45 protein-coding genes (1 of these 45 running past the window's edge) are annotated in these 57,671 nt (G+C 40.6%); 18 read left to right on the forward strand and 27 right to left on the reverse strand.

Annotated features, from left to right (window positions below):
- Nucleotides 1–150: 150 nt before the first annotated feature.
- The gene (locus BCU84_RS12960) at nucleotides 151–1,326 is read right to left on the reverse strand and encodes a GNAT family N-acetyltransferase (protein ID WP_102528502.1); all 1,176 of its coding nucleotides are present in this window, start codon (nucleotides 1,324–1,326) and stop codon (nucleotides 151–153) included.
- An 89-nt stretch (nucleotides 1,327–1,415) separates the two neighbouring features.
- On the opposite strand from BCU84_RS12960, the gene ggt reads away from it, so the two are divergent.
- The 6 genes from ggt to BCU84_RS12990 all read left to right on the forward strand — a co-directional run bounded on the left by ggt (nucleotide 1,416) and on the right by BCU84_RS12990 (nucleotide 12,026).
- Nucleotides 1,416–3,170 carry a gamma-glutamyltransferase gene (gene ggt, locus BCU84_RS12965; protein WP_241906432.1) on the forward strand — a complete coding sequence of 585 codons (1,755 nt, stop codon included), beginning with the start codon at nucleotides 1,416–1,418 and terminating at the stop codon, nucleotides 3,168–3,170.
- A 735-nt stretch (nucleotides 3,171–3,905) separates the two neighbouring features.
- Nucleotides 3,906–5,522 carry a methyl-accepting chemotaxis protein gene (locus BCU84_RS12970; RefSeq protein WP_102528503.1) on the forward strand — a complete coding sequence of 539 codons (1,617 nt, stop codon included), beginning with the start codon at nucleotides 3,906–3,908 and terminating at the stop codon, nucleotides 5,520–5,522.
- 69 nt (nucleotides 5,523–5,591) lie between these two features.
- Nucleotides 5,592–6,767 carry a hypothetical protein gene (locus BCU84_RS12975; RefSeq protein WP_102528504.1) on the forward strand — a complete coding sequence of 392 codons (1,176 nt, stop codon included), beginning with the start codon at nucleotides 5,592–5,594 and terminating at the stop codon, nucleotides 6,765–6,767.
- 11 nt (nucleotides 6,768–6,778) lie between these two features.
- Nucleotides 6,779–7,174, forward strand: a complete 396-nt coding sequence (locus BCU84_RS12980) for a phosphate ABC transporter substrate-binding protein (protein WP_102528505.1) — start codon at nucleotides 6,779–6,781, stop codon at nucleotides 7,172–7,174.
- Nucleotides 7,175–7,436: 262 nt separating this feature from the next.
- Entirely contained in the window at nucleotides 7,437–9,620 is a 2,184-nt protein-coding gene (locus BCU84_RS12985) for a M3 family metallopeptidase (protein WP_102528506.1), read from the forward strand.
- A gap of 345 nt (nucleotides 9,621–9,965) precedes the next feature.
- Nucleotides 9,966–12,026, forward strand: coding sequence for a bifunctional 2',3'-cyclic-nucleotide 2'-phosphodiesterase/3'-nucleotidase (locus BCU84_RS12990; RefSeq protein ID WP_102528507.1), 2,061 nt, complete (start codon nucleotides 9,966–9,968; stop codon nucleotides 12,024–12,026).
- A 124-nt stretch (nucleotides 12,027–12,150) separates the two neighbouring features.
- Here BCU84_RS12990 and BCU84_RS12995 read toward each other — a convergent pair whose 3' ends face one another.
- Both BCU84_RS12995 and cobB read right to left on the reverse strand, forming a co-directional pair.
- Nucleotides 12,151–12,612, reverse strand: coding sequence for an ATP-binding protein (locus tag BCU84_RS12995; protein ID WP_102528508.1), 462 nt, complete (start codon nucleotides 12,610–12,612; stop codon nucleotides 12,151–12,153).
- Nucleotides 12,613–12,687: 75 nt separating this feature from the next.
- Nucleotides 12,688–13,446: a Sir2 family NAD+-dependent deacetylase gene (gene cobB, locus BCU84_RS13000; protein ID WP_102528509.1), complete on the reverse strand. Its 759-nt coding sequence runs from the start codon at nucleotides 13,444–13,446 to the stop codon at nucleotides 12,688–12,690.
- Between the two features lie 330 nt (nucleotides 13,447–13,776).
- On the opposite strand from cobB, the gene fur reads away from it, so the two are divergent.
- Nucleotides 13,777–14,208, forward strand: coding sequence for a ferric iron uptake transcriptional regulator (fur, locus tag BCU84_RS13005; protein ID WP_102528510.1), 432 nt, complete (start codon nucleotides 13,777–13,779; stop codon nucleotides 14,206–14,208).
- A gap of 78 nt (nucleotides 14,209–14,286) precedes the next feature.
- Here the strand turns inward: fur and BCU84_RS13010 are convergent, their stop codons facing one another.
- From BCU84_RS13010 to sdhC, 9 genes are all read right to left on the reverse strand, one after another.
- Nucleotides 14,287–14,787, reverse strand: a complete 501-nt coding sequence (locus BCU84_RS13010; protein ID WP_102528559.1) for a GNAT family N-acetyltransferase — start codon at nucleotides 14,785–14,787, stop codon at nucleotides 14,287–14,289.
- Between the two features lie 258 nt (nucleotides 14,788–15,045).
- Nucleotides 15,046–15,918 (reverse strand): succinate--CoA ligase subunit alpha, encoded by an 873-nt coding sequence (gene sucD, locus BCU84_RS13015; protein ID WP_102528511.1) that lies wholly within the window; start codon nucleotides 15,916–15,918, stop codon nucleotides 15,046–15,048.
- Nucleotides 15,918–17,084 carry an ADP-forming succinate--CoA ligase subunit beta gene (gene sucC / locus BCU84_RS13020; protein WP_102528512.1) on the reverse strand — a complete coding sequence of 389 codons (1,167 nt, stop codon included), beginning with the start codon at nucleotides 17,082–17,084 and terminating at the stop codon, nucleotides 15,918–15,920. The genes sucD and sucC overlap by 1 nt, the downstream gene beginning before the upstream one ends.
- 78 nt (nucleotides 17,085–17,162) lie before the next feature.
- On the reverse strand, nucleotides 17,163–18,350 hold the full coding sequence (gene odhB, locus BCU84_RS13025) for a 2-oxoglutarate dehydrogenase complex dihydrolipoyllysine-residue succinyltransferase (RefSeq protein WP_102528513.1): 1,188 nt from the start codon (nucleotides 18,348–18,350) through the stop codon (nucleotides 17,163–17,165).
- 27 nt (nucleotides 18,351–18,377) lie between these two features.
- A complete protein-coding gene (gene sucA / locus BCU84_RS13030) occupies nucleotides 18,378–21,200 on the reverse strand; it encodes a 2-oxoglutarate dehydrogenase E1 component (RefSeq protein ID WP_102528514.1) in 2,823 nt (940 codons plus the stop codon).
- A gap of 208 nt (nucleotides 21,201–21,408) precedes the next feature.
- Nucleotides 21,409–22,116 (reverse strand): succinate dehydrogenase iron-sulfur subunit, encoded by a 708-nt coding sequence (locus tag BCU84_RS13035; RefSeq protein ID WP_102528515.1) that lies wholly within the window; start codon nucleotides 22,114–22,116, stop codon nucleotides 21,409–21,411.
- An 11-nt stretch (nucleotides 22,117–22,127) separates the two neighbouring features.
- Entirely contained in the window at nucleotides 22,128–23,894 is a 1,767-nt protein-coding gene (sdhA, locus tag BCU84_RS13040) for a succinate dehydrogenase flavoprotein subunit (RefSeq protein ID WP_102528516.1), read from the reverse strand.
- Nucleotides 23,895–24,242: a succinate dehydrogenase, hydrophobic membrane anchor protein gene (gene sdhD, locus BCU84_RS13045; RefSeq protein ID WP_102528517.1), complete on the reverse strand. Its 348-nt coding sequence runs from the start codon at nucleotides 24,240–24,242 to the stop codon at nucleotides 23,895–23,897.
- Nucleotides 24,236–24,631: a succinate dehydrogenase, cytochrome b556 subunit gene (sdhC, locus tag BCU84_RS13050; protein ID WP_102528518.1), complete on the reverse strand. Its 396-nt coding sequence runs from the start codon at nucleotides 24,629–24,631 to the stop codon at nucleotides 24,236–24,238. Before sdhC ends, sdhD begins: the two co-directional genes overlap by 7 nt.
- Before the next feature lie 416 nt (nucleotides 24,632–25,047).
- On the opposite strand from sdhC, the gene BCU84_RS13055 reads away from it, so the two are divergent.
- Nucleotides 25,048–26,334, forward strand: coding sequence for a citrate synthase (locus BCU84_RS13055; protein WP_102528519.1), 1,287 nt, complete (start codon nucleotides 25,048–25,050; stop codon nucleotides 26,332–26,334).
- A gap of 1,756 nt (nucleotides 26,335–28,090) precedes the next feature.
- Here the strand turns inward: BCU84_RS13055 and BCU84_RS13060 are convergent.
- Nucleotides 28,091–28,534, reverse strand: a complete 444-nt coding sequence (locus BCU84_RS13060; RefSeq protein WP_102528520.1) for a GNAT family N-acetyltransferase — start codon at nucleotides 28,532–28,534, stop codon at nucleotides 28,091–28,093.
- A 469-nt stretch (nucleotides 28,535–29,003) separates the two neighbouring features.
- On the opposite strand from BCU84_RS13060, the gene BCU84_RS13065 reads away from it, so the two are divergent.
- From BCU84_RS13065 to BCU84_RS13080, 4 genes are all read left to right on the forward strand, one after another.
- A complete protein-coding gene (locus tag BCU84_RS13065) occupies nucleotides 29,004–30,086 on the forward strand; it encodes an efflux RND transporter periplasmic adaptor subunit (protein ID WP_241906435.1) in 1,083 nt (360 codons plus the stop codon).
- A 10-nt stretch (nucleotides 30,087–30,096) separates the two neighbouring features.
- Nucleotides 30,097–33,372, forward strand: coding sequence for an efflux RND transporter permease subunit (locus BCU84_RS13070; protein ID WP_102528522.1), 3,276 nt, complete (start codon nucleotides 30,097–30,099; stop codon nucleotides 33,370–33,372).
- Nucleotides 33,369–36,479, forward strand: a complete 3,111-nt coding sequence (locus tag BCU84_RS13075; RefSeq protein WP_102528523.1) for an efflux RND transporter permease subunit — start codon at nucleotides 33,369–33,371, stop codon at nucleotides 36,477–36,479. The genes BCU84_RS13070 and BCU84_RS13075 overlap by 4 nt, the downstream gene beginning before the upstream one ends.
- Nucleotides 36,480–36,547: 68 nt before the next feature.
- On the forward strand, nucleotides 36,548–37,411 hold the full coding sequence (locus BCU84_RS13080; RefSeq protein WP_102528524.1) for an MBL fold metallo-hydrolase: 864 nt from the start codon (nucleotides 36,548–36,550) through the stop codon (nucleotides 37,409–37,411).
- A gap of 75 nt (nucleotides 37,412–37,486) precedes the next feature.
- Here BCU84_RS13080 and BCU84_RS13085 read toward each other — a convergent pair whose 3' ends face one another.
- From BCU84_RS13085 to BCU84_RS13105, 5 genes are all read right to left on the reverse strand, one after another.
- Complete coding sequence (locus BCU84_RS13085; protein ID WP_102528525.1) at nucleotides 37,487–38,209, reverse strand: phosphotransferase; 723 nt, start codon at nucleotides 38,207–38,209, stop codon at nucleotides 37,487–37,489.
- 321 nt (nucleotides 38,210–38,530) lie between these two features.
- A complete protein-coding gene (locus BCU84_RS13090) occupies nucleotides 38,531–38,704 on the reverse strand; it encodes a Trm112 family protein (protein ID WP_102528526.1) in 174 nt (57 codons plus the stop codon).
- Nucleotides 38,691–39,701, reverse strand: coding sequence for a tetraacyldisaccharide 4'-kinase (gene lpxK, locus BCU84_RS13095; protein WP_102528527.1), 1,011 nt, complete (start codon nucleotides 39,699–39,701; stop codon nucleotides 38,691–38,693). Before lpxK ends, BCU84_RS13090 begins: the two co-directional genes overlap by 14 nt.
- The gene (gene msbA, locus BCU84_RS13100) at nucleotides 39,702–41,507 is read right to left on the reverse strand and encodes a lipid A export permease/ATP-binding protein MsbA (protein WP_102528528.1); all 1,806 of its coding nucleotides are present in this window, start codon (nucleotides 41,505–41,507) and stop codon (nucleotides 39,702–39,704) included.
- A gap of 40 nt (nucleotides 41,508–41,547) precedes the next feature.
- On the reverse strand, nucleotides 41,548–44,190 hold the full coding sequence (locus tag BCU84_RS13105) for a DNA internalization-related competence protein ComEC/Rec2 (RefSeq protein WP_198589579.1): 2,643 nt from the start codon (nucleotides 44,188–44,190) through the stop codon (nucleotides 41,548–41,550).
- 64 nt (nucleotides 44,191–44,254) lie between these two features.
- On the opposite strand from BCU84_RS13105, the gene BCU84_RS13110 reads away from it, so the two are divergent.
- Nucleotides 44,255–44,758, forward strand: coding sequence for a DUF2062 domain-containing protein (locus tag BCU84_RS13110; protein WP_102528530.1), 504 nt, complete (start codon nucleotides 44,255–44,257; stop codon nucleotides 44,756–44,758).
- Between the two features lie 82 nt (nucleotides 44,759–44,840).
- Here the strand turns inward: BCU84_RS13110 and BCU84_RS13115 are convergent, their stop codons facing one another.
- The 3 genes from BCU84_RS13115 to BCU84_RS13125 form a co-directional block, all read right to left on the reverse strand.
- Complete coding sequence (locus BCU84_RS13115; RefSeq protein WP_102528531.1) at nucleotides 44,841–45,080, reverse strand: DUF3624 domain-containing protein; 240 nt, start codon at nucleotides 45,078–45,080, stop codon at nucleotides 44,841–44,843.
- Nucleotides 45,081–45,632 carry a GNAT family protein gene (locus tag BCU84_RS13120; RefSeq protein ID WP_102528532.1) on the reverse strand — a complete coding sequence of 184 codons (552 nt, stop codon included), beginning with the start codon at nucleotides 45,630–45,632 and terminating at the stop codon, nucleotides 45,081–45,083.
- Between the two features lie 180 nt (nucleotides 45,633–45,812).
- On the reverse strand, nucleotides 45,813–46,724 hold the full coding sequence (locus BCU84_RS13125) for a LysR family transcriptional regulator (RefSeq protein WP_102528533.1): 912 nt from the start codon (nucleotides 46,722–46,724) through the stop codon (nucleotides 45,813–45,815).
- A gap of 127 nt (nucleotides 46,725–46,851) precedes the next feature.
- On the opposite strand from BCU84_RS13125, the gene BCU84_RS13130 reads away from it, so the two are divergent.
- Nucleotides 46,852–47,850: an NADP-dependent oxidoreductase gene (locus BCU84_RS13130; RefSeq protein WP_102528534.1), complete on the forward strand. Its 999-nt coding sequence runs from the start codon at nucleotides 46,852–46,854 to the stop codon at nucleotides 47,848–47,850.
- A gap of 152 nt (nucleotides 47,851–48,002) precedes the next feature.
- Here BCU84_RS13130 and BCU84_RS13135 read toward each other — a convergent pair whose 3' ends face one another.
- Nucleotides 48,003–48,962 (reverse strand): LysR family transcriptional regulator, encoded by a 960-nt coding sequence (locus BCU84_RS13135; protein WP_102528535.1) that lies wholly within the window; start codon nucleotides 48,960–48,962, stop codon nucleotides 48,003–48,005.
- 141 nt (nucleotides 48,963–49,103) lie between these two features.
- Between BCU84_RS13135 and BCU84_RS13140 the strand changes: the two genes are divergently transcribed.
- Complete coding sequence (locus BCU84_RS13140) at nucleotides 49,104–49,913, forward strand: helix-turn-helix transcriptional regulator (RefSeq protein ID WP_102528536.1); 810 nt, start codon at nucleotides 49,104–49,106, stop codon at nucleotides 49,911–49,913.
- A 111-nt stretch (nucleotides 49,914–50,024) separates the two neighbouring features.
- Here BCU84_RS13140 and BCU84_RS13145 read toward each other — a convergent pair whose 3' ends face one another.
- On the reverse strand, nucleotides 50,025–50,570 hold the full coding sequence (locus BCU84_RS13145; protein ID WP_102528537.1) for a DUF924 family protein: 546 nt from the start codon (nucleotides 50,568–50,570) through the stop codon (nucleotides 50,025–50,027).
- 97 nt (nucleotides 50,571–50,667) lie between these two features.
- Here BCU84_RS13145 and BCU84_RS13150 point away from each other — a divergent pair, with 97 nt between their 5' ends.
- Nucleotides 50,668–51,099 carry a hypothetical protein gene (locus BCU84_RS13150; protein WP_102528538.1) on the forward strand — a complete coding sequence of 144 codons (432 nt, stop codon included), beginning with the start codon at nucleotides 50,668–50,670 and terminating at the stop codon, nucleotides 51,097–51,099.
- A gap of 330 nt (nucleotides 51,100–51,429) precedes the next feature.
- On the opposite strand, the gene BCU84_RS13155 is transcribed toward BCU84_RS13150, so the two are convergent.
- The 4 genes from BCU84_RS13155 to BCU84_RS13170 all read right to left on the reverse strand — a co-directional run bounded on the left by BCU84_RS13155 (nucleotide 51,430) and on the right by BCU84_RS13170 (nucleotide 55,174).
- On the reverse strand, nucleotides 51,430–51,765 hold the full coding sequence (locus BCU84_RS13155; protein WP_102528539.1) for a hypothetical protein: 336 nt from the start codon (nucleotides 51,763–51,765) through the stop codon (nucleotides 51,430–51,432).
- Between the two features lie 183 nt (nucleotides 51,766–51,948).
- Nucleotides 51,949–53,196 carry a lipoprotein-releasing ABC transporter permease subunit LolE gene (gene lolE, locus BCU84_RS13160; protein ID WP_102528540.1) on the reverse strand — a complete coding sequence of 416 codons (1,248 nt, stop codon included), beginning with the start codon at nucleotides 53,194–53,196 and terminating at the stop codon, nucleotides 51,949–51,951.
- Nucleotides 53,196–53,942, reverse strand: a complete 747-nt coding sequence (gene lolD / locus BCU84_RS13165; protein ID WP_102528541.1) for a lipoprotein-releasing ABC transporter ATP-binding protein LolD — start codon at nucleotides 53,940–53,942, stop codon at nucleotides 53,196–53,198. Before lolD ends, lolE begins: the two co-directional genes overlap by 1 nt.
- Nucleotides 53,942–55,174: a lipoprotein-releasing ABC transporter permease subunit gene (locus BCU84_RS13170; protein WP_102528542.1), complete on the reverse strand. Its 1,233-nt coding sequence runs from the start codon at nucleotides 55,172–55,174 to the stop codon at nucleotides 53,942–53,944. The genes lolD and BCU84_RS13170 overlap by 1 nt, the downstream gene beginning before the upstream one ends.
- Nucleotides 55,175–55,338: 164 nt before the next feature.
- Between BCU84_RS13170 and BCU84_RS13175 the strand changes: the two genes are divergently transcribed.
- Together BCU84_RS13175 and mfd are read left to right on the forward strand one after the other, a co-directional pair.
- Complete coding sequence (locus BCU84_RS13175) at nucleotides 55,339–55,932, forward strand: hypothetical protein (RefSeq protein ID WP_102528543.1); 594 nt, start codon at nucleotides 55,339–55,341, stop codon at nucleotides 55,930–55,932.
- A 166-nt stretch (nucleotides 55,933–56,098) separates the two neighbouring features.
- Nucleotides 56,099–57,671: the start of a transcription-repair coupling factor gene (mfd, locus tag BCU84_RS13180; protein WP_102528544.1), read on the forward strand. The gene runs 1,919 nt beyond the window's last position; the window shows 1,573 of its 3,492 coding nt (coding positions 1–1,573); the start codon lies at nucleotides 56,099–56,101; its stop codon lies beyond the right edge, outside the window.

Below are 57,671 nucleotides of genomic sequence, written 5' to 3' on the forward strand. Positions count from 1 at the left end.
GTTAGGAATCTTGAAAGTTAAAAGTTTTGAAATTAGTGGTGATGCCAAGTCATTAACTTTAATGGCGAAGATAAGGGTTTTATTCATTCATCGCTTTATTAATTTAGTGTCTAGGGGCAGAATTAATTTAGTGCCTAGGGATAAGACACTTTATTGTAAATTGTCCTTTTCTTTGTAGGGCAGCTTGCAAGCTAAATCCTGCATATATTGCTTTATATGCAGCTGTTCTTGCTGGCAGTAATGATAAATCGCTTTTCTGAACTCGTCGTGTGCTACTTCGTGGTTTGAATAGGTTTCAACAGGCTCAAAACCCCGTGCTACTTTGTGTTCACCTTGCGCGCCGGCATCGAAGACGGTTAATCCATGATGAATAGCATACTCAATGCCTTGGTAATAACAGGTTTCAAAATGCAAGCCATCGACTTCCTCTAAACAGCCCCAATATCTACCATAAAGGTGGGTATTGGACACAAAATATAATGCTGATGCTATAAGGTTATTTTGATCGTTGGTCACTAATAGCAACCTAACTTGCCTGCCCATTGAACTGGCGATTTGACTAAAAAAGTCAGCATTTAAATAGCCTGTATGACCTGAGCGTTTTAGGTAGGTTTGCTGGTAGCAATGCACAAAACCTTGCCATTGTTCTTTGCTTGCCTTGTCGCCATCAATAAAGTCATAGTTAAAATTCGACACAGCTCTACGTTCTTTTTTAATGGCTTTTCTTTTTCTAGAGACTAACTGCGCTAGAAAGTCGTCAAAGTGCGGGTACTGTTTGTTTTGCCAATGAAACTGCGTACCTAATCTCGAAATTGTTGAATGGCTTAAATGCTTGAAATCATTTTGAGGTAAAAATAAACAATGCCAGGATGAGAACTGCTCACTTTTTATTGTTTGATTTAAAAAATGAGTAATTCTATTCAGTACGACTTCACGACTCACCTCTGATATCGACGAAATCATACCTATACGTTGACCCGAAACTGGCGTAAAAGGAATTGCAGCTACGAGCTTAGGATAGTAATCAAGCCCGTTGCGCTCATAAGCTTCAGCCCATGCCCAATCAAACACATACTCCCCCCATGAATGGGATTTTTCATAACAAGGTAAAATAGCAATAACATCACTATTAGAGGTAATCACAAGATGTTGTGGGCGCCAACCAGAGTCACTGCACACACTCAAACTTTGTTCTAATGCCAATAAATACTCGAATTGAGTAAACGGATTATCGTCAGTAAACACACGACTCCATTTTGATTTACCGATACTTGCAACTGAATCATAAAAATTAAGTTGGATATCTTCACTCAAAAACTCTGACATATTTCCTCAAAAAGCGGCATTAGATATTGTGTATTAGATCATACTTATGGCACATTGCAACCTATCAATGAATTTACAAAGGACTGAAAGTGGGTATTTTTTCTCAGTTTAAACCTATCGCTATTTCCACCTGCATTGCAATTGCACTCAGTTTAACTGCTGCATCTACAACCAGCGTAAGTGCTGCTAACGAGCAATCTATTTTCAGTCGCGCTGCCACAGCTCAACCCATTTGGGCTAAAAATGGCATGGTTGCCAGTCAAGAATCACTTGCAACCCGCATTGGTGTCGATATTCTCAAACAAGGTGGTAATGCTGTTGATGCTGCCGTTGCTGTAGGTTTTGCACTGTCGGTCACCCTTCCTCGTGCCGGTAATATCGGTGGTGGTGGTTTCATGATGGTACATTTAGCTGAAACCAATAAAACCATTGCTATCGATTATCGTGAAACGGCGCCAGCAAAGGCACATAAAGATATTTTTCTAGACGAAAAAGGCAATGCAAACCCTAAATTAAGCCGTGAGCATGGTCTCGCAGTGGGGGTACCTGGTACGGTAATGGGCTTAGAACTCGCGCTAACCAAATATGGCACTATGAGTCTTAAAGATGTCATTAAACCCGCCATCGGGTTAGCTAATGACGGTATTGTCATTAATTCAGATTTGGCAGATTCATTAGATGGCTTAAAGCGCCGCATCTCTCAATGGCCAAGTTCCGCTAAAATATTTTACAAAAAAAATGGTGACAGCTTTTCGGTTAACGACAAGCTGGTGCAAACTGACTTAGGGCATTCTTTATCACTGATTGCAAAGCACGGCAGTAAAGGGTTTTATCAGGGCGAAACCGCTGAGAAAATTGTGAGCGCGATTAATCTAGCGGGCGGGATTATGAGCCTAGATGACCTAAAAAATTATACCGTCGTTGAACGAGAGCCCGTTCGCGGCAGCTATCGAGGTTATGAAGTCGTTTCTATGCCACCTCCTTCATCAGGCGGTATTCACATCATTGAAATGCTCAATGTGCTAGAAAACTACCCAATTCAAAAGCTTGGTCATAACACTGCACAAACTTTGCATTTAATGACAGAAACGATGAAACATGCCTATGCAGACAGAAGTGAATATTTGGGGGATCCAGATTTTAACCCTGTGCCAATTGCTGCATTAACAAGTCAAAAATACGCAGACACCATTGCAAAACAAATCGCTTTTAATAAAGCCACTCCGAGTGCTGAAATAAAAGCTGGCGATATTGCGCCTTATGAAAGCGATCAAACCACCCATTATTCTGTTGTCGATAAATGGGGAAATGCCGTTTCAAATACTTACACCCTAAACTTCAGCTATGGCTCAGGCCTCGTGGCTGCTGGCACAGGTATCTTACTTAACAACGAAATGGATGACTTTTCAGCAAAGCCTGGCTCGCCTAACGGTTATGGGCTGATTGGCGGTGAAGCAAATTCAGTTCAAGGGAATAAACGACCTTTAAGCTCTATGAGTCCTACCATTGTGATGAAGGATGGAAAACCATTTCTTATCACTGGCAGCCCTGGTGGTTCTAGAATTATCACCACCACGCTGCAAGTCATCATGAATGTCATCGATCACCAATTGAATGTGGCAGAAGCGACTGCAGCGCCGAGAATTCATCATCAATGGCTACCAGATTATATAGGCGTTGAAACCAGCCTTAATGATGACACCATTACCTTACTTGAATCTAAAGGACACAAAGTGAAAAGATCTAGTGCCATGGGAAGCACTCAGTCAATATTAATTAATGAACATGGTATTTATGGCGCTTCAGATCCAAGGCGCGCTGGTTCAGAGACTCTTGGGCATTAAAGTGTTATTAATCTGAAGGGGTTAAACACACTTTCTGATTAGATATGTTGCGGTAGATAAATTGAGTAATGGTTAATCGTTAAATTGATTAATCGTTAAATTTATCTACCCTTCAATTTTACCATCATCACACTATTTCAAACACTCTTGTTTCCCTCAATTGCTTTGACAATGTTAAACACTATCTTTTAACACAATCACTCAAACTTCCTTCTTTGAATAAATAAACTCCACCTGCTGCAATAAATAGAAATCATTTTCATTTACAAATGTAAGTTTTTACCATTTAACTACATACAATAAATATTAAATCGGATGTTCCATCTAAAGTTTACAAACTAATTGCCGATACTGTTCCTAAAGGAACAAGCGTTATAAATCAATATCAATTAAAATATAAACCAGCAACATAAAATAACATTGCTATTTAAATTAATCTTTATGAACAATTAAACACAGGCATTAAATTGACACTGACAATTATTTGACGAACAAAGACTATATTCAAAATAATCAAATACACGTTTAAAAAATGAGATTTATTTCAAAAAAATCTTTTTAACAAAGAACAGCATAAGCCATTGAAAACAATATTATTCACCAACAACATAAGTTAAAATAAAGTAAAACACCAAGAAAGCTATATTTTCAGCATAAAAATCATATTATTATATGTGGAGTCCAGAACAAACTCTTAACTTTTACACAAACTTTAGCCTGTAGGATCAAATTTTAATGCAGTTAAACAGCTTAAAAATAAAGCATCGGATCGCTTTATTAACAGTCGTTGCAATTTTTTCGTTTGTTATATCTTTAGTTATTAACAATCAAAGTGTGCAACAAAATGCTGAAAGACTAAATGGACTTCAATCTCAACTATATCCAGTGTTAAATTTGGCCACAATCAATAAAGGCTTACTTTTACAACTTGATCAAAATATCCAGTCAGCGGTGACAACGGGTGAAGAAGATAATTTAGTTACCGCTGAAAATATGGTTACTCAAATAAATAACAACTTAAACTCTGTTAAATCTTTACTAGCATCTGAAGCCAATGATGCAAATAAAATGCAGCGTGATTTGAATGTTTATTATGACAATGCAAAATTATTGGTTGCTGAATTTTTAAAAGATGATGTCGACTTTAACAACATAAAGCGCCAAGCCGCTGATAACGCAAAACGTTATGAGCAACTCATTGAATTGTTTGATGAAAAACAAGTGCAATACTCACAAGAATTCGAATCGAGTATCCAAACAACTCTTGAAAGCTCAGATAGTGCAGCTAACTTTATGCTCACTATTGGCATTGCAGCTGCGGCATTTCTCATTGTGGTCGGCTTTCTGGTTAACCGTTCAATCATTGTCACCATCCAAAATGTCACTGACTCTTTACAAAACATTTCTGAAGGCGAAGGCGATTTACGATCTCGTATCGATTATCAAGGTAAAGACGAAATTGCCACCTTAGTACATTGGTTTAATCAATTCGTATCAAAACTGCAGGTTTCGATTGCTGATACAAAAAATACCACTGAGAGCTTAAGTTCAGTATCACATACCCTTCTCGAGAGCTGTAAAAACAGTGAAGTCACTGTTCAACAGCAAAATGAGTCCGTTGAACAGATTTCGCACGCCATGCGTGAAATGTTTGTCAGTGTGGCACACATTGCTGAATATGCCGCAAATGCTGCATCAGAAGCTGATAATGCTAACAATGAAGCACAGCAAGGCCAAGAAACCGTTGCTCAAGCCATTACGACCATCAAAAAGCTAGCAGAAGAAGTGCAAACAACGGCCGTAGTTGTCAATCAACTTGAAGCCTTTACCAGCAACGTAAATGACATACTCGATACCATTCGTGGTATTGCAGATCAAACCAATTTACTCGCATTGAACGCAGCTATTGAGGCGGCTCGTGCAGGTGAACAAGGACGAGGCTTTGCAGTTGTGGCCGACGAAGTTAGAACGCTTGCTTCTCGTACACAAGCTTCAACGCAAGAAATTCAGCAAGTATTGCAAGAGCTTCGCTCTACGTCGACCCAAGCGGTTGATGCAATGCAACGTGGAATAGAAACCGCTGAAGAAGGTGTTAAAACCACTTCATTAGCAGGGGATGCATTAATCAATATCACCAGTAAGGTCAGCGCAATTACGGTCGTTAATGATCAGATTGCCGCTGCAACTGAAGAGCAACACAACACTTCAGAGCTTATTCAGCAGTACATTGCAGATATTGAAACCAATGCCGCTAAAGTAAAAATGACCACGGATGAAATGGGCGGGATCAGTTATGACATTGAAGGTGTTAGTAAACAACTTGACGGCATAACGGGTCAATTTAAAGTCTAAAAAATAAAATATTAAGTCGATACAACGAATATCAACTTAAACAATGATGAGATGAACAGGAGTTACACCATGAAATTCAACTTGAAAGCGCTACCTTTAGCTATTTCAGTCGCTATGCTGCCTGCATACGTCGCTGCTGAAGAAACCAATGATGAAAAAATTGCCAAGCTTGAACAGCAAGTTCAATCGCTTCAAAAAAGTCAAACAGAAAATTTAGCTGAACGCTTTAGCTTTAACGGCTTTATCAGTGCTGCGTATGTTAGTTCTGACAACAGTGCTGGATACAATGGTGCGACGACTAGCGCAGACTTCACTGAAGATTCAAAAATGGGTTTGCAAGGTACATTTAATATTTCAAACCAAACAACTGCAGTTATGCAACTTATGATGCGTGGCAGCAATGACTGGGAAGTGGAAGCTGAATGGGCTTATCTTGCACACAGTTTTGATAACGGCGTAAAAATCCGTGGTGGTAAATTACGTGTTCCACTATTTATGTACTCAGATTACTTAGATGTGGGTTACGCACAACCATTTGCACGTCCACCTTCAGAAGTTTACTCACAAGTGCCGTTTTCATCATACACTGGTGGTGATATAGCATATGATTACGAATTAGAAGACTCAACGTTAACAATACAAGCGTTTGGTGGTGAATCTGACGTCAATGATGAAGATGAAGGCCTTGATTTAGAACTATCTAATGTTATGGGGATAAATGCTTCTTGGACTGACTTAACTTGGACATTCCGAGCTGTTTATGGACAAACCGAATTAGATGGTTCTGTTGGAGCTGGGACAGTTGTTGTAGACAAAGAAACAGCGGCGTTTACTGGTTTAGGTGGTAGTTATGATGATGGTAACTGGATTGCTGTTGCAGAATGGACGACTGTCGAAATTGATGGTGTTTTAGCTGATTCAGAATCTGCATATCTAACTCTTGGTTACAGAATTAATGAGTTTACCCCTTACGCTACAGTTGCTTACTTAAAAACGACTGACGAGGATGAAAGAAGCAGTATACCGCCTTTAGCTTACGCATTTGATGAAGAACGTATGGCATATAGCTTAGGTCTACGTTGGGATGCTATTGAAAATGTAGCAGTGAAATTTGATGTTACTTACGCTACTGATTTCGGTGATACTCATGGCGGCTTATCAAACAACAACTTCAACCCGCTTACGGGCAAGTTTATGTACGATGACAGTATGGTATACACAGTTAAATTCGACGCAGTATTTTAAGGAGCGATAAAATGAAAAAAGTATTATCTATTTTAGCGCTTAGCGTTTGTTCAATGATGTCTGCGCAAGCTGCGGTTGTTGTTATTGGTGCACCAGGTGCTGCAGATATTTCAGCATCTGATGCTAAAAAACTTTTCTTAGGTAAAGGTTCAAAATCAGCTGTTGTTTACGAACTTAATGAAGGCAACGCAACTCGCTCTGAATTTCATAGCAGCGTTACCGGTAAGTCAGACTCTCAACTTAAAGCGTTTTGGTCAAAACAGGTATTTACAGGTAAAGGTAATCCACCAGCTACAGTTTCAAACGCTGCGGCGATGAAATCAGCTGTTGCTTCGAATCCAAATGCAATTGGTTATATCGATGAAGCTGATGTAGATGCAAGTGTTAAAGTGATTTTAAAGCCTTAATGTTAAGGCTATAGCTTTATATGCTATTTCAGTTCTCCCCCTTCCATTGAAATAGCTTAAAGGGATCTGATGACAAATCAGGTCCCTTTATTTTTTGTTACAAACTAAAACAAGTTTTTGACTTTAAATCAGTAAAATAATCACAAATCCCCCTCTAAAAATGATATATAAAAAGCTCAAAATGAAAATATAGAAGCTTAAAGCCAAAAAATCGCTCAAAAGCTCATTTTTAAACCATTCTTATGCAAACAGGGAATAAAATATGAAGGGATTAACCCTCAAGCCGCTTGTTTCAGCCATGGCACTGACGTTAATGTTAAGTGCATGTGCGAACGATAAAGCTCAAACGACCACAACAACTCAAGCACCTAACGTTATTGCAAACAATATTATTGAGCAAAATGCCAATAACCCTTTCTTTAAGCCTTATGGCACGTTTATGGAAATCCCTGATTTCGATAAAATTAACGATGAACACTATTTACCAGGATTCAAGGCGGGTATTGCAGCCCAACAAGCTGAAATAGCCGCTATTGTTGCCAACCCAGAAGCTCCAACTTTTGAAAACACTATCGAAGCGATGGAATTTTCAGGAGCGTTGCTAACTAAAGTTGCCAGTGTGTTCTACAACCTAACAGGTGCGCACACTAATCCTGCGATCCAAGAAATTTCAAAACAAGTGTCACCAATGTTGTCATCTGCAAGAGATGACATTTCACTTAATGACGACTTGTTCAAGCGTGTAAAGGCAGTTTATCTACAAAAAGATGCATTAAACCTCAACACTGCTAAAGCTAAATTATTAGAAGATACCTACAAGCGCTTTACCCGCGGCGGTGCAAACTTATCAGCAGAAGATAAAGACACCTTACGTGCGCTTAATGAACAAATTGGAAAACTAAACCTTGAGTTTGGCGATAATTTATTAGCTGAAACTAATGCCTTTGAATTAGTTATCGACAATGAAGCTGGTTTAGCAGGCTTGCCACAAGATGTGATTGATACTGCAGCGGCCACAGCGACAAAACGTGGCCATGATGGCAAGTGGGTATTTACCACACAGCGCCCTTCTATTACGCCATTTTTAACTTACGCTGAAAACCGTGATTTACGTGAAGCTATTTTTAAGGGTTACATTGAAAGAGCTAATAATGATAACGCTAATGATAACAAAAAAGGCCTAGCTAAAATTGCAGCGCTTCGCGCTGAAAAAGCAGCATTAATGGGTTACAAAACCCATGCTCACTTTGTGCTTGAAGAGCGCACAGCAAAAACACCTGAAAACGTGTATGGTCTGCTTGATAAAGTATGGCCAGCAGCACTGGCGCAAGCCAATGCTGAAGTGAAAGACATGCAAGCATTAATTGATAGCCAAGGTGGTGACTTTAAGCTTGAAGCATGGGATTGGTGGTATTACTCTGACCAAATTCGTGTCGCTAAATACAGCTTTAATGAACAACAAACACGACCTTACTTTTCATTAGAAGCGACCTTAGATGGCGTATTCTATACTGCTAACCGTTTATTCGGTATCACAGTAAAAGAACGTACTGATCTACCTAAATATCACCCAGATGTCAGAACATGGGAAGTCTACGACAAAGATGGTTCTTTCTTAGCAGTATTTATGGGTGATTATTACGTTCGTGACAGTAAACGTGGCGGCGCATGGATGAATTCATACCGTAAGCAATACAATATGAATGGCATTGATTCTAAGCCTATTATTGTTAACGTTTTAAACTACCCACAACCAACTGGTGATGAGCCTTCATTACTTACATTCGACGAAGCTAGTACCCTATTCCATGAATTTGGTCATGCCCTTCACGGCATTTTGTCTGACGTAGAATATGCATCGCAAGCGGGCACGGCTGTACCACGCGATTATGTTGAGTTCCCATCACAAGTGATGGAAAACTGGATGACGCAGCCTGAAGTATTAGCTCAGTTCGCTAAGCACTACAAAACTGGCGAAGTGATTCCACAAGAGTTGGTAGAAAAAATTCAAGCAGCAAGTAAATTTAACCAAGGCTTTGCCACGGTTGAGTACATGGCGGCAACCAAATTAGATTTAGACTGGCATACACTCAATGAAAACACAGTGCATGATGCCGCTAAATTTGAAGCTGAGTCACTTGCTAACATGGGCTTAATTAAAGAAATCGCCCCTCGTTATCGCAGTACTTATTTCTCGCATATTTTTGCGGGTGGTTATTCTGCGGGTTATTACAGCTACTTGTGGTCTGATATCTTAGGTGCTGATGCATTTGAAGCATTCAAAGAAAATGGCATATTTGACCCAGCCACTGCGCAAGCATTTAGAGACAATATTTTATCTCAAGGTGGTAGCGCCGACCCTATGGATCTGTACCGTCAATTCCGTGGTAAAGATGCGGGTATCGAGCCACTGCTAAGAAGCCGTGGTCTTTTAGAAGACAAGTAAACACGAGCTGAATTTAAAGGCGCTTCGGCGCCTTTTTTATTTAAGCCGCAAAAGTCGTTTTATAGTCCAAAAAATACAAAACACCTTTCCGAACAGTCACTAATTTAGCCCCTCCTGAAGCTAGAATAACCAAACGGGAGCTAATTCCAGAATAAAAAACCAATTATTAACATTAAAAGCAAATGAATTACTTTTTTTTAATTAATTGTTCTTTTGTCGCAACACTGTAATTCACTTTGTATATAATTCATGACGTTTAATGCAGTGAAGGTAGTTCTGCTTTATTCACAACAATAATGGAGCACAAAAAAACAAGCTCCGGGGTCAGGAAAAAGAGAGAGTCATATGTTAAATAAAAAGGTTTTAGCAGTCGTTATAGCGGGTGCTCTTGGGATCAGTGGTTGTAGCTCATCAGATGATAACAGTGTCAAAACTGTAGAAGTTGATTTACGTATTATGGAAACCAGTGATATTCACGCGAATATCATGGATTACAATTACTATAGTGGCCAAACTGATAAAACCATTGGTTTAGCTCGTACCGCAGCATTAATTCACGAAGCCCGTGAAGAAGTTACCAATAGCGTATTAGTAGATAATGGTGATTTACTTCAAGGCAGCCCTATGGGTGATTATATTGCTCATGAGTTCAAATCAACCAACCAGCTAACTGATACTCACCCAGCTTACAAAGCAATGAATACGCTTAATTATGAAGTCGGTAACATAGGTAATCATGAGTTTAACTATGGATTGGACTTTTTAGATCAGGCTACTGCTGAATCAAATTTTCCTTATATTAGTGCCAATGTCTATTGTGAAGTTGACGATTGCTTCAGAGAAGTTAAAGCCGGTGAACCATTATTTGAGCCTTACATCATTAAAGAGCAACTAGTCGTTGATAATAATGGCGATGAACACACCATAAAAATCGGTTATATCGGTTTTGTTCCTCCACAAATTAAAATTTGGGACAAACAAAACCTTGATGGCAAAGTCGTTGCACGAGGCATTGTTGAATCAGCTGAACGTTATGTGCCTCAAATGAAAGCTGAAGGCGCTGATGTTATTGTAGCGATCCCTCATTCAGGTATCGGTTCATCTGAAAATCCAAGTGATATGAGTGCAGAAAATGCAACTTGGGCTTTAACAACGGTTGATGGCATCGACGCTATCATGTTCGGCCACAGTCACTCGGTATTTCCAAGTTCTCAATTCGCCGATGTCGCCAATGTCGACATTGACAAAGGTACAATTAATGGTGTAGCAGCCGTTATGCCAGGCCGTTGGGGTGACAACTTAGGCGTTGTGGACTTGACCTTAGCACAAGAAGACGGTGCATGGGCAGTTACGAATAGCTTGTCTAAAGCACGCCCTATCTTTATAAAAGCAACTGATACTACTGAAGAGTTCTCGGTTGAGCCTGACGCAAATATCCATGCGATGGTTGAGCTTGAACATACAGCCACGCTTGAATATGTTAATGCACCTATTGGTAAGTCTTCTACAGATATGTATAGCTTTTTATCTCTAGTACAAGACGATCCAACAGTTCAAATCGTATCTAATGCGCAGATTGACGCAGTAGCAGAAGCTGCTTCAAAAATAGATGCACTTAAAAACATTCCAGTACTTTCAGCTTCTGCTCCATTTAAGGCTGGTGGTCGTCACAGCACAACTTCAGATGCTGATAGCTATGTGCAAGTTCCTGCTGGCGATTTGACCTATAAAAATGCAGCGGATCTATATTTGTACCCAAATACAATGGTTGCAGTGAAAGTGACTGGGGCAGAAGTAAAAGATTGGCTTGAATGTAGTGCTAATCAATTCAACCAAATTAATCCCAACTCTACCGAAGCTCAAAGCTTAATTAACTGGGATACTCATAGAACGTATAACTACGATGTTATTGACGGAGTGAGCTATAAAATTGATGTGACCCAACCAACTAAGTTTGATGGTGACTGTGTTGTAGTGAATGCTGATGCTAACCGTATTGTAGACTTAAGTTATACCGATGCTGACGGGGTTGTTTTCACAGATGATGAATTAGCAAGCAAAGAGTTTATCATTGCATCGAACAACTACCGTGCATTTGGTGGTAAATTCGCAGGTACAGGTGCTGAATTTGTAGTTATGGAATTACCGGATACAAACCGTGAGGCTTTAGCTCAATATATTTCGGAAGAGTCTGAAGCTAATGGTGAAGTCGACCCAAGTGCCGACAACAATTGGGACTTTGTCACCATTGATACGCCTACTAAACTTGATATTCGTTTTGAGACCCAAGACAGTGAAACGGCTGACAAATTTGTTGAAGATTATCAAGTTCGACCAATGACAAAACGAACAGACTTAACCGATGAGTTTGGCTTTGCAATTTACAATATTGACTTACAGCAGTAATTCAATATTCACATCAGGTCTAATAATACGCAATTCATTGAGTTGTTGATGAAAAACAGTAAATAGACAGTAAAAAGGCGCCTTAGGCGCCTTTTTTAATTAACATTCTAGTCAGTTAGAACAGTTAATCATCCAACTCAAACAATCTAGCCATGGTTTTTATATGATTTAGTGGCACTTTGTGACTATTCCTTTGGGCACATAATTGTTGATGTTGAGCATCCTTTGGGCTGCCAATCAACATCACCCTTACCTGATAGCCTAACGACTTTGCAGCAGCTTCGTAAGCCATGAACTCCCATTTAGCCACATTGGTATTGTCACAGATCACTGTGGGTTCATTATTCGCCATCGCATTTATAAATGCGGTTAAATTTGCTTGATGATACTGACTTAGAAGCTTAGGGTTAAATTTGTAATGCCCCTCTTTTACAAAAAAACTATCGGTTGAGAAATAACCGTACTGCTTAATATGATTAGCTTGCTCCAGACCCAATCCTTTAAGGTAAGTATTCACCCAATAAGACTTACCGCTTCCTGGCAAGCCACGCATGATAATTGCCAATTTGCCTTGTTGGTCACTCATATCGTTTCTCGTTGTAAATTGTTAGCAGTATTAAGGACTAGTTCGTGAAAATACAAGGCTCAACTAGTACTGTCATCAAGCAGATAAAGCACTGGCTAGTTGCTGATTAAAAGACTGATTACCGACTGTCTCCCCCGCTAAAATAGTATCAACTAACTGCGGCACAATATCACCCGCTTTACCGGTTAAATGATATTGAAACTGGCTATGCCTGTCTGCTTCGACTAAATTGACTTCAACTGTTTGCGCACCATGATGATTAGCACTATCAACAAACCCAGCAGCAGGATAAACCGTGCCAGAGGTGCCAATAGCAATAAACAAATCACAGGTATCTAAAGCATCGTGGATCCTATCCATGCCAAAAGGCATTTCACCAAACCAGACAATATGCGGTCGTAAGCGTTTAGCTGGAATACAACAGGTACAACAGTTATCTTCACTAAAAGGTTCACGTAACACAAAAGTCTGCAGTGATTGAGGACAGCGTCCTTTAGACAATTCCCCATGCATATGCAGTAAACGTTTCGAGCCAGAACGCTCATGTAAGTCATCGACATTTTGAGTTATCACCAGTAACTTACCTGGGAATTCCGCTTCTAATTTGGCTAAAGCATCGTGTGCAGGATTAGGTTTAACTTCACCACTGTGAAGATTCTCCCAGCGGCTATTGTAAAACCTTTCGACAAGGTCAATATCACGAGCATACCCTTCTGGTGTTGCTACATCTTCAATATGGTGTTGTTCCCACAGACCATCTTGGTCACGAAAGGTCTTAATACCAGACTCAGCTGAAATACCTGCGCCAGTTAAGACCACAATCTGCTGATACATATTGATTTCCTTATTTTTATTATACGAAGCCAGATGCGAATACCATATCATCAAGCAACAGGTTTCGTCTTTAGCTTTGAAATACGATCTGAATGACGTTAACGCTTATACTGATATAAATACGCAATACACTCAATAATCCCTTAGTATAAGTAAGACTATTGTCCATTTATTAACTTAACTGTTCGTTTTGAGCAAAAGATGGAAGAAAATTCATAGTTATATACCGATTAACTTCGATGAAAGGTTCCAGTTTGGTATTACACCACATATAATGATCTCAACTATCCACGGAAGAACCGCTAAGGTTCTGCAATCAAGAGATTAGCAATGACAGATGGAAATCAAGCACTCAAAAAAGCAGGATTAAAAATTACCCTGCCACGAGTCAAAATTCTAGAATTGATGCAAGCCCCTGAAAACCAACATATCAGTGCTGAAGATTTATACAAAAAGTTACTCGATATTGGCGAAGAAATTGGCTTAGCCACTGTCTACCGTGTATTAAACCAATTTGACGACGCTGGCATTCTAAACCGTCACCACTTTGAAAGTGGTAAAGCAGTATTTGAAATGTCGACTCAAAAACATCATGATCACTTAGTGTGTTTAACCTGTGATAAGGTAATTGAATTTTCAGACGATGTTATCGAGCGCCGCCAGGATGAAATAGCCATGCGTCATAATATTAAGCTGACTCACCATAGCTTATATTTATATGGTCACTGCACTAATGATGAATGTGATCACGCAGACGAATAACCTTTCGTAGAACTGATTATATAGTCATTAAAAAACCAGCAAATTTGCTGGTTTTTTGTTTTAGGCTTTAAAATTAAATTATAAATCCATTTGATACAGATGCACTTTGGCGCCTTGATATTCATTTTCTTCATGAATATGCATGCCTAACTTTTTAGCAATCGCTTCAGAGCCATTATTGCCATGTAAAATCAACGCTATAACAAGATCGATATTATATTGCGGCTTTAAAGTCTTAACCGTCGCTTCTGCGGCTTCAAAGCCAATCCCTTTACCCCAATACTCAGGGAAATATCGATAGCCAAGCTCGACCTTGTCATACTCTGGAATATATTTAGGCCCACAAAATCCAATCACTTTATCATCTTGTTTGTGGTGTACTGCCCAGCGCCCAAAGCCATGTTCTTGATATGCCGACATAATGATATTGTGGTATACCTCTTCTGCCTGACCGATATCAGTTAACGGATCTTGTGGAATGTAAGTCAGTACTTCAGGAATACTATTCATTAAATAAATTGATTCAAAATCGCCTTCATTGAATGGTCGTAATATTAATCGGTCGGTTTCAGTAATAATCTCAGCTAATTTTGGCTGTGTAATTTGTGTCATGATAATCCTTAATCAATGAGCTTAATCTATAAAAATCGATATATAAATAGAGACTTACAAGTGATAATGCTTACATTACTTTGATTAAAACATATCGGGAATACCTAGGCTAGATTGAATCAAACGAATATTGTTTAATGCTAATCTATAGGCAACAAAAAAGGCGCCCCAAGGCGCCTTTTAATCAATTAACTGTTATTAGTAAACAGTTATTTCTAGCTTGAATTACCAGCCAGTTTTAGTACGTAAAGCTTTACCAATGTCAGCTAAAGAGCGAACTGTGCTTACGCCAGCAGCTTCTAATGCAGCAAACTTATCTTCAGCAGTACCTTTACCGCCAGCGATAATTGCGCCGGCATGGCCCATACGCTTACCTTCTGGTGCAGTAACACCAGCAATGTAAGATACAACAGGCTTAGTTACGTTAGCTTTGATGTATTCAGCAGCTTCTTCTTCAGCAGTACCACCAATTTCACCAATCATTACGATTGCTTCAGTTTGTGGATCGTTTTGGAACATTTCCAATACGTCGATGAAGTTAGTACCAGGAATTGGGTCACCACCGATACCTACACAAGTAGATTGGCCGAAACCTTCGTCAGTAGTTTGCTTAACCGCTTCGTACGTTAATGTACCAGAACGAGAAACAATACCCACTTTACCAGGCTTGTGGATGTGACCAGGCATAATACCAATCTTACATTCACCCGGAGTGATAACACCTGGACAGTTAGGACCGATCATGCGAACGCCAGTTTCTTCAAGCTTAACTTTAACTTGAAGCATATCTAACGTAGGGATGCCTTCAGTAATACAAACGATTAGCTCAATGCCACCGTCGATTGCTTCAAAGATAGCATCTTTACAGAAAGGAGCTGGTACATAGATAACAGAAGCAGTAGCGCCTGTTTCAGCAACCGCATCTTTAACAGTGTTAAAGACAGGAAGGCCTAAATGAACTTGACCGCCTTTACCTGGAGAAACACCGCCAACCATTTTAGTACCGTAAGCAATTGCTTGCTCAGAGTGGAAAGTACCTTGGCCGCCAGTGAAACCTTGACAGATAACTTTAGTATCTTTGTTAATTAATACGGACATTATTTGCCCTCCGCAGCAGCAACAACTTTCTCAGCAGCATCAGTTAATGATACAGCTGCGATGATATCAAGATCAGAACCTGCAAGCACTTCACGACCTAATTCAGCGTTAGTACCTTCAAGACGAACAACAACTGGTACTTCAACGCCAACTTCTTTAACAGCGCCGATAATACCTTCTGCGATCATGTCACAACGAACGATACCACCAAAGATGTTAACAAGAACGGCTTTAACATTTGAATCAGAAAGAATGATTTTAAATGCTTCAGCAACACGTTCTTTCGTTGCTCCACCGCCTACGTCTAGGAAGTTAGCTGGCTTGCCACCGTGTAAGTTTACGATGTCCATAGTACCCATTGCTAGGCCTGCACCGTTAACCATACAACCAACATTTCCGTCTAGTGCAACGTAGTTAAGTTCAAACTTAGCTGCATGTGCTTCACGAGCATCATCTTGTGATGGATCGTGGAATTCACGGATTTTAGGTTGACGGAATAAAGCATTACCATCGATACCAATCTTGCCATCTAGACAATGGATATTACCTTCGTCAGTGATAACAAGTGGATTGATTTCAAGTAAAGCGAAATCATGGTCTTCGAACATCTTAGCAAGACCCATGAACACTTTAGTGAACTGCTTCATTTGAGTTGGGTTTAAACCTAACTTGAAGCCAAGATCACGTGCTTGGTAAGGCTGTGGACCTGCTAATGGATCGATGATTGCTTTGTGAATCAACTCAGGAGTTTCTTCAGCAACAGTTTCAATCTCAACGCCACCTTCAGTTGATGCCATAAATACAACACGACGTGTTGCACGGTCAACAACTGCACCAAGATATAATTCGTTTGCGATATCAGTACAGCTTTCAACTAAAATTTTAGCAACCGGCTGACCTTTTTCGTCAGTTTGGTAAGTCACTAAGTTCTTACCTAACCAGTTTTCAGCAAATGCTCTGATTTCTTCTTTATCGCCGGTAACTTTAACGCCACCTGCTTTACCACGGCCGCCTGCGTGTACTTGACACTTAACAACCCACATATTACCGCCAATGTGACCAGCAGCTTCTACCGCTTCTTGGGCTGTATCGCAAGCGAAGCCTTCTGAAACTGGTAAACCATATTCGGCAAATAAGGATTTTGCCTGATACTCATGCAAATTCATGATGATCTATCCATATACTTCTTAAAAAATCCTACTGGCTCTTATGAGCCAGCTACGAGGGTACTGTCTAGTTGACTCTTACAGGTCAAGCAATAGACGTGTTGGGTCTTCAAGGAAGTCTTTAATAGCAACCAAGAATCCAACTGACTCACGGCCATCAACAATACGATGGTCGTAAGATAATGCTAGGTACATCATAGGTTGAATAACAACCTCACCATTCACAGCCATTGGGCGATCTTTGATAGCATGCATGCCTAAGATTGCGCTTTGTGGAAGGTTTAAAATCGGAGTCGACATCAATGAACCGAATACACCACCGTTAGTCACTGTGAAGTTACCACCAGTCATATCTTCAACTGATAATTTACCATCACGGCCTTTAAGGGCTAATTCGCGAACATTCTTTTCGATTTCAGCAAGGCTCATTGTATCGGTATCACGTAATACTGGGGTAACCAGACCACGTGGCGTTGATACCGCAATACTGACGTCGAAGTAGTTGTGATAAACAATTTCATCACCGTCAATTGACGCGTTGACTTCAGGGAAACGCTTAAGCGCTTCAGTTACCGCTTTCACGTAGAAAGACATGAAACCTAAACGGATACCGTGACGCTTTTCAAAGATTTCTTGATACTGCTTACGGATGTCCATGATTGGTTGCATGTTGACTTCGTTGAACGTCGTTAACATTGCCGTTGAGTTTTTAGCTTCAAGTAAGCGATTAGCAATCGTCTTACGTAAACGCGTCATAGGAACACGTTTCTGGCTGCGACCTTCTAAAGGTGCAACAGGCGCAGGCGCTGCTGCAGGTTTAGCAGCAGGCGCTGACTTAACGAATGCTTCAACATCTTCTTTAGTGATACGTCCACCAACACCGCTGCCTTTTAACTTGCTTGCATCAATATTATGCTCTGCAATTAGACGGCGTACTGAAGGGCTTAGTGCATCATTTGACTCGTCAGATTCTGCAGCAGGAGCAGCAGCTTCTGCTTCAGCTTTCGTTACTTCTTGGCCTGAAACTGCACCAGCAACAAAGTTAGCAATAACTTGTTCACCAAGAACGGTTTCACCGTCTGGGAATAGTATTTCACTTAGAGAACCATCTTCTGGCGCAACAACTTCTAGAACCACTTTATCAGTTTCAATATCAACTATATTCTGGTCACGAGAAACCTGTTCTCCAGGTTGCACATGCCATGTCGCGATAGTCGCATCAGCAACTGATTCTGGCAAAACGGGTACCTTAATTTCGATACTCATGGAAAGCTTTCCTTTTTATAAATTTTATTACGACAGTTTTAATGCGCTATTGATTAATTCTTCTTGCTGGCGAGCATGCAGAGCCGGATAACCACAAGCTGGTGCAGCAGATGCTTCACGACCAGCGTAAGTTAATTGTGCGCCTGCAGGAATCGCTGCCCAGAAATGATGTTGGCTACAATACCAAGCACCCTGGTTTTGCGGTTCTTCCTGACACCATACAAAATCTTTAACATGCTGATATTCAGCAAGTGCTGCTTGCATTTCTTCTTGTGGGAACGGGTACAGTTGTTCCACACGTAAAATAGCAACATTTTCGATTTCTTGTTTACGACGTTTGTCGAGCAACTCGAAATAAACTTTACCGCTACAGAAGACAACGCGATCAACCTTGCTCGCGTCTAATGCATCAAGTTCACCAATTACACTCTGGAAACCACCATTTGCAAGTTCATCAAGTGATGACACAGCTAACGGATGACGCAGTAATGATTTAGGTGACATCACCACAAGAGGACGACGCATAGGACGTACAACTTGACGACGCAACATGTGATAAACCTGAGCCGGTGTTGAAGGAACACACACCTGCATATTATGGTTAGCACATAGTTGTAGGAAACGTTCTAGACGAGCAGATGAATGCTCTGGGCCTTGGCCTTCATAACCATGAGGTAGCAGCATAGTTAGACCACATAAACGGCCCCACTTCTGTTCACCTGATGATAAGAATTGGTCGATTACCACTTGAGCACAGTTAACGAAGTCACCAAACTGCGCTTCCCAGATGGTCAATCCGCCAGGTTCTGCAGTTGCGTAACCGTATTCGAATGCTAATACTGATGCTTCTGATAATACTGAGTCAATAATATCAATCTCACCTTGCTCATCAGCCACATTACGTAATGGCAAATAAGTCGTACCGTCGTTTTGATTATGCAATACAGCATGACGATGGAAGAAAGTACCGCGACCTGAGTCTTGACCAGTGATACGAACACGTTTGTTATCTTCTAAGATAGACGCATAAGCTAAGGTTTCAGCAAAACCCCAATCCAATGGTTTTTCACCATTCGCCATTGAGACACGGTCTTTATAAATCTTGGCAACACGCGACTGAAGCTTATGGCTTTCAGGGATATCGACAATTTTCTGCGCTAAATTATTTAAACGCTCAAGTTTCATCGATGCTTGATAGCTTTCATCCCACTCACGGTTTAAATAAGGCGTCCAGTCCACTGTATGCAGTGTCATTGGGCGCCATTCTTTAACCACACAATCACCCGCATCTAACGAGTCACGGTAAGTGTTGACTAAACCTGTCACGTCATCAGCAGAAATACTGCTTTCTTCGATTAAGCGATCCGCATAAATCTTACGTGGCGTTGGATGTTTTTTGATTTTTGCGTACATCAACGGCTGTGTAGCACTCGGCTCATCAGCTTCGTTATGACCATGACGGCGATAACAAACTAAATCAATCACCACATCACGTTTGAACTCGTTACGGTAATCCACAGCTAACTGCGAAATAAAGGCGACAGCCTCTGGGTCGTCAGCATTAACGTGGAAAATAGGTGCCTGAACCATCTTCGCAATGTCGGTACAGTATTCAGTTGAACGTACATCTTCATGGTTTGAAGTTGTGAAACCAACTTGGTTGTTGATAACGATACGAATACTACCGCCAACTTTAAAACCACGAGCTTGAGACATGTTGAATGTCTCTTGAACGATACCTTGACCTGTAATTGCCGAGTCACCATGAATGGTGATTGGCATCACTTGTAAACCGTCTGTACAGCCGCGACGATCTTGTCGAGCACGAACTGAACCGATAACCACTGGGTTAACGATTTCAAGATGTGAAGGGTTAAACGCTAACGCTAAATGAACATTGCCACCTGGCGTTTCAAAATCTGATGAGAAACCTTGGTGATATTTAACATCACCTGAACCTTGAATTTCATCATGCTTACCTGCGAATTCGTCAAATAACTCAGCAGGACGCTTACCTAAAACGTTTACTAACACGTTTAGACGACCACGGTGAGCCATACCTACGACGATTTCTTTGGTGCCCGCTTCACCTGCGCGATATAAAATCTCACGCATCATTGGGACTAAAGCATCACCACCTTCAAGTGAGAAACGTTTTGCGCCTGGGAATTTCGCGCCAAGGTATTTTTCCATACCTTCAGCAGCGTTTAGGCCTTCTAAGATACGTTTCTTAGTGGAGTTGTCATAATTTGCTTTACCTAAAGATGGTTCAAGACGTTGTTGAATCCAACGCTTTTCATCCGTATCGGTAATGTGCATGTATTCAGCACCGATAGAACCACAATATGTGCTCTTAAGGGCATGAACAATGTCTGCTAATTTTAATGTGTCACTGCCGTATGCAAATGAACCCGTATTGAATTCACGTAGCATGTCTTCAGCATCAAGACCGTGAAATGCAGGGTTTAATTCCTGTACTGCTTCACGCTGCCATAAACCTAATGGATCTAGGTTAGCATTTTGATGTCCACGGAAACGGTGAGCATTAATAAGTTGGAGAACTTTAACTTGCTTAGCATCTAATTCAGGGTCGGTTACACGGCTGGCGCCTTTGGCACGACTTTCTAATGCTAAACTGCGGAAATAATCACGTACTTTAGAGTGTGCAGCTTCAGGTATATCTTGAGAAGTACCGTTTACCGCAGGGAGATTATCAAAAACGACTTGCCAATCAGCAGAAACTGAACTTGGATCTTCTTGATAGGCTTCGTACATCTCTTCTACGTAAGTCGAATTTGAGCCACTCAAATGTGACGATTCGAGCCAAGCTTTCATGATGCCTTGGTGCATTACTTTTCCTTACAAACTTGATACACGTGCTTCGCCATAATCATAATTACGATACCTAGTGCACCGCAATCGAATCGTATCTAACTATATAATTTTATAGAATTAAATACAAAGGTCTTCCTAATACACACAAAAAGCCATCCTCAATGATGAAGATGGCTCTCATCAAGAGCTATTTAAGCGATAATCCAAGCTCTACACTGTGCATTTATACTGCTCGCTTCAGAAGCATTGACTTAATATGGCCAATAGCTTTAGTTGGGTTTAGCCCTTTAGGACAAACATCAACACAGTTCATAATACCGTGACAACGGAATACACTGTAAGCATCGTCTAGACCAGATAAACGTTCTTCAGTCGCAGTGTCGCGGCTATCGATTAAGAAGCGATATGCATGGAGTAAACCACTTGGCCCGATAAATTTATCAGGGTTCCACCAGAATGATGGACAAGCAGTAGAACAACAAGCACACATGATACATTCATACAAACCATCTAGATGAGCACGCTCTTCAGGAGATTGTAAATGTTCACGAGCCGGAGTTTTCTCATCATTGATAAGAAACGGCTTAATTTTTTCGTACTGAGTATAGAACTGAGTTAGGTCGACGATTAAATCTCGTACCACAGGCATGCCTGGTAAAGGACGAATTTCAATTTTCTTACCTTTGAAGGTAGAAACAGGCGTGATACACGCAAGGCCGTTCTTACCATTCATGTTAACGCCATCACTACCACAAACACCTTCACGGCATGAGCGTCTAAAAGATAACGACGTGTCTAACTCTTTCAGCTTCATCAGTGCATCCAGTACCATCATATCGGTACCTTCTTCCACTTCTAAGCTGTAATCCTTCATATAAGGCTTAGCATCTACATCAGGATTGTAGCGATAAACTGCAAATTCCAATTTCATCTCAACGACTCCTAGTAGGTACGCTTGATAGGCGGGAATGCGGCACGAAGCTTAGGCTCCATGTTTACTTCTCGCTTAGTCATTTGTTCAGTTTCAGGGTCAAAGACACTGTGACATAACCAATTTTCATCATCACGGTCTAAGAAATCTTCACGTGAATGCGCACCACGGCTTTCTGTACGGAAGTTAGCAGCGTAAGCTGTCGCAATTGCGGTTGCCATTAAGTTATCTAGCTCTAAACATTCAATACGTTGAGTATTAAATTCTGAAGAGTTATCTGACAACTTAGCATTCGCTAAACGTTCACGGATCTTCTTAAGCTCTTTAAGGCCTTCAGCCATTGCATCGCCACTTCTAAATACAGAGAAGTTAAGTTGCATACATAACTGTAAGTCTTTGCGAATAACGGCAGGATCTTCACCATCTTTATTGCTTTCCCAGCGATTAAGACGATCAAGAGATGCAGAAATTTGCGCGTCAGAAGGCGCTTTAGGGTCAGCTGTCTCATCTAGGGCTTTACCTAAATGTTGACCTGCTGCACGACCAAATACCACTAAATCAAGTAACGAGTTACCACCAAGGCGGTTTGCACCGTGTACTGATACACAAGCAATTTCACCTACAGCGAATAAACCCACGATATCTTGTTCAGTGCCATCGTTGTTTTGACGAACAACTTGACCACTAACTTTAGCGGGTAGACCACCCATCATGTAATGACATGTTGGCAATACAGGGATTGGGCCATCTGCTGGATCAATATGCGCAAACGTACGAGAAAGTTCACAAACACCAGGGAGACGTGCTTCTAATGTTTCTTTACCTAAGTGATCAAGCTTAAGTAAACAGTGCGGGCCTAGTGGACCATCTAATCCACGACCTTCACGAATTTCTGTCATCATTGAACGCGCAACAACGTCACGAGAGGCTAAATCTTTTGCGTTAGGTGCATAACGTTCCATGAAACGTTCGCCATCTTTATTTAAAAGATAACCACCTTCACCACGACAACCTTCAGTTACAAGTACACCAGCACCAGCAATACCCGTAGGGTGGAACTGCCACATTTCCATGTCTTGCATCTGAACACCAGCGCGCATTGCCATACCAACACCATCACCAGTGTTAATGTGAGCATTAGTAGTAGAAGCGTAAATACGCCCTGCACCACCTGTTGCTAAAATTGTTGCCTTCGATTTGAAGTAAACAATTTCGCCAGTTTCGATTTCAATTGCAGTACAACCCACAATTGCGCCGTCATCGTTTTTAACTAAATCTAATGCATACCACTCAGAAAACACTTCAGTTTTGTGTTTTACATTTTGTTGGTATAAGCAATGAAGCAAAGCATGACCTGTACGGTCAGCTGCAGCTGCAGTACGTGCCGCTTGTTCGCCACCAAAGTTCTTTGATTGGCCACCAAACGGACGTTGATAGATAGTGCCGTTTTCAAAACGAGAGAAAGGTAAACCCATTTGCTCAAGTTCGATAACCGCTTCTGGACCCGTCTTACACATGAATTCGATAGCTTCTTGGTCACCGATAAAATCAGAACCTTTAACAGTATCGTACATGTGCTGTTCCCAGTGATCTTCATGCGCATTACCTAGTGCAACGGTGATACCACCCTGCGCAGATACGGTATGAGAACGTGTTGGGAACACTTTAGATAAAAGCGCACAGCTCTTACCTTCTTTTGAAATTTGTAAAGCCGCTCGCATGCCAGCGCCACCAGCGCCGATCACTACTGCGTCAAATTCGCGTACTGGAATAGCCACTTAAACACCCCACACTATGATGATGCCTGCAGCAAGATAACAAAAAGCTGCTACGACAAATACGAACTGAAGTAGTCCACGTACTGAAACGTTTTTCACGTAATCAGTCAGAACTTGCCAAATACCAATCCACGAGTGAATTAATACAGCAACAAGTGCCAATAAAGTGAATACTTTCATTGGTAAGGTACTAAAAAGATCATGCCAAATTTCGTAAGTTAAAGGGGCGCTACATGCAATAAAACCAACCATAAAAATGGTATAACAGGTTAAAATCACGGCACTCGCACGGATTAAAATAAAGTCATGAACACCGCTGCGTCCAAGGCTTGCTGCATTGGTTACCATACCCAAATCCCCACAATGATTGAAAACGCCGCTGATAGAACAAAGGCGATTTTTGCTGATGCTAAGCCTGAGGCTAATTCTTCCCAACGGCCGGTATCCATAATCAGATGACGTAAGCCAACGATTAAGTGATAACCCAACGCAGTAAGAATTCCCCAGATAACAAACTTAACCAGCAAGTTATCAAAAAGAGATTGTAGGCCAGCGAAACTCTCAGGCGATGCTAAAGATTCATTTAGCATCCAAATAAGAATACCGACAGCAAACAGCATGATGACACCGGATACGCGGTGAAGAATTGACGCAATCGCTGTTGCAGGAAAGCGAATGGTCTGTAGGTCTATATGGACAGGTCTTTGCTTTTTCACGTTCTGCTCACTCAGCTCCATTGAGCATTATTTTTATTATTCATCTTGCTTTGCTTCCATTTGATACATGAAACTACTTATGTAAACAAATTGTTGAAAGTTAACAGACTACTATCAAACACTTAACCATTTGAGAAATCACTAATTTAGCTAGGTACAAAAGGATTTCAAAAATGTGATGTTTGTCGCCCTTTGTGGGCGAGGCCAAGTATACTCAAGCCCATTGTCAAATACAAACGTCACACTATGCAAAATTTGTTTTTTTGCATTTTTTTTCTTTCTAGGCCAACGCTGGCAAGGCGTCTAGCAAGGTTTATACCATGGTCTAATAAATTTAAACGCTTATTTAAATTGAAATGTGATCACGATTCACTGTAAAGTAATGTCCGCTTAACATGCCGCACTCACAGAAAAGAATGAAGTAAGGAGAACGGGGTATGGCTGACAATATAGCCAAATTAGAGTTACCGGGGAACGATTCAATCGAATTGCCAATCAAGCAGGGAACTGCTGGTTTTGACGTAATCGATATCAGTAAATTAGGAAAGACAGGTCATTTCACTTTTGATCCTGGTTTTCTTGCGACAGCCTCTTGCGAGTCTGCGATTACTTTCATTGATGGTGAAAAAGGTGTGCTTACACACCGTGGCTATCCAATTTATGAGTTAGCTACTGAATCTAACTATTTAGACGTTTGTTACTTGTTGCTATACGGTGAATTACCAAGCAAAACTCAGTACGAAGAGTTTGTATCAATGGTAAAAAACCACACAATGGTTAATGAACAATTAGCTTCTTTCTTTAGAGGCTTCCGTCGTGATGCACACCCAATGGCAATGCTTTGTGGCGTTACTGGTGCATTATCTGCGTTCTACCAAGATTCTCTTGATGTAAATGATGAAAAACATCGTGAAATTGCGGCTTTCCGCCTCGTTTCTAAAATGCCAACGATTGCAGCAATGTGCTACAAGTATTCAATTGGCCAACCTTTCGTCTATCCACGCAACGAACTAAGTTACGCAGGTAACTTCTTGTCGATGATGTTTGCTGTTCCTTGTGAAGAGTACAAAGTTAATCCCGTTGTTGAAAAAGCAATGGATAGAATCTTTGTATTACACGCAGATCATGAACAAAATGCATCAACTTCAACAGTTCGTTTAGCCGGTTCATCAGGTGCTAACCCGTTTGCATGTATTGCAGCGGGTATCGCTTCACTATGGGGTCCAGCTCATGGTGGTGCTAACGAAGCTTGTTTGAACATGCTTGAAGAAATTGGCAGTGTTGACCGCATTCCTGAGTTTATTGCTCGTGCGAAAGACAAAGCTGATCCGTTCCGCCTAATGGGCTTCGGACATCGTGTTTACAAGAATTTCGACCCTCGTGCAAAAGTAATGCGTGAAACTTGTCATGAAGTTTTAGCTGAACTTAATGTTCAAGATCCTCTACTAGACGTAGCAATGGAACTTGAACGTATTGCATTAGAAGACGAATATTTCGTATCTAAGAAACTCTATCCAAATGTTGATTTCTACTCAGGGATCATCATGAAAGCAATCGGTATTCCTACGAGTATGTTTACAGTGTTATTCGCACTTTCACGTACTGTTGGTTGGATTGCACATTGGAAAGAAATGTTAGACCAACCAGGTCACAAAATTAGCCGTCCACGCCAGTTATACACTGGTTCTGAAGACCGTGATTTTGTCAGCTTAGATAAACGATAAATCTTTATCGTTTAATAAAAAGCGCCTTAATGGGCGCTTTTTTTATGCATATTTTTTGCGAACATTTATTATAAACATCTGCATGAAGCTGTTGCATACAGCAGTTCGAACCAACATCATTTATAGTAAAACTAGGCCGTACAATGAATTGATCAAAGGCAAGCCTCTATATTCTTAAAAAAGGTTACTCGTTTTTAACTTACTCTCACTTATAACCATCACACTTATAACCATCACACTTATAAGAATCACACCACTAAATTAGTTTATCTATTTCAACAGCTCTATTTTTGTAGATCTATTTCAGCACAGCTAATACAGCTCCACTGCAATCAAACCAACAAAACCCACAAAACCCACAAAACCTTAAAAAGCCTAACCCTCTACTTATTAACTACTTACACCCAAATATATCTATGAGATTAATAGTGCTTAGCCTTGGATTAATTAGTTTTCAATTGCAATTTAAAAGCTTAAAACAACCCGTTAACCTTTTCCGATGTAGTTATAACGCCGCATATCGCCTCAATACAAAACGTTAAGTGCGTGAGCCCTGTCTATTAAAAAGCCATTAAAATAGCTAGAACAAGAGCTAGAAAAAAAGAGTTAACGAATAGCTAAAGTGATAAATACTTGGTTTGTTCTTAAGGTCACTCCCATAACTACACATCATGAGTCTCTAGTTAAGAGCGGTATGAATACGCTAAGTAAAGACAGCAAAACTCACATTACCAATAATAAAATCATGCATCACCAAACGCCAACAGCTATATTACCAATGTTAATAAAGGACATACCAAACCAACAAACCTAACTGACCAATTCACAACCTTTATAACAAACAACAAATTAAATAATGAATGAATATTCACCAAAAAGATAAAAAATCTAAGCCATAAACTGCACCATCTTGGTAATTTCGGCCTTAAAAACGACGTTATCAACGCATTTTTTATTCTATTTGGTTATAAGAATGTAATCATAATTATAAAAATGCTCTTAGTCATGGCAGTAAATTAAAAGTCTGCATTTTTTTATACCTAATTAGAAATAGGAAAATATCGTCATTGAAATAAGCGATTAAAAATTTAAGTTGAGGTTTTAACGGCTTTTGCGCAATTTAAGTGCAGAACGCTCAGTATTAGCGCACAAAAATAAATGATTAAAAATTCAATTATTTTTTAAAAAAGTGAAAATAGTTTCTGTAACGGCCTTTAAATTGGTATTTCGCTTTAAAATGAGCCATAAACTCTATACGTATTAGCACTAGTTCCATAGCTAACCAATAAGATGGTGAATTTAATCATCAACAAACTGACAAAATAACTGACCGAATAAGCCGTGTTCGCGATTTTATCTATAAACACAGCTCAAAAAAGCAGAGCCCCCCAAATACGGAAGTCTCATTAGAGTGTCTTTAACTCAGCTTAGCTTCTACTTAAAATCGGATTAGTTTTAGTTTAAATGATTAATCAGCAGACCAGGTTATATTCACTATTACTGATTAAGTATTGGTAAGTACAATTAGATTAAAAGCGGATTTCATTTTAAGCGAAACTCAAGTTTACTTATTCGCTTTGATGTAAACAGCAGATTTTACAGGCTTGGCGCCACTATTATCGCATTGATTATTTAACTAACTTCCCATAAAGCATTACGTTAAGCCAAACATTGCAAAGCTAATGCCTGCCTTAACCGGAATAAAGATTTTCAGCACGCAAGTTCTAATTTATATACGTTAACCTGACAACGCCAATTAAAATGCTTTTGTATAGTGATCAAAAGCGGTGGTTTTGGTGTAGCCAAGTGACTCATATAAAGCCTTTGCCACATCATTATCTACAGCAGTAGCCAATTTAACGGTACTAGCATCAGTATATTGCGCAAACAAATCCACTTGCTTGAGTAATTTATTAGCCACACCTTGTTGTCTTGCGGCTGTCGCAACAAACATGTCGTTTAAAATCCACATTCTCTTCATCGCAACTGACGAAAACGTTGGGTAAAGCTGAACAAACCCTAAACCCTCACCTTCTTCATTGGTTGCAATAAAAATTACTGAGTCACTCTCGATTAGACGTTCTTTAATAAACTTTTTACATTGCTCTATGTTTGCAGCTTGCCCATAAAATTGACGATACTCATCGAATAAGGTTGTAACCAAATTTAATTGCTCAATCGTTGCTTGAATGATCTTCAAAACAGTCTCCTTATATCTGCAGCCATATTAATGTTGGCTTTATATTGTCACTAATGATTTAACACAAGCTATGACTCAAGCTTTGCCAAACAAATGACAGTAAGTCTTAACATCTGTTTGATTTCCTTTAGATAGTTAACTTACCTGAAAAGTTACACAACGTCAGCCCAAACTGAATAAATTTCGATCAGAGTTAAATTTGTCATTCACACCAAAAATTAAACATTTTCACTACATAATAATATTAACTATGCCTAAATAAGTAACCGCAACCCCCTAAATAACTGATATATAACAACAATAAAAACTGGCACAGTTAGTGCTTTGTTAGTTGAAATTAAACATTAGTTACAAATGATAACGTGACGTTTACAAGCTAACCTTTCAGACTTAACTTTCTCAAGCGTCATTAATTCAAAAATATTGAACTGGCAGGTACCCCATGGATAGGTTAATCAGCATGAAAAAAATGACAATCCCACTACTTTGTATTGCAGCACTGACTTCAGGTTTAAGTGGTTGCACTGGTCAAGAAGAAGAAACTAAAGAAGAAGAAAAATACGCCGTCCCGGTAGAAGTTTCACAAGTCACCCAGGGTAATGTGTCTTCATTTTATAGCACGACTGCAACACTGGAAGCGCCAGAAGAAGCCCATGTCGTTACTCGAATTGCGGGCTTAATTGAAGAAATTAACGTTGAAGAAGGTGATCGCGTCACTAAAGGACAGGCTTTAGCAACCATAGATGCTAAACGTCAGCACTACGATTACAAACGTTCGCAAGCAGAAGTTCAGATCATTGAACAAGAATTGAATCGTTTAAAGCAAATGAAAAACAAAGAATTTGTCAGCCAAGATGTAATGGCCAAATTAGAGTTCAACCTACAAGCGGCTATCGCGCAGCGTGATTTAGCAGAGCTACATGTCATAGAAAGCCAAATCGTGTCACCCATTGATGGCATCGTAGCCATGCGACATGTGAAGAAAGGCAATATGGCTAAAGAGTTTGAAGAACTATTTTATATCGTCAATCAAGACGAACTTCACGGCATTGTTCACTTACCAGAGCAGCAATTAACCAGCCTGCGTTTAGGTCAACAAGCTAAAATCAGCAATCAATATTCAAACAGTGGCAAGCAATCAACAGCCAATGAAATTATTGCAAATGTGCTGCGTATTAGCCCGATTGTCGATGCACAAAGTGGCACATTTAAAGTCACTATCGCCATTGATAATACTAAAGCAAACCTTAAAGCAGGCATGTTCACTCGCGTAGAGCTAAAATACGACACTCATGAAGATGTGGTAACAGTGCCTTTCAATGCCATTATTAATCAAGATGATACCCAAGCCTTGTATGTTATTGAAGATAACACAGCAACCCGCCGCGAAGTACGCCTAGGGTATCGTGAAAAAGATAAGGTCGAAATAATATCAGGGGTTAACCAAGGAGAGCAGATCGTTATCCGTGGCCAACAGAACCTCAAAGATCAATCATTAGTTGAAATTATTACCCCGCTTTCTTATGCCAAAAACAGTCTAAACGCTAAGTAAGGAAGCCATTATGTCATTGATTAATACCTCGGTTAAACGTCCAGTTACCGTGTGGATGTTTATGCTCGCCATAATGCTATTTGGCATGGTCGGGTTTACACGCTTAGCAGTCAAATTATTACCTGATTTAAGCTATCCAAGCGTCACAGTGCGCACCGCTTATGATGGCGCAGCGCCTGTAGAAGTGGAGCAACTCATCTCGAAACCGATTGAAGAAGCAGTCGGTGTAGTTAAAGGCTTACGTAAAATCAGTTCTATTTCACGCTCAGGCATGTCAGATGTTGTGCTTGAGTTTGAATGGGGCACCAATATGGATATGGCAAGCCTTGAAGTGCGCGAAAAAATCGACACTATTGAGTTGCCATTAGACATCAATAAACCATTACTACTTCGCTTTAACCCTAATTTAGATCCGATAATGCGTTTAGCTTTGTCTGTACCTGATGCAAGCGAAACCCAGTTAAAAAGCATGAGAACCTTCGCAGAAGAGGAACTTAAACGTCGTCTTGAAGCGCTTTCTGGCGTCGCTGCGGTCAGGTTATCGGGGGGGTTAGAACAAGAAGTGCATATTTTGTTAAACCAACAAAAACTGCAGCAATTAAATCTTAATGCCGATGACATCAAACGTCGTATTAATGAAGAAAACATCAATTTATCAGCGGGTAAAGTGATTCAAGGTGATAAAGAATACCTAGTTAGAACCTTAAACCAGTTTAACTCTCTTGAAGAACTACGAGATGTCATAGTTTATCGTAACGGCCAAACCTTGATCCGTTTACGAGAAGTGGCAGACATTGTCGATGGCTATAAAGAGCGCAGTGACGTCACTCGTATTGGTGATGTAGAATCTATCGAATTGGCTATCTATAAAGAAGGCGATGCCAATACGGTTTCTGTGGCGCAGAAAATACAAGCAGAGCTGAATAACATCAATGCTGAATCTGAAGAAAACCAGTTAAAAGTCATTTATGACCAATCTGAGTTCATTCAAAGTGCGGTGAGTGAAGTTACCGCAGCAGCATTATTTGGTAGTTTGCTTGCCATGTTGGTAATTTATTTATTCTTGCGTGACATTATTGCCACCTTAATCATTTCAATCTCGATCCCCTTCTCTGTCATCGCCACATTTAACATGATGTATTTTGCTGAAATCAGTTTAAACATTATGTCACTGGGTGGTATTGCCTTAGCTATTGGCTTATTAGTCGACAATGCGATTGTGGTATTAGAAAACATTGACCGTTACAAAGCCCAAGGCTTAGCAAGGCTAGATGCTGCTGTAAAAGGCAGTAAAGAAGTGGCAGGAGCGATTTTTGCCTCAACGTTAACCACGCTGGCCGTGTTTGTTCCCCTTGTGTTTGTCGACGGTATTGCAGGGGCACTTTTCTCAGACCAAGCCTTAACTGTAACTTTTGCTCTTTTAGCTTCACTGTTTGTAGCGTTAACCGCCATTCCAATGCTGGCATCACGCCAAGGCTTTACTCAATTACCTGAAGAAGTCACTGAAGCGCCAAAAGCAAAACCCACGACAACAAAAGGTAAGATTGGCTATTACGCAGCGATGATACTTGGCTTTCCTTTTAAAGTACTACTGAGCTATTTACCTAATGCCCTACTGAACTTGGTCATTATCTTCACGCGATTCTTCTCGTGGTTATTCAGTCTGGTAATGCGTCCATTAAGTGCAGGGTTTAATTTTTTCTATCGCTTTATTGAAAGAATTTATCATGGTGTTTTAAAGCATGCCATGTCTCATAAAGTCGTCACAGTCGTCATCGCAGTTATGTTAACTCTTGGCGCAGGAAGTTTATTCCCGAGATTAGGCGTTGAGCTTATCCCACCGATGAACCAAGGTGAGTTTTACGTCGAAATCCTTTTACCACCAGGCACAGCAGTACAAAAAACTGATGCAGTACTAGAGCAACTCGCCTATTCAATCAGTGACAACGAAGATGTTAAGCACACCTTTAGCCAAGCGGGTAGCGGTGGTTTGATGACTTCAGATACTGCCCGCGGTGGTGAAAACTGGGGACGTCTTCAAGTGGTTCTAGAAAACACGCACGCTTTTGACAGCGTCGCTGGCACTTTACGTGAAACAGCAAGACGTATTCCGGCATTGGATGCAAAAATTGAGCACCCTGAGTTATTTAGCTTTAAAACGCCATTAGAAATCGAGCTGTCTGGTTATGATTTAGCTCAGCTAAAACACAGTGGCGATCAACTCGTCTCAGCGTTGTCGCAATCAAACCGATTTAGCGATATCAATACTTCACTTCGTGATGGTCAACCTGAGATCAGTATCCGTTTTGATCACGCACGACTAGCTGCACTTGATTTAGATGCGCCAACAGTTGCGAGCCGTATTGCCCACCGCGTTGGCGGCACGATTGCCAGTCAATATACTGTGCGCGATCGCAAAGTGGATATTTTAGTGCGCAGCGAATTAGCAGAACGTAACAACATTGAGGATGTTAATGCATTAATTATCAACCCCAATAGTGAACATGCTATACCACTGAGCGCCGTTGCTGACGTATCGCTACAAGTTGGTCCATCGGCGATTAACCGTGTCAGCCAACAACGTGTGGCTATAGTGTCGGCAAACTTAAGTTATGGTGATTTAAGTGAAGCGGTAAAGGAAGCGCAGCAAATCCTTAATCAACAGCAGTTCCCCTCTTCTATACAAGCGCGCTTTGGTGGCCAGAACGAAGAAATGGAACACTCTTTTGAGTCATTAAAAATTGCCCTTATTTTAGCGGTATTCCTCGTGTACTTGGTGATGGCGAGTCAATTTGAATCCTTGTTGCATCCGCTATTAATCCTTGTGGCAGTGCCTATGGCTGTTGGCGGAAGTGTGATTGGTTTGTTTATCACTGGCACTCATATTAGCGTGGTGGTGTTTATCGGATTAATTATGTTAGCCGGTATTGTGGTTAATAATGCCATTGTATTAGTCGATAGAATTAACCAGTTACGTAAAGAAGGCATCGAGAAAGATCAAGCCATTAGCACAGCTGCAAAATCACGTCTTCGTCCAATCATGATGACGACCTTAACCACCACACTCGGTTTATTACCGATGGCAATTGGTGTCGGTGATGGTAGTGAAATTCGAGCGCCAATGGCAATTACTGTGATATTTGGCTTAAGTATGTCAACCATGCTGACCTTGCTTGTTATCCCTGCCCTGTATGGCATTTTTGATAAAAAAGATTATCAACAAACGGCTTCGGAACAGCCGAACTCAGATGCGACCTCTACACTTACTACGGAGGATCAGTCATGAGTCAAGAGACTAACACAGAGCAACAAGGTTTCAGTATCACAAGGCTCGCGATTAAAAGACCTGTGACCACCAGCATGTTCTTTCTTGCTATTTTATTATTTGGAATGGCATCAAGTCGCTTGCTGCCACTAGAAATGTTCCCTGGTATCGACATTCCACAAATACAGGTCAATGTGCCATATAAAGGCTCAACACCTGCTGAAGTGGAGCGTGATATCACTCGCGTCCTCGAAGAGTCTTTAGCCACCATGAGCGGAATTGAAGAAGTCCGCTCAAACTCTTCTCAAGATGGCGCCAACATTCAGCTGAATATGAAATGGGGTGAAGATGTCGCGACAAAAAGCCTTGAAGCCCGTGAGAAAATTGATTCAGTAAGGCATTTACTGCCTAAAGATGTCGAGCGCGTCTTTATTCAGCAGTTTTCAACTGCTGATATGCCAGTGCTTACCATTCGTATTTCAAGTGAGCGTGAATTATCCAATGCATTTGATTTGCTGGATAAACAATTACGTAAACCCCTTGAGCGAATCGAAGGCGTGTCGAAGGTCACCTTATATGGCGTTGACCAAAAGCAAATTGAAATTCGTCTTGATGCTGATAAGTTAGCCGCATCTGGGATTAACCCATCAGAACTGAGACAACGTCTGCAACTTGAAAACTTTGTTATTAGTGCGGGAACGGTTCGTAACAATAACCAGGTATTTCAGGTGTCGCCTAAAGGTGAGTTTTTATCTTTAGAAGATATCAAAGCGGTTAAACTCAATACCAACACAACCCTTGGCGATATTGCTTCGGTTAAATTTACTTTGCCAGAACCTTTTGAAGGTCGTCATCTAGATCAAAAATACGCTGTGGGCTTAGATGTATTTAAAGAATCTGGCGCTAATTTAGTCCATGTTTCTGAACGTGTATTAAAGGTAATTGAGCAAACTAAACAAGATCAACAATTCCAAGGCATTAAGCTATTTGTGATGGAGGACCAAGCTTATGGCGTTAAGTCCTCACTGCAAGACTTATTAATCTCAGGCTTAATCGGTGCCTTCTTATCTTTTGGCGTGTTATACCTGTTTTTACGTAACTTAAAAATGACCTTGGTCGTGGTATCGTCAGTACCCATTTCAATTTGTATGACTCTAGCTGGTATGTATTTACTGGGTTACAGCTTAAATATTCTATCAATGATGGGACTGTTATTAGCGGTGGGTATGCTGATTGATAATGCGGTTGTAGTTACCGAAAGCGTATTGCAGGAAAAACAACGCAATGGCTTAACAGGCCAAGAAGATACTAAGCCTCAATGTCAAAAAGCAAACGAATCTGCTGTTCTCACAGGCGTTGAAAAAGTTGCTTTGGCCGTACTTGCCGGCACTTTAACTACAGCTATTGTATTTTTACCGAATATTGTTGGCGTTAAAGTCGAACTGACTATCTTTCTTGAGCACGTCGCTATTGCGATTTGTATTTCACTTGCGGCTTCATTATTGGTGGCGAAAACCTTAATACCACTAATGCTGACCAAATTGCACTTTGAAATTGAAACCGAAGAAAAAGAATCCAGACTGCAGCGTTATTATCAGCGCAGTTTAACCTGGGTATTAGCACACTCGAAAATCTCAGGGGTATTAGCAGTATTGATACTGGTTTCAACTGCCCTGCCTTTGAGTTTAGTTAAACAAGATCAATCTGATGGCGAAGGAAATGACCGTTTATATATTAATTATCAATTAGAAGGTCGACATAACCTTAAAGTCACTGAAGCGATGATTAATCAAATGGAAGACTACCTTTATGGCAATAAAGAAGCTTTCATGATTGATTCTGTTTATAGCTATTATTCAGCTGACAGTATCCAAACCACTATTTTGCTGCAAAAAGACATTGAAACTCCAATGTCAGAACTAAAGAAAACCATTCGAGAAGGTTTCCCTAAGTACGCCGCAGCTACGCCACAGTTTGGCTGGGGAAATGAAAACTCTGGTTTAAGGATCACTTTAACGGGTCGCTCTACCTCTGAGTTAATTACCTTAAGCCAGCAAGTAGTCCCGTTACTAAGTGCTATTGAAGGTCTAGAGGATGTCCGCTCAGAAGTGAATGCTGCCCAGCAAGAAGTGATTGTGACTATTAATCGTGAAATGGCCGCTCGTTTAGATTTAAAACTCAACGAAGTTGCCTCTCACATTTCAATGGCATTGCGTGGAACCCCGCTGCGCTCATTTAGACATGATCCAAACGGCGAATTACGTATAGAGTTAGCTTACGATAAAAGCTGGCAACGTTCTTTAGAACAACTAAAACAGCTGCCTATTATTCGTCAAGGTGAGCGCGTCTACAGTTTAGATAACTTAGCTGAAATAACCATTCAGCCTCGCTTTGACACTATTAGGCATTATAACCGTCAAACCGCATTATCTATTGGGGCAAACGTTAACGAAATCACTACCGAGGAAGCCCAAGAACAAATCGAAAAAGTCATGCAGAATGTTAATTTTCCTTATGGATATGACTACAGCCTGCGAGGCGGTTTTCAACGTCAAGATGAAGACCAATCGATTATGGCGGTTAACATGATTTTGGCATTAGCGATGATTTACATCGTAATGGCAGCGCTATTTGAATCGCTGTTGCTTCCAACTGCGATTATCAGTTCGATTTTGTTTTCGATTACAGGTGTGTTTTGGGCATTATGGATTTCAGGCACACCAATGTCAGTGATGGCCATGATTGGTATCTTAATCTTGATGGGAATTGTTGTGAACAACGGCATTGTGTTGGTCGATCAAATAAACCAAATGACACCCAAATTAACTGACCTGTCAGCTACGATTAAATCAATATGTATTACCCGCTTACGTCCAGTGTTAATGACGGTAGCAACTACGGTATTAGGGCTAGTTCCATTAGCTATGGGCGACACCCAAATTGGTGGTGGTGGGCCACCATACTCACCAATGGCAATAGCGATTATTGGTGGTTTAAGTTTCTCAACTGTCACCAGTTTGTATTTGGTGCCTTTGTGTTACCAAGCCTTATACCGAATCCGTTATCAATCATCTGTTAAATTAGGTTTAGCTGACAAACGGGCTAAAAAACTGCTACCTTGGACTTAATAGAAGGATAAATAGGCCAAACTGCTCCATTAAATGGACAGTTTGGCCACATAGCACAGGAACCCATCATGACCCGTACATCACTTAGCTGCTTACTTGCACTCTCCATCACCAGCTTTTCAACTGTCGCTGACGATGACCGATTTAAAGATGTCACTATCACCTCCCAGAAACTCACCGAAAATGCTTATATGTTCAAAGGTTCAGGTGGCAATATCGGCGTATCAGCAGGCACTGATGGCATCTTAATCATCGATGACCAATTTGCGCCTTTAGCCGATAAAATAAGTGCTACGTTAAATGAAATCCAAGCGGGTAAACCTAAATACGTTATCAACACCCATTATCACGGCGATCATACTGGCGGAAATGCGCACTTTGGCGAACAAGGGATTATCTTTGCCCACCATAATGTATTAAAACGCCTAAGTGCCAAAGAAGGCACACCCAAAGCAGCCCTCCCTGTTGTGACTTATTCTAAAGATGTTTCCATCCGTTTTAACAATGACACATTAACCTTAAAACACATGGGACCTGGCCATACTGACGGTGACAGTGTGGTGTTCTGGGAAAACGATAACTTAGTTCATATGGGGGATTTATTCTTTAAAGACCGTTTCCCGTATGTGGATTTAAACGGTGGCGGCTCAGTCATTGGTTATCGAGACAATGTTGCCAAAGCATTAACCATGATGGATAAACAGACTCAAGTGATACCAGGCCATGGTGAACTCGCCAACAAAAATGACTTAATGAAATTTAAGCACATGCTTGATGACTCGATTAACTGGATGAAAAAGAAACTCACTCAAGGTAAAACACTTGAACAAATCCAAGCTGAAGGTGTACCGGCAAAGTGGAAAGATTGGAGCTGGAACTTCATCACTGAAGAAAAATGGATTAATACGCTATATCAGGGTTTGAAAAAGTAACGTATTAAATCACCAAAGCTTAGATGACTATAAAGCTTGTGAATATCACAAGCTTTTTTAATTTCGATTGATTCACTAGTTGTTTCTAAAATGCCATAACACCCAATAAACCGGCTTTAAATCCTTACCGCCAACGTTTTTAATCGGACTCGCGAAGTAATACAACCATTGCCATGAGGCCAAAAAGTCTTTGGATTTTTGCCAAATAGCTTCACCGCCTGCTTGTCGGTAAGCTGTGATGGTTTTCGAAATGCGTTCGCTATCTGCGCCTAAATAGCGATACAAGCTGTGAATATAAACCAACAAATCACGGATTTGTTGCTCTACCACAGGTCCCTTTTGTTGATTAGCTTCAAAATCAATAAATTTAACTTCACCACTGCGCCAGCTAATATCTCTAAGTGCTGGACGGCCGTGAGCTAGTTGCATTTGATGTAAGTCGGCTAACGCTTGGCTTGAATCATTCAAAATGTTTTGCTGCTCTGTAGCTGCAATATCATTGTTATCTAACCAATCACGTACTGTGCGCCCAGCATCTTCAATCACCAAATATCCTTCACCATTAGCCACCACTTTGGGCACAGGCGCTCCCTCTGCGTCTAGCTGCTTTAATACTTGGGTTTCTTTAATTAGGGCTTTAGCAGAATCTGCTTTTAAAAAACGCATTGCACCTGTTAGCTGCTCAACTTGTTTTAACCAGTAACGCTTACCATGATGTTCAAACTGACTGATCCGCTCCCCTTGGTTTAATACCAACATTAGGGCGACTTTGTCTTTAAAAGATTGCATTTGAGTCATAACAAGTATCCACAACTGATTTGTATATTCAGTATCTGGACAAATCGTCAATCGAAGCAAATTTAGCAAACAATATCAGAGTAAGTTTTACTTAATTAATAATTAGTGCAATTACTCTATAAACACCTCTTACATTCAGATAACATGATATGCATAAAATTTAACCAACGAATATCTATGTACCGTTTAACAAAAACCAATATCAGCCCGAATGACACCCACAAAAAAAGCGCCAACAATAGCGCTTTTTCCAGTCATAAGGAGTTGTATCAGAACTCTTAAATTAGCTACGAATTAATCGAGAACTTATTCCGTCGTCAATTAAGACTCCAGTGGTATTGCTCTGTTTTCAAGTAAAACAGGAATACCTTCAGTAATTGGGTAAGCTAACTTGTCAGCTTTACAAATCAATTGATCTGCTTCTTTATCAAATTCCAGCTTACCTTTACATACTGGGCAAGCCACAATCTCAAGTAATTTTTTATCGAACGCCATGGAGGTTTCCTTGTTTAACTTTGACGACTTCTTTTAGTCGATTCAAAAATGCTGTATCAAAACTTTCATTAAGCTTCGCATTAACTGGCAAATACCACCAGTTTTGTTGTGCAAAATCGCGACATTTAACCGCATCTTTCTCGGTCATAATCAATGGCATCTGCAAAGACAACTGCGTAAGCTCATTCTCATCAAAGGCTTGATGGTCTTCAAATGCTTTTGTTTGTTTAATTTTATAACCCAATGTCACTAAGCTATCGAAAAATCGCTGCGGATTTCCGATGCCAGCCATTGCTATCGCTTCTTGCTGTTGCCATTTTTCATCATTCGATGACGGTTTTACCGCTTTAAGATCAGAAGGTTCAAGAGTCATAGCAATTTCATTTGCTTGCGGGTTGCCACCATTATTAATGGCCCAATCAATCGTTTTTAAGCGCCATAAACCTTCACGTAAAGGCCCTGCGGGTATCAAACACTGATTACCATATCGGCGCTGACCATCGACAATAGCCAGTTCTATATCTCGGGCTAAAGCATAATGCTGCAAGCCATCATCACTAATGATCACATCAACATCAAATTGAGCTAACAGTGCTTTAGCGGCATCAATGCGTTTAGCACCAACAACCATAGGAACCTGCGTTCGAGCAACTATCATTGCTGGCTCGTCACCCACTTCGGTGGCTTTATCTGCAACATTAACGGCTTTTACACCATCTATATTGACGCCGTAGCCACGACTTATCACCCCAGGCTTATAACCATGTTGGCGCAATAAGTTAATCAAATAGATAACAGTGGGGGTTTTACCGCTGCCACCTGCGGTGATATTACCGACGATGATGACAGGAACAGGTAAGGTCTCAGCTTGGCTAATTCCCAGTTTAAAGCCGAGGCGTCTTATGTATGACACTAGGGCAAACAACCCACTAAGTGGCAATAACAACCACTTAGCTGGATGGCCTTGATACCAAATTTTGTTCACTAACCCTTGCATTTAGTTACCAAACTGCATTTGATACAAGTTAGCGTAAATACCTTCTTTAGCAACAAGATCCGTGTGTGTACCACGCTCAACTACCGAGCCTTGATCAATCACTAGGATTTCATCTGCTGATTCAATCGTTGAAAGGCGATGGGCAATCACGATAGATGTACGATTATGGCGTAAATTGTCTAAACCATGTTGAATCGCTTTTTCTGACTCAGTGTCTAATGCTGAGGTCGCTTCATCTAAAATCAGCACTGGTGCATCACGTAACATGGCGCGTGCAATGGCAATACGTTGACGTTGTCCACCAGATAACAACACGCCATTCTCGCCTACTTCAGTGTCTAGCCCTTCCGGTAGCGTTTCAATAAACTCCATTGCGTAAGCAAGTTCAGCGGCTTTGACAATTTGTTCACGAGTTACTTCACCTGGGTAAGCGTAAGCAATGTTATTAGCAATAGTGTCATTGAATAGTGTCACTTGCTGCGAAACAAGCGCCACTTGATTACGCAATGACTTAAGCTTGTAGTCATAAATACTAACGTCATCAAGGGTGATATCCCCTTCTGATACACCAGTGTAAAAACGCGTCATCAAACTTGCAATCGTTGATTTTCCTGAACCACTGCGCCCCACTAAGGCAATGGTTTTACCTTGTTTAACTTCAAAATCAATATTGGTTAAGGCAGGTTTTTCAGTGTCAGGGTAACTAAACGTCACGTTATTGAACTTCAAGTTACCTTTAACGCGCTTCGTTTCAAACTCACCAGCATCTGATTCAGGTGCGGTATCAAGTAATTCAAACACCGTAGTACAAGCTGCAATACCGCGCTGGAATTCAGCATTAACCCGAGTTAAGTTTTTAATTGGTTGAAGCATGGCCATCATTGCGCCAAGAATTGCAGCGAAAGTACCTGCAGTTAATTCTTCTTTAAGACCAGGGAACGTTGCTGCATACAACACAAATGCAAGCGCAAACGAGCCAATAATCATAATAACAGGTTGGCTAATGGCTTGAGCGACTGCCAGTTTCATATTCTGATGACGGTTAGAGTCATTCACTTTAAAGAATCGATTAACTTCCGTTTTCTGACCGCCAAAAGCCAATACATTTTTATGGCCTTTAATCATTTGCTCAGTAGTTGCAGTAACGCCACCCATTGCTGATTGAATTTGCTTAGAGACTTTACGAAAACGCTTACTCACCACGCTTATCACAATCCCCATTAATGGGCCTATCACCAAAATACACAGGGATAATTTCCACGAATAGAAAAACATGATAGCTAACATTGCAATGACAGTAATGGAGTCACGGACAATAGAAATTAACGCACTGCCTGATGCTCGAGCGATTTGCTCAGTATCAAAGGTCACCCGGGAAATTAAGTTACCGCTATTTTCACGGTCAATGTAGCTGACAGGTAAACGCAAGTAGTGTTCAAACACTTGCTGGCGCATATCCATAATCAGTTTCGCACTCATATAAGAGACGCAGTAGGTCGACACAAAGTTGGCAATCCCACGCAAAGTAAACATACCAATGACCACCAGCGGCGCCATTAGCATAATATCTTTATTGGCGTTAAAGCCGCCATGGGTAGGTACATCAACTTCAACACCGCCTACAACTGCAGGGGCTTGACCAAAACCTTCATCAATAAAAGGTTTAATGAATGCAATAAAAGCTGCATCAACAAGGCCATATGTAAGTAGGCCTGCAATGGCTAATAGGAACATTCCTTTCATCGGAATGAGATAAGTAAGAAGGCGTTTAAATACGCTCGACATTTCGTTATTAGTTGTTGTCATTGATTACATTAACACTTGAATAGCAAACAAAGGCCATATTCTACTCTGCTTTAACTTTCTCACCAAATCTAAACAGCTTGTTGTACCAAAATGGCGCAATATCTGAACGATATTGACGAATCGCATAACTTGACGAGTTAAAATCGATAGTTATTTGACCAGAGTTCCCGCTAATCAGTGTTTCAACTCCTCTTGTTTTATATCGCTCAACAACATCTTTTTTAGGAAATCCATATTGATTTGCAAATCCCGCAGTAAAAATAACCTGCTTTGGTGATACAGCATCAATAAACGCCTCAGATGATGAAGTGCGACTACCATGATGTGGTGCTAACAAAATATCAGTGGGTGATAACAGTTTGTGTTCTACTAAATATTGTTCAGTGCTTTTTTCAATATCGCCAGTCAGTAGTACCCGGTGCTTACCATCATCAACATAAGCAATACATGAGCGGTTATTGTCATTGGTGGCAGTGGGGTTTGCAGCAAGGCTCAATGTTAAGCCAGCCCATTGGAATTGACGATTTACACAGTGGTTAAGTACATTGTCTGTGGCTGTTGTTATTTCTGTGACTGTTTCTGTGGTTGTGTCTGTTGTTATTCCTGTGTCTTTTGGGATGCCTATTTTTGTGCCTTTTTGGGTATCTGAGCCTGAGCTTAGGTGAAGATCAATAATACTATTTGCAGTCATTGCATCATGATGCGCTGCTGTATCACTGATAATCACTGCTTTGGGATAATGCTGAGCTAACACCTTTAACCCTCCCGAATGGTCATTATCGTCATGACTCACAATAATATAATCCAGACGATTAATTCCTTTTGCTCTCAGAGTCGGCACTATGACGCGATCAGCATAGCTAAAGCTTTGACCGTAAGCTGCGCCAGTATCATAAAGTATCGCCCTATTACCTCGTTGTACCAGCACCGCCATACCTTGACCGACATCTAGCACATGTACGTGCCAGGTCTGTTGTTGACCAAATGGCTCTTGCTGTAACGGTGCTTTCGACTCAAATATACTCACTGTTAATTGTAGAAAAAATGGCACACACAACAAACCAACCACACATAGCCAAGGGGTATCCACTGCCCACTTTAATAAAAATAACCCTAAAGCAAACATCATTAAACAGACAACCATCGTATCGGGTAAATACACTAACGCCATTGGCCACTGATCGCTTTGACTAATAAGAGACTCAAAAGGCGCAAGAGAAATATCCCCTAAAGCCATCAATTTAGCACCAACTAGCTGCCTAACGCCTTCAGTTAGCGGCAATATCATTAGGATTATATTCCCCACCAAGCCAATAATACTGAGAGGAATGACCACGATACTAAACCAAGGCACCATCAATAAATTAACCCAAATACTATTAATGGAAATGGTGCCAAACAGTATCGCTTGCAATAAACCTAACCCAACAGCCAAGCGCCACTGTATGGCCCAAAATGTTTGCAGATATAACAGGGTTTGTTGTTGATAATGACGGTAAGTCGATTTGAAATTTTGATAAAATAAATGCTTAACAGCTGATACTTCCTTGGGCTTTAGCCCTTCATCAATCTCGTCATTTTCCTTTTCATCGAGCTCATTCTCAAGATCTTGAAGCTCATAATTACTGTTATTATTAGTGCCATAATTATTAGCTTCATCAACTGCATTATTCTCAGTGTTTGTTTTAGCTGCGATGTATTCAAGGGTAAACAATATGATCCCCAGCGCACTGAAAGACAGCCAAAAACCAGCACTTAAACTCGCAAAAGGATCAATAGCTAATACAGCAAACAGTGCCCAAGTAAGCCGCTGCCATGGGGATGAATGATGATTTACGATAGACAGCATCACCAACATTAATAACATGACGAGTGCACGCTGGGTTGCAATCGCAAAACCTGCTAAATAGCCATATCCCAATACGGTTAACGATGAAAACATCATCGCAAGTAGCAGGTTTCTGCGACTAAAAACAGGTGCGAAGTGTTGCAGGCTATGACGGAAGATAAACCAAAACAAGCCAAACACGACTGACAGGTGTAAACCAGATATCGCTACTAAGTGCCCTGTACCTGTTTGCCTTAGTTGCTGCCATTGCATTTGAGTAAGTTCAGATTTGTCGCCAAACAATAACGCATTCAACACCGCCCCATGGGATAGTGAATGTAATATTGGCGTCATCTTATTGATGATCGATTGTCTTAATGGCACGTCATAATGAACAAGTTCAGCCTGCTTAACGCGACCTTTAGCAACAATATGACGACTCAATAAATTCTTTTGTTGATTAAATCCGCCTTGATTAATCGGACTGGTTATCGGCTTCATTCGCGCCGTAAACAGCCATACTTGGCCCACTTTTACTTCAGGCGGTTGTTGCCATGAGAGTCTATAGTTAGTGTCATAAAAACTATTTTGCTCAGAAATCAAACGAATGTCGAAACTTATCCAGTCGCTGTTTGTGCTAACTAGTGATACTATCTCTGCCTTGAATTGTTTTTGAACAGGAATTTCAGATTCGTGTGAATAAAATAATGAATAAAAACAAAAAGAAACTAATAAAAGCCCACTAAATGCTCCGCTGATGAACGGCCATTTTATGAGGCAAGATAAAGCGACAATCAGAATGATAGACGCCATCCATATAGGAAGTAAGCTTGGCAACATATTGCTAAAAAGCATACTGGCGCAAAAACCATAAATGAATCGATTTATCATTGATTAATTAAAGACAGTAATCGCGTATATGCCAAAAAAATTATTACAAAAATTTATGCCGAATCCTGAAACATTACGTAATCACAAATATTTACGTGTTTTCGGCAAATTATTAGATAAACCTAACCTTTGGAGCTTAAATCGTAAGTCAGCTCCTGGCTCATTTGCGATTGGATTATTTGTTGCTTGGCTTCCGCTTCCATTTCAAATGGTCATTGCTGCTGGCATGGCGATATTTTTTAACGTCAATATTCCACTGGCAGTTGCACTCGTTTGGTTAACAAATCCAATCACTATGCCATTCATGTTTTATGCGGCTTATTTACTGGGCTCGAAAATATTAGGCATGGAAACTACTCACTTTAACTTTGAAGCCAGTTGGCAATGGGTTGAAAGCTCTATTGGCACCATAGGCCCACCTTTCCTATTAGGGTGTATTGTTTACGCCTTTATTTTTGCTTTTATCAGCTTTTTTGTGATTAAGAGTCTTTGGAAATATTCAGTATTATTCAAATGGAAAAGCAGGAATTAGTCTGTAAAAACACCATAAAAAAGTCAGCATGTTTGCTGACTTTTTTTATAGTCTTACCGACTAATTTGGTATTAGTTCAAGCTCATTCAAGATGATTAAGTTTTCGATAACTAAATACCATTAAATGCACACACAGTAATCCACTAAAAGCACAGCAGAAAAATACCATAGCAATTGACTCAACAGAGGTCATATCTTCAGCATAAAGCCACCACCATAGTGGCCAGCCAACCATCGACAAACCCGTTAATTGCCACATGCAGGCTTTACACCGTCCAATCTTTTGCTTAAAAATGGATTCTTGGCATTCATCACAAGCCATCTAGTTTTCCTCAAGCTTGGTCATATACTCATCCTTTAGCAGAGCAAAAAAACATTCATCACCCCAATGGCCTTTAAAAAAGATATTTTGATGGTAATGACCTTCTTTTCTAAAACTTAACTTGGTTAATAAAGCCATTGAAGCTTTATTGTTGGCGTCAGTTGTCGCCACAATACGGTGTTTATTCAATTTAAAAAATAAGTACTCAATTACAGCAGTAACGGCTTCATAGGCAAAGCCTTGTTGTTGATATTGCTGCGCCAATGTAAAACCGATTTCCATTTGCTGCTCATCAACAAAATGCAGTGCAACATCGCCCATAATCTGCTGAGTTTGTTTATCTGCAATAGCCAATTGAAACCACTGACCTGGTTGACCGAAGGTTTGATAATCCATTGCTGCATAAAACGCACGTGCTTGTTCAATATTGTAGTCAGTCCAGCTCTGGTATTGGGCGATTTTCGGGTCGGCTCTATATTCGGCAAAGAAGGTCAAATCCTCTTCCCTAAAGGCACGTATGCTCAAATGCTGAGTTACTATTTTAAAGTCCATATTGGTAACCTTATATACCCTGTAATCATTGACCAGCAGTTACTTTTCTATGTATCACTTTTTTACTTGCTACTTGCTACTTGCTACTTGCTACTTGCTACTTGCTAAACTTTAAACGATCTTCACCCAAGCCATACTAATGAATATTTCCTTAAAGCTAATACTTAAAGCCAATACTAGTTAGCCCCATGTCGCATGTTTAATTCTCGCCACTAAAAAATCTACCGCAGCTTTTACTTTGGGCACGTGATAGCGCTGCTTTTGATATATCAAGTAAACCCCAAAGTCAGCACTTTGGCTGGCTGATAGCGGTGGCTCAAAATCAAGTTCTTGTAGCTCGCCTCGATGTAAAAAAGGCGATAACACCCATCTTGGCATCATGACAATGCCATCACCCTGTTTGGCTTTTTCAATCAACCACTCCCCAGCATTGCTAATGGCAGCTGCTGGAGCTGACACATCTTGCCATTGACCATCGATAAAACTTAACCAAGGTACTCTGCCATTAGGCGAGCGATAATATAACCCTTTATGCTGTGACAATTCAGATGGATGATGAGGAGTGCCCATTTGCTGCAAGTATTGCTCAGTCGCTGCAGGAATAAATTGATTGTCCATTAACCGAATCGCTACCACTCTGTCATTTGGGGCGTATCCGCCCCTGATCGCGATATCAACATCATCCCGACCAACCGAAGACAGCTCATCGCTGAGTTCAATATCAAGAATAACTTTGGGGTATAAACGAGAAAACTCATCCATTAAGGGAATAAGTACTTCACGGCCAATCCCTACCATCGCACTGATCCGCAACGTCCCCATTGGTTCTGTTTGATAACTTCTAACGGCTTCATTACTTTGCTCTAATTGGTTGAGCAGCGAAGATACTTGTTGATAATACTCAGTACCAATCTCAGTTAAGCTAACCGCACGTGTAGATCGCTTTAATAAGGTTGCCCCTAAACTTTTCTCTAAATCAGCCACACGACGTGACAATGATGAAGCAGGCACTGAAAAAGTCTTAGCCGCTTGAGTAAAGCTGCCTAATTCTACGACTTTGACAAAATACTTAAGAGCTCTTAATTGATCCATAAATCATCCATTGTTGTCATAAAAGCAATAAAGAATCGCTTTTTAGCCACTATATCTTATAAAAAAGAAAAGGAATAATAACTTCAACAAACAATATATCGAACCCAATGAGTAAAAGGATATTTCAATGAGCACCTATACCGCCATTAACCTTGTCAAACGCCCACAAGGTGGCCCAATCACTTCAGATATTTTTGAAGTGATTCAAAAGCCAATGCCTACTGTTAAACCAGGTGAATTACTGGTTAAGCAAAACTACATGTCATTGGATCCGGCAATGTTTGGTTGGATGCAACCAGATACTGATAGCTATATTCCACCGGTTAATTTAGGCGATGTAATGCGCAGTAGTGGTGTTGGCGAGGTCGTTGAAAGTAATCATCCAGATTTTAAAGCGGGCGATCGCGTGATGGGGATGATGGGTTGGCAAGAGTACTTTGTCAGTGAAGGTAAAGGCTTAAACAAAATCGATGCACCACTCCCTGACGAAGCAATTTTATCGGTCTTTGCCCTACCAGGTTTAACCGCAACTCAAGGTTTATTTAATGTCGGCAAACCTAAAGCTGGCGAAACAATCATTGTCACGGGCGCAGCGGGCTCTGTAGGCTCGATTGTAGGGCAATTAGCTAAAGCTGATGGCTTACATGTCATTGGCGTTGTAGGCAGTGATGAAAAAGCTGACTGGATAGTGAACGAGCTTGGTTTTGATTCTGCAATAAATTATAAAAAAGCAGACTTAGCTGCTGAATTAGATAAGTTAGCTCCACAAGGGATTGATTTATTTTTTGAAAATACCGCAGGCCCGATTCAAAACCTAATTGTCGATAGAATGAATCCACATGGACGCGTCATGGTATGTGGACTGATTGCAGATTACAGTAAACAGACACCTGCCCCAGGACCGAGTTGGATGAATATCCTTAAACGACGCATTACGGTGCAAGGTTTTACTATGCCAGATCATTACGGCGAAGTACCAAGCCTATTAGAGAAGTTAACCCCTTATGTGCTGCAGGGTAAAATCAAACATCGTGCACACGTATTAGAAGGCCTTGAATCATCAATTGATGGGTTAAATTTATTCTTTAGCGGTGGCAACAAAGGTAAGTTGATGGTGAAACTGTAAGTCGGTTAAGTCGTTTCTCTCCGTCGACTTTTGCACTAATCGATTTCAGTGAGTTTTAAAAACCGCTTATTAGCGCTACATTCCCAAAATGTAGCGCTTTTTTATGCTCAGTTAACTCAACGACGTTATCAATGTCACAGCAGTCTGATGACTTAATAGCGGTTTTGGTTGGGAATAATCTTAATGTTGGCAAGAAGCTCATCCAGTATGTTACGAACAACCCTTTCTGCATCAGAGTAAATTGGATGTTGATGATTTGCTTGCAAGTAATAAATAGCGTAACTCAAGGAAGTCGGTAATAACTTATTAAGTCGCTGAGGCGCCTGGTAACAATAATATTCTTCATAATGATGGCTAGACAACTCATCGACCAGAATAACGCTATTGTCGGTCAGTAAATGATTCGCCAATATCGATTGTGACTCAGAGCGATATTTAAACCTAAACCCTTCCATTAAATCAGTGTTTTCTAGGATCCCCTTAATACGATTAATCCCACTGAGTATGACACCCGCAAAAACATGGTCTTTGAAACCACTATTTTCCATTCCCTCTTCAATCCATTTATTTTCCGTTCTGCTAACAAAAATGGGCTTTGATTCTCTAATAGGTATTTGTCTAATTTCTTTTGGTGCATTTAATGGAAACAGGTTAAAACCAATATGAACATCGCCATTGATAATTTGATCAAGAGTATGATCGTTCCAATGAACAAACGAAATTCTCGCCTTTGGCAAAATCTTTGAGCTGATCTCTACGAGTGGTTTTGAAATGATATCAATCAGTGGGCTGGAAATCGCAAATGTGATCTCGCCGTCAAAATCGGCCTGATTAAAAAACTCATCAGGATATAACTTTTTTTCTAATAACATCAGCTCAGCAGCTAAACCTTCACCAATCGTTGTTGCTCTAACAGTAGGCACTAAATGACCTTGACCCTTGATGAATAATGGATCGCCAGTTGCCTCACGTAACTTAGATAATATCTGGCTTACAGCTGATTGAGAGATACCTAATTTTGCCGCTGCACCAGTTGTACTACGCGTTATATACAATTCATTAAATACACGTAAATAGTTAAGGTTTATTTGATCTGAATACTTTACGTACATGCGTTAATCCTTGATAAATACGCCCCAATATTAGCATAGCTTATAGTTATTATAAGTAGCTCACGTCACAAGTGTTAACTAAGATTTGCGTCGTTTAAATGACAACGACATTTAGTTCACATATGTATCCAGGGGAAGCACGTGGCAAATCAGTTTACTGAAACCGAATTTAACAAAGAAAGTTTTTCGAGTGTGTTAAGACAATACCGTAAATCGTATCGTCTATCTCAACAAACTTTAGCTGATGATTTAGCGAATAATCACAGCCTGTTCAAAAACATAAACCAGTCAATGGTGAGTCTTTGGGAAAAAGGCACTATTCTGCCATCTTTAAATCGAAGAGTAGGTTTAGCGAACTTTTTTAACCAGTGTTATCAATACGACGAACATGAATTAAAAGTTATCAGAAAAGCCCGTAAAAATCGTATTCATGATGGCCAAATGCCAAACATTTACAATTACAGCATTAATCAAATTAAAGAGTTTTGGTTTGATGAGATGGCTGAAGATGACAAAGAGTCGATATACCAAGCGCATAAAGTGCAAAGCGGTTATGACTTTAATGAAACCCTTGAACACATTGGATGTAAGCGTTTAAAGGTTGTATGTTTTTACTATAACAATTCACTTATCGGGCACCTTGCCTTTTGTGTTGCACAAAACGGCTACCTGAAGCTGGCAAGTGTCGTGGCAATTGATAAAACTATTCGTATGAATATTTTTAAATTCATTCAAACGTTATCATCAGAACTTGTACTGCTTTTACCAAGCTTCATTAACTATTATAGCCATTTGTTTAATGATATTTACCTTGAACAAGTGCCAACAAGCGGCCCAATCACCTTGCATAGTGCTAAGAGTGAGAGTTTGTTTAATAATCCATTTATTAAACATGTGCTCAACGGTAACGATGACTTGGCATTACTTCGTTACGAGCAACATTACGACTAATCGCGCTTATTGCGTAAAACAACGCATATTCGTGACGTAAGATTAACGCCTATCAAGCTATTGATAGGCGTTTTTGTTTTTAACTGAGCTGCTTATTACATTAATTCGGCCTTAAAACGCTGATCCAGGTTGAGTGAGAAAGGCGATTTCTGCTGCAGTAGACTCTCTTCCTAAAATACTGTTTCGATGAGGATAGCGGCCATATTGCTTTATGATGTCAAAGTGCTTTTTTTCAAACTGATAGTTTGACTCCAAACCATCTTGATTAAATAAGACGAGTGCCTGCTGATGAATGACTTCAGACTCGCTATGCATGTAAGGCATGTACAAAAAGCTACGTTCAGTTGTTGTTAACAGCTTATCTTGCCCCTGTGCTACGGCTTCTTGGGCTAAAACCAATGCGAGTGTGTCTGATGCGAACGCTTTTGCAGAGTCTCGGTACATATTTCTGGAGAATTGATCCAATACAATAATTTCCGCCAACCTGCCTTGAGGCTGCTTTCGCCACTCATATAGTTCTCCAGCCATGGCTTGACTGTGTAACCTGGCAAATTTAGACATGATAATTCGATCGAACTCGTTGTCTTTTTTAAACCACATAGACTTGTCTATGTCATCAAACCAAAATGAAATCACTTGCTGAAAATCTGTCATCATTAGCGCCTTTAATAGTCTATTGTGTTCAATTTCAGTAACTTTACAATTGTATGCTAGATTTAACTTAATCGTTAATAATGATAAACAAGGGGTATCGATGACAAGCCCTGCTCAAAAAACAACCAGCGATACCATAAGGCAAGATCCACTTATTGAAAAAGTGCTCAAACGCTCACCATCTGATGTTGCATCAAGTTTCACTAATGAACAACTCCATGCCATAAAGATGTCATTGGGTCCTAATACTTGGGGCGGACACTTCGTAGATAAACGAGGAACATTCAAATTTCCTTTCATTAAGTGGCGTTTTTACTACGTGTTTTTACTAGGTAAAAACAAACGCGCCTATACTCGTCGAGAAAAGAACCTATCTATGCTGATGATGTTTGCTAGTGTCAGTGGTTTTATCATTATTAGTATGCTGTTTGGGCTACTAATGTTGTACCTATTAAAATCGGCACTGGGTATCGACTTATTTCCTGATACGTCTTTAGGGATTTGGGACAGTGTTAAAAGTTACTTTGACTAAGGTGAGTGGTTAGATTTCTACAGGAGAATTGGACTCCATGAGCTGACATTGAGGGGGCATTTAACGAGCTAGTAGAATTTCTATTTCAGTAAACCAGCTTCAGAATCGTAAAAATTAAGCCTCTAATGGCGTTGCTACGTGAAATCAAAGGGAGTATCCCACTAGAAAGTGAATTGTACGGACGGTGTAAACACAGAAATCATCTACATTTTACCACTATAGATTAATTCTACATCCTCAACGTCCATTTAAGGGGCTGATAATTGTTTGCTAGAATGTGCAGCGAAGCGGAACCGAGCAAACTGTTAGCAGTCCCACTTTAAATTCTTGTTATGTTTCGTTGGTTAACACTTCAGGTTTTAGCTTTTCAAGTTGCGAGCTAACTTGCCTATATTTCTGCTGATAATCTGCTGCATTTAAACAAGCTTCGGTGTAACCATCACTAACCTTATTTTCTTTACCCTCAAGCCACGCTTTAGATTTATCATGCTCTTTTTGCAATAGATCCGAGTAATGCTGTTTTAAGGTCAGGAGTGAATTTACACGTGAGATACCATTTGCTTTTTTAGCTTCTGACCAAGTCCACCTAGCATATAGTGCTGAGAGTAAAGCAACCAGAAAGGCACTAATTGCCATGTAATCTGAAAATTCCAAGTTAACCTCCATATCGACTCCGACCCAAAGAAACATAACAGCTTATTATACGGCTCGCCTGACAAAGTCGACCGCTTAAGTTATTGATTTATATCATCTTACATTAGATATCTTATTGATAAAGACAACAAACTCAACTTACAGAATCAAACAAACCTTGCTTGCTCTGAAAACTTGCAGCGTAGAAATAAGCCCTTAACGACCCGCTAGTGCTGATGCTGGAGCAATTTTAGTGGCTTTATAAGCTGGATAAATCGTCGCAAACAAGCTCATGACGAGTCCCATTGTGACCACTAATATCACATCTTGTTGTTGTAATTCAGACGGTAAAAAGTCGATAAAATAAATATCAGAAGCTAATAGCTGGATCCCAAAGGTTCGTTCAACAAAACTGGCTGTTGCGCTTAAGTTGGTTGCAAGCAGCACCCCAATACCAGCGCCAATGGTACAACCTAATAAACCGTTCAAGCCGCCTTGCATGATAAAAATCGCCATAACAGCGCCACGTTTTAAGCCCATGGTCATTAAAATTGCAATTTCAGCACTTTTATCTCTCACAGCCATCACTAAGGTAGACACGATATTAAAACAAGCCACTGCAATAACTAACGCCAGCACTAAGTACATCACCATGCGGACTAGTTGAATATCTTGATATAAATGCCCTTGTGAGCGAGTCCAGTTATTTAAGTGTAAATACTGACTTTGCGCATAGCCAAGATCGCGAGTAATTCTTGGCGCACTGAATACATTGTTAACGGTAATTCTAAGGCCGGTTGCTGAACCTTGGGGAATTTTTAATACGCTAGCAAGGTATGACATCGAAACATATGCCTGCGTCGATTCAATCTCGCCCCCTAAATCGTAAACCCCTGCCACAATAAATCGATGACTTTTAGCTGCTGACAATTTATTAGATTGGCTCATGTCCGGCGTATACATAGATAATGTATCGCCAACACTTAAGCCAAGCTTGTCTAATAGACTGCGACCTAAGACAATATTGTTTACTGGCTCAGCCAACGCATTCCAGGCAGCGGCCGGCATAAACTCTGCGAGTGTTGATACTTTTTGCTCAAATTCAGGTTCAATACCGTTAAGCTCAATACCTTGAAAACCACCCGGCTTTTGCACGAGTCCTTGCATCCGAATAAAAGGCGCTGTGGCGACGATTTCGGGCATATCTTTAGCTGTTTCTGCAATAGACTGCCAATCATGTAAAGGCTCATTCACACTGAGCAACTCGCCATGAGACACTACACCTAACAAACGTTGTTCAAGCTCTCGCTCAAAACCGTTCATGGCGGATAACACCAAAATAAGTACCGCAACACCCAGTGCGATACCCGCTGTGGAGGCAAATGAAATAAACCCAATGAAACCATTAGATTGTCTAGCCCGATAAAAACGCCAACCTATTGTGAGCGGCAGTAATGATTTCATTAACTATTATCCATCGCAGTTGACTCAGCTTTTGCAGCAAGAGGGTTATTAGCCCCCGTTAAAGACTGCAATACACCGTCTTTCATCGTTAGCTGTCTATCCATCTTTTCAGCCAGCTTATAATCATGAGTGACCACAACAAATGCAGTCCCTAATTGCTGAGCGAGTTCGCGAATAAGCAAATACACACTGTCGCCACTGTTAGCATCCAAATTACCCGTTGGCTCATCTGCAAGCACTAGCTTAGGCTTATTAATAAGCGCTCTAGCAATCGCGACGCGCTGACGCTCTCCGCCTGAAAGCTGCGCAGGGATATGCTGTAATCTATGCCCAAGGCCGACTCTTTCGAGTAATTCAGTCGCTTCTTTCAAGGTTTGCTTTTTATCTCGGCCTTGAATAAATGCTGGCATTGCCACATTTTCAAGTGCTGAGAACTCAGGTAACAAATGATGAAATTGGTAAATAAACCCTAAATCTTGATTACGTATTTCGGCCTGACGAGTGGCGTTTAATTGATAGAGATTTTCACCATCAAGCAAGACCTCGCCAGCGGTAGGAATATCCAATGTTCCCATGATATGCAATAAGGTACTTTTACCTGAACCAGAGCTACCAACAATGGCAAGTTGTTCGCCTTTATACACATTCAAATCAACATTAGTCAGCACTTTGGTGGTGGTTTCACCATCATGAAACTGTTTGCTTACGTTACTGACTTGCAATATCACTGAAGCTTCTTTTTTCATTATTCATATCTCAATGCGGTTGCTGGCTGAACGCGTGCAGCGGTTAATGCTGGGTAAATCGTGGCAATAAGCGTCATCGCCAAGGTGCCAACAACAATAATAGCGATTTGGGTAACCGAGATCTCGACCGGTAACATTTGCCCTGCTCCCAATACTGAAATGCCTAATACGCCCAAAATAATATTTAAATTTAAGGTGATGGTAACACCAGCCAGAGCCCCTAATCCCAGACCAATAATCGCATTAAGCGAGCCCTGCACAATAAAGATATTCATCACTGCCTGAGTGGTTAACCCTTGGGTTTTTAATACCGCCACATCAGTGGTTTTATCTATAACCATCATTACTAACGCTGACACAATGTTAAACGCTGCAACAGCGACAATCAGCGATAACATCAATGACATCATGTTTTTTTCCATTTTGACCGCAGCGAATAAATGGCCAAAACTTTCACGCCAATCTCGGGTTGTGATATCAATGTTCTGCTGTTTAAGTTCTGCGGCAATACTTTCACCCATTTGCGGCGCAGCGAACGGATCGGCCAAATACACTCTAAGCTCATTGATTTCATTTGGCTTTAATCGCATTAATCGTCTTGCGTCTGTGTAATGAATATAAGCTAACGCTGAATCGACTTGCGAGCCCATCTCAAATACACCCGCTACAGTAAATTTTCGCTGGCTTGGCACAGGACCGAGTGGCGAATACACCACGCCATCACCACTAAGTAGTCTGACTCTGTCACCGATATTGATGGATAACTTTCTCGCTAATTCACTGCCAAGTACAATATTGTAACTACCCGGTGTCAACTGCTCAAACGCACTGGAATAGGTATTAGCGATTATGGCCGACAAGTTTTGTTCATATTCTGGGAATACGCCATAAACTTGCACAGCACTGATATTCTGACTGGATTGCACCATGGCTTGAGTGGTTACAGTAGGTGCTAACCCATGCACTTGAGATTGGGCAGTTAATGATTGCGTCTGTTGCTGCCAATCACTAAAACCTGCGTCATTAACTAGGGTTAACTGCGGCACAGCACCTAGAATTCGCTCTTTGAGTTGCCCTTCTAGACCGTTCATCACTGAGCTAACAATAATCAGCGCAGCGACACCTAAAAAAATACCCGAAACAGCAAAAAAAGTAATGAAAGATGCAAAAGCATTGGCTTTTCTTGTGCGCCAATAGCGGTAACCTATAAACAGTGAAAACCGAAAATTCATAAAGGAAAGCACATCCCAAGTTTGTAAGGCGAATAAAACGGCATTATTTGTATATTGTTTAATATAAAACAGCAGTTTATTTACGCAAGCGGGTTAAAACTTGCTAAATGATAAAGATGGGCATGATAATAGGGGTATTAGTTTAATAAATAAAGAGGCAAACCTTGTTCACTGAATCTAATGCATACTTTACTGTGCCTCATCAATTCAATGTCTACCTAGAATCTTGGCCAGAATCCAAAGGTATTCCGACTGAAGCTGACTTGCGCTCAATGCAATCTGTAGGGTTGAAACTACTGTCTGAAGTTAAAGAGCTTGAAGCCAGTTGCCTTTTACAATTGAGAGGCTTAGACAATGATGCTAAGGCGGTTGTCGACTTTCTCAAACTTCAGTCTCGCAAAGTCGATTTAGTGTTACATCATGTGTTAGAAAAAGAAGTGCAAACGGGTGACAAGTTCCTGGGTTCTCACTTTGGCGGCAGTGGTATTAGCTTAACTTCAGACACTGCGTTAAATGTCGATGATTACTTTAAAACCTCAATCTATATCAGTAGCGAGTTAGTTGCCATTTTATGTTTATGCCAAGTAACCCAATGCCAGCGTATTGAAAACGAGTCACAAACTGGCTCATATAACATCAGTCTAGAATTCAGTCAAATACTGGATGCAGATGTCGAGCAACTGGTTAAAGCCAGCCTAAATGTTCAACAAAAGATGTTAAAGATGCGCAAGCAAAGCCGCCAACAAAGCGTTGAATAACGAATGTTCCTGCAACTTCGTTTTTGCTCGCATATAATAGCTGCCAGACATTTAAGGTAACGGGGAAAGCTTGCCTTAATTAACACCAGTTTGAAGGTTTTTAATATACTCAAACATCATCAAACTGGGTGAATCACACATTTAAAGAAGCCAACTTAATAATTCAATGAAGAATTTTAACGTTTTAACACCGCCTAGTGTCAAAAAAGGCCAGCAATTTCAGACATTATCAACCCTGGGGGGCGTCTCTCAAGCCGTCACTCTCGCAAGTTTAATTGCTCAACATCCTGGTACCAGTTTAATTGTCACCAGTGATACCCCGGGTGCATTACAACTTGAAGTTGAGCTAGCCTACTTGTTATCTCAGTCTGATGTGAATGTGTGTTTATTTCCCGATAGAGAAACCCTGCCTTATGACAGTTTTTCACCCCATCAGGATTTGATTTCCCAGCGATTAGAAACCTTAGCGCAAATGAGCCAAAGCCAACACAATGTCATTATTGTGCCGGTGAATACATTAATGGTGAAACTGCCGCCAAAATCGTTTTTAACCGCCAATGTGATGTTGCTGAAAAAAGGCGACACTTATAGCTTGCAGCAAGTTAGGCAACATCTTACCGATACTGGCTACTACTCAGTTGACCAAGTCTACGAGCACGGCGAGTTTGCCATTCGCGGCTCGATTATGGACATTTTCCTGACAGGATCTGATGAGCCACTGCGTATTGAATTGTTTGACGATGAAGTCGAGTCGATTCGCTATTTCGATGTTGATACCCAACGTTCGAAACAGGAAGTTGATGCAGTACGCATGTTACCCGCTAAAGAGTTTCCAACGGATGCTGCCGGTATCGAAGGCTTTAGACAACGCTACCGTCGCCGCTTCGAAGTCATTTCAAAAGAAGCCGAGTCAGTTTATCAGTTAGTCAGCCGCAACTTGATGCCAGCAGGGATAGAAAACTATCTGCCACTGTTTTTTGATGACTCAGCCAACTTGTTTGACTATTTACCTGCTGACACTCAGCTAATGACGTTGGGTGATATTGAGCAGGCAAGCCAACATCACTTAAATGAAATCAATGCGCGTTATGAAGACAGACGCGTTGATCCATTAAGACCGCTACTTGCCCCCCAAGAGCTGTATTTACTGATTGATGAACTGTTCGCGAATTTTAAAAACTACCAACGTTCACAGTTGGCATTAGGTACTGAAGACAATGCTAAAGCACAATCTGCCAATGTCTCAGCTCTACCTGACATCAATGCGAATCATAAATTAAAGCAGCCACTGATCAACCTGCAACAATACAGTGAAACTCATAAACAATTGGTATTTTGCGCCGAATCAGAAGGTCGACGCGAAGCACTTATCGAGCTATTAGCCAAGATAGGTATTAAACCGAAACTGTTTGACCACCTTGATGATTACCTTAACGCTAAAACCGCTAAAGACACGATTGGTCTTGTTGTATCGCCACTCTCACGAGGCTGTATTATTCATGACACGCCTAAAGGCGAAGTCAGTGTCATCTGTGAAACTGAATTATTTGGTCAACGTATTTCGCAGCAACGCCGCCGTGAAAAACAAAAACAAGTCAGCTCTGATGTTCTAGTTAAAAACCTCGCTGAACTCAAAGTCGGTGAACCTATTGTGCACTTGGAGCACGGCGTAGCCCTTTACAAAGGCTTAGTAACCCTTGATACCGGCGGCTTAGTCGCTGAATATTTACAGCTTGAAT

Origin of the sequence: Shewanella sp. 10N.286.51.B7 (genome assembly GCF_002873615.1) — a bacterium.
GTDB lineage: Bacteria > Pseudomonadota > Gammaproteobacteria > Enterobacterales > Shewanellaceae > Shewanella > Shewanella electrodiphila.

Bases quoted from the DNA above. Each gene is read 5' to 3' on its own strand.
- BCU84_RS13065 (WP_241906435.1), top strand. From the start codon at position 29,004: ATGACAATCCCACTACTTTGTATTGCAGCACTGACTTCAGGTTTAAGT.
- BCU84_RS13120 (WP_102528532.1), bottom strand. From the start codon at position 45,632: ATGGACTTTAAAATAGTAACTCAGCATTTGAGCATACGTGCCTTTAGG.
- odhB (WP_102528513.1), bottom strand. From the start codon at position 18,350: ATGAGTATCGAAATTAAGGTACCCGTTTTGCCAGAATCAGTTGCTGAT.
- BCU84_RS13075 (WP_102528523.1), top strand. From the start codon at position 33,369: ATGAGTCAAGAGACTAACACAGAGCAACAAGGTTTCAGTATCACAAGG.
- BCU84_RS13145 (WP_102528537.1), bottom strand. From the start codon at position 50,570: ATGATGACAGATTTTCAGCAAGTGATTTCATTTTGGTTTGATGACATA.
- sucA (WP_102528514.1), bottom strand. From the start codon at position 21,200: ATGCACCAAGGCATCATGAAAGCTTGGCTCGAATCGTCACATTTGAGT.
- BCU84_RS13110 (WP_102528530.1), top strand. From the start codon at position 44,255: ATGCCAAAAAAATTATTACAAAAATTTATGCCGAATCCTGAAACATTA.
- BCU84_RS12970 (WP_102528503.1), top strand. From the start codon at position 3,906: ATGCAGTTAAACAGCTTAAAAATAAAGCATCGGATCGCTTTATTAACA.
- BCU84_RS12960 (WP_102528502.1), bottom strand. From the start codon at position 1,326: ATGTCAGAGTTTTTGAGTGAAGATATCCAACTTAATTTTTATGATTCA.
- sdhD (WP_102528517.1), bottom strand. From the start codon at position 24,242: ATGGTAACCAATGCAGCAAGCCTTGGACGCAGCGGTGTTCATGACTTT.
- msbA (WP_102528528.1), bottom strand. From the start codon at position 41,507: ATGACAACAACTAATAACGAAATGTCGAGCGTATTTAAACGCCTTCTT.
- BCU84_RS12985 (WP_102528506.1), top strand. From the start codon at position 7,437: ATGAAGGGATTAACCCTCAAGCCGCTTGTTTCAGCCATGGCACTGACG.
- BCU84_RS12980 (WP_102528505.1), top strand. From the start codon at position 6,779: ATGAAAAAAGTATTATCTATTTTAGCGCTTAGCGTTTGTTCAATGATG.
- BCU84_RS13070 (WP_102528522.1), top strand. From the start codon at position 30,097: ATGTCATTGATTAATACCTCGGTTAAACGTCCAGTTACCGTGTGGATG.
- BCU84_RS13105 (WP_198589579.1), bottom strand. From the start codon at position 44,190: ATGCTTTTTAGCAATATGTTGCCAAGCTTACTTCCTATATGGATGGCG.
- BCU84_RS13170 (WP_102528542.1), bottom strand. From the start codon at position 55,174: ATGAATTTTCGGTTTTCACTGTTTATAGGTTACCGCTATTGGCGCACA.
- BCU84_RS13115 (WP_102528531.1), bottom strand. From the start codon at position 45,080: ATGGCTTGTGATGAATGCCAAGAATCCATTTTTAAGCAAAAGATTGGA.
- BCU84_RS13085 (WP_102528525.1), bottom strand. From the start codon at position 38,209: ATGACTCAAATGCAATCTTTTAAAGACAAAGTCGCCCTAATGTTGGTA.
- cobB (WP_102528509.1), bottom strand. From the start codon at position 13,446: ATGTATCAGCAGATTGTGGTCTTAACTGGCGCAGGTATTTCAGCTGAG.
- BCU84_RS13090 (WP_102528526.1), bottom strand. From the start codon at position 38,704: ATGGCGTTCGATAAAAAATTACTTGAGATTGTGGCTTGCCCAGTATGT.
- lolD (WP_102528541.1), bottom strand. From the start codon at position 53,942: ATGAAAAAAGAAGCTTCAGTGATATTGCAAGTCAGTAACGTAAGCAAA.
- BCU84_RS13125 (WP_102528533.1), bottom strand. From the start codon at position 46,724: ATGGATCAATTAAGAGCTCTTAAGTATTTTGTCAAAGTCGTAGAATTA.
- BCU84_RS13155 (WP_102528539.1), bottom strand. From the start codon at position 51,765: ATGGAGGTTAACTTGGAATTTTCAGATTACATGGCAATTAGTGCCTTT.
- sucD (WP_102528511.1), bottom strand. From the start codon at position 15,918: ATGTCCGTATTAATTAACAAAGATACTAAAGTTATCTGTCAAGGTTTC.
- BCU84_RS13080 (WP_102528524.1), top strand. From the start codon at position 36,548: ATGACCCGTACATCACTTAGCTGCTTACTTGCACTCTCCATCACCAGC.
- BCU84_RS13055 (WP_102528519.1), top strand. From the start codon at position 25,048: ATGGCTGACAATATAGCCAAATTAGAGTTACCGGGGAACGATTCAATC.
- BCU84_RS13135 (WP_102528535.1), bottom strand. From the start codon at position 48,962: ATGTACGTAAAGTATTCAGATCAAATAAACCTTAACTATTTACGTGTA.
- BCU84_RS12990 (WP_102528507.1), top strand. From the start codon at position 9,966: ATGTTAAATAAAAAGGTTTTAGCAGTCGTTATAGCGGGTGCTCTTGGG.
- BCU84_RS13150 (WP_102528538.1), top strand. From the start codon at position 50,668: ATGACAAGCCCTGCTCAAAAAACAACCAGCGATACCATAAGGCAAGAT.
- BCU84_RS12975 (WP_102528504.1), top strand. From the start codon at position 5,592: ATGAAATTCAACTTGAAAGCGCTACCTTTAGCTATTTCAGTCGCTATG.
- lpxK (WP_102528527.1), bottom strand. From the start codon at position 39,701: ATGCAAGGGTTAGTGAACAAAATTTGGTATCAAGGCCATCCAGCTAAG.
- BCU84_RS13130 (WP_102528534.1), top strand. From the start codon at position 46,852: ATGAGCACCTATACCGCCATTAACCTTGTCAAACGCCCACAAGGTGGC.
- sdhC (WP_102528518.1), bottom strand. From the start codon at position 24,631: ATGGAGCTGAGTGAGCAGAACGTGAAAAAGCAAAGACCTGTCCATATA.
- BCU84_RS13035 (WP_102528515.1), bottom strand. From the start codon at position 22,116: ATGAAATTGGAATTTGCAGTTTATCGCTACAATCCTGATGTAGATGCT.
- BCU84_RS12995 (WP_102528508.1), bottom strand. From the start codon at position 12,612: ATGAGTGACCAACAAGGCAAATTGGCAATTATCATGCGTGGCTTGCCA.
- lolE (WP_102528540.1), bottom strand. From the start codon at position 53,196: ATGAAATCATTACTGCCGCTCACAATAGGTTGGCGTTTTTATCGGGCT.
- fur (WP_102528510.1), top strand. From the start codon at position 13,777: ATGACAGATGGAAATCAAGCACTCAAAAAAGCAGGATTAAAAATTACC.
- sucC (WP_102528512.1), bottom strand. From the start codon at position 17,084: ATGAATTTGCATGAGTATCAGGCAAAATCCTTATTTGCCGAATATGGT.